48 protein-coding genes (2 of these 48 cut by a window edge) are annotated in these 56417 nt (G+C 64.5%); 19 read left to right on the top strand and 29 right to left on the bottom strand.

Annotated features, from left to right (window positions below; translation table 11 throughout):
• From ACSQ3Y_RS22150 to ACSQ3Y_RS22140, 3 genes are all read left to right on the top strand, one after another.
• Positions 1–114, top strand: the 3' end of a protein-coding gene (locus ACSQ3Y_RS22150; protein WP_436180156.1) for an MSMEG_1061 family FMN-dependent PPOX-type flavoprotein. It extends 543 nt beyond the left edge of the window; 114 of the gene's 657 nt are visible here — the last part of the coding sequence; the start codon falls outside the window, past its left edge; its stop codon occupies positions 112–114.
• Positions 101–835, top strand: coding sequence for a siderophore-interacting protein (locus tag ACSQ3Y_RS22145; protein WP_436178900.1), 735 nt, complete (start codon positions 101–103; stop codon positions 833–835). The genes ACSQ3Y_RS22150 and ACSQ3Y_RS22145 overlap by 14 nt, the downstream gene beginning before the upstream one ends.
• A 91-nt stretch (positions 836–926) precedes the next feature.
• Positions 927–1583 (top strand): 2'-5' RNA ligase family protein, encoded by a 657-nt coding sequence (locus tag ACSQ3Y_RS22140; protein WP_436178899.1) that lies wholly within the window; start codon positions 927–929, stop codon positions 1581–1583.
• A 278-nt stretch (positions 1584–1861) separates the two neighbouring features.
• Here ACSQ3Y_RS22140 and ACSQ3Y_RS22135 read toward each other — a convergent pair whose 3' ends face one another.
• The 4 genes from ACSQ3Y_RS22135 to ACSQ3Y_RS22120 form a co-directional block, all read right to left on the bottom strand.
• Positions 1862–4495: a diguanylate cyclase domain-containing protein gene (locus ACSQ3Y_RS22135; RefSeq protein WP_436178898.1), complete on the bottom strand. Its 2634-nt coding sequence runs from the start codon at positions 4493–4495 to the stop codon at positions 1862–1864.
• 150 nt (positions 4496–4645) lie between these two features.
• Positions 4646–6274: a methyl-accepting chemotaxis protein gene (locus tag ACSQ3Y_RS22130; RefSeq protein ID WP_436178897.1), complete on the bottom strand. Its 1629-nt coding sequence runs from the start codon at positions 6272–6274 to the stop codon at positions 4646–4648.
• 202 nt (positions 6275–6476) lie between these two features.
• Positions 6477–8192 carry a methyl-accepting chemotaxis protein gene (locus tag ACSQ3Y_RS22125; protein ID WP_436178896.1) on the bottom strand — a complete coding sequence of 572 codons (1716 nt, stop codon included), beginning with the start codon at positions 8190–8192 and terminating at the stop codon, positions 6477–6479.
• Positions 8193–8240: 48 nt separating this feature from the next.
• Positions 8241–8960: a helix-turn-helix domain-containing protein gene (locus ACSQ3Y_RS22120; RefSeq protein WP_057203683.1), complete on the bottom strand. Its 720-nt coding sequence runs from the start codon at positions 8958–8960 to the stop codon at positions 8241–8243.
• Between the two features lie 129 nt (positions 8961–9089).
• On the opposite strand from ACSQ3Y_RS22120, the gene ACSQ3Y_RS22115 reads away from it, so the two are divergent.
• From ACSQ3Y_RS22115 to ACSQ3Y_RS22095, 5 genes are all read left to right on the top strand, one after another.
• On the top strand, positions 9090–10664 hold the full coding sequence (locus tag ACSQ3Y_RS22115; protein ID WP_436178895.1) for a PAS domain-containing sensor histidine kinase: 1575 nt from the start codon (positions 9090–9092) through the stop codon (positions 10662–10664).
• Positions 10661–11302, top strand: coding sequence for a response regulator (locus ACSQ3Y_RS22110; protein ID WP_057203681.1), 642 nt, complete (start codon positions 10661–10663; stop codon positions 11300–11302). Before ACSQ3Y_RS22115 ends, ACSQ3Y_RS22110 begins: the two co-directional genes overlap by 4 nt.
• 293 nt (positions 11303–11595) lie before the next feature.
• Positions 11596–13491 carry a putative bifunctional diguanylate cyclase/phosphodiesterase gene (locus ACSQ3Y_RS22105; RefSeq protein WP_436178894.1) on the top strand — a complete coding sequence of 632 codons (1896 nt, stop codon included), beginning with the start codon at positions 11596–11598 and terminating at the stop codon, positions 13489–13491.
• A 41-nt stretch (positions 13492–13532) separates the two neighbouring features.
• Complete coding sequence (locus tag ACSQ3Y_RS22100; RefSeq protein WP_436178893.1) at positions 13533–13865, top strand: hypothetical protein; 333 nt, start codon at positions 13533–13535, stop codon at positions 13863–13865.
• Positions 13866–14693: 828 nt separating this feature from the next.
• Positions 14694–16250, top strand: coding sequence for a methyl-accepting chemotaxis protein (locus ACSQ3Y_RS22095; protein WP_436178892.1), 1557 nt, complete (start codon positions 14694–14696; stop codon positions 16248–16250).
• Between the two features lie 844 nt (positions 16251–17094).
• Here the strand turns inward: ACSQ3Y_RS22095 and ACSQ3Y_RS22090 are convergent.
• The 9 genes from ACSQ3Y_RS22090 to ACSQ3Y_RS22050 form a co-directional block, all read right to left on the bottom strand.
• Positions 17095–18384, bottom strand: a complete 1290-nt coding sequence (locus ACSQ3Y_RS22090) for an HD-GYP domain-containing protein (protein WP_436178891.1) — start codon at positions 18382–18384, stop codon at positions 17095–17097.
• Between the two features lie 66 nt (positions 18385–18450).
• A complete protein-coding gene (locus ACSQ3Y_RS22085) occupies positions 18451–20004 on the bottom strand; it encodes a chemotaxis protein CheW (RefSeq protein ID WP_436178890.1) in 1554 nt (517 codons plus the stop codon).
• 52 nt (positions 20005–20056) lie between these two features.
• Positions 20057–21418, bottom strand: coding sequence for a methyl-accepting chemotaxis protein (locus tag ACSQ3Y_RS22080; RefSeq protein WP_436178889.1), 1362 nt, complete (start codon positions 21416–21418; stop codon positions 20057–20059).
• A 151-nt stretch (positions 21419–21569) separates the two neighbouring features.
• Complete coding sequence (locus ACSQ3Y_RS22075; protein WP_436178888.1) at positions 21570–23321, bottom strand: methyl-accepting chemotaxis protein; 1752 nt, start codon at positions 23319–23321, stop codon at positions 21570–21572.
• Between the two features lie 88 nt (positions 23322–23409).
• Positions 23410–23928: a chemotaxis protein CheW gene (locus ACSQ3Y_RS22070; RefSeq protein ID WP_436178887.1), complete on the bottom strand. Its 519-nt coding sequence runs from the start codon at positions 23926–23928 to the stop codon at positions 23410–23412.
• Between the two features lie 346 nt (positions 23929–24274).
• Complete coding sequence (locus ACSQ3Y_RS22065) at positions 24275–26818, bottom strand: sensor histidine kinase (RefSeq protein WP_436178886.1); 2544 nt, start codon at positions 26816–26818, stop codon at positions 24275–24277.
• Between the two features lies 1 nt (position 26819).
• Positions 26820–27614 (bottom strand): ABC transporter substrate-binding protein, encoded by a 795-nt coding sequence (locus tag ACSQ3Y_RS22060; protein WP_436178885.1) that lies wholly within the window; start codon positions 27612–27614, stop codon positions 26820–26822.
• A gap of 25 nt (positions 27615–27639) precedes the next feature.
• Positions 27640–28410 (bottom strand): HD-GYP domain-containing protein, encoded by a 771-nt coding sequence (locus ACSQ3Y_RS22055; RefSeq protein WP_436178884.1) that lies wholly within the window; start codon positions 28408–28410, stop codon positions 27640–27642.
• Positions 28376–28777 carry a response regulator transcription factor gene (locus tag ACSQ3Y_RS22050; RefSeq protein ID WP_057203671.1) on the bottom strand — a complete coding sequence of 134 codons (402 nt, stop codon included), beginning with the start codon at positions 28775–28777 and terminating at the stop codon, positions 28376–28378. Before ACSQ3Y_RS22050 ends, ACSQ3Y_RS22055 begins: the two co-directional genes overlap by 35 nt.
• Before the next feature lie 139 nt (positions 28778–28916).
• Here ACSQ3Y_RS22050 and ACSQ3Y_RS22045 point away from each other — a divergent pair, with 139 nt between their 5' ends.
• Positions 28917–29615, top strand: coding sequence for a helix-turn-helix domain-containing protein (locus ACSQ3Y_RS22045; protein ID WP_436178883.1), 699 nt, complete (start codon positions 28917–28919; stop codon positions 29613–29615).
• Between the two features lie 17 nt (positions 29616–29632).
• Positions 29633–30376: a response regulator gene (locus ACSQ3Y_RS22040; RefSeq protein ID WP_436178882.1), complete on the top strand. Its 744-nt coding sequence runs from the start codon at positions 29633–29635 to the stop codon at positions 30374–30376.
• 43 nt (positions 30377–30419) lie between these two features.
• Here the strand turns inward: ACSQ3Y_RS22040 and ACSQ3Y_RS22035 are convergent, their stop codons facing one another.
• From ACSQ3Y_RS22035 to putA, 3 genes are all read right to left on the bottom strand, one after another.
• Complete coding sequence (locus tag ACSQ3Y_RS22035) at positions 30420–32045, bottom strand: methyl-accepting chemotaxis protein (RefSeq protein ID WP_436178881.1); 1626 nt, start codon at positions 32043–32045, stop codon at positions 30420–30422.
• Positions 32046–32186: 141 nt separating this feature from the next.
• Positions 32187–33173 (bottom strand): diguanylate cyclase domain-containing protein, encoded by a 987-nt coding sequence (locus ACSQ3Y_RS22030; RefSeq protein WP_436178880.1) that lies wholly within the window; start codon positions 33171–33173, stop codon positions 32187–32189.
• Between the two features lie 195 nt (positions 33174–33368).
• Entirely contained in the window at positions 33369–37112 is a 3744-nt protein-coding gene (gene putA, locus ACSQ3Y_RS22025; protein WP_436178879.1) for a trifunctional transcriptional regulator/proline dehydrogenase/L-glutamate gamma-semialdehyde dehydrogenase, read from the bottom strand.
• Between the two features lie 125 nt (positions 37113–37237).
• Between putA and ACSQ3Y_RS22020 the strand changes: the two genes are divergently transcribed.
• From ACSQ3Y_RS22020 to rlmD, 3 genes are all read left to right on the top strand, one after another.
• Entirely contained in the window at positions 37238–37711 is a 474-nt protein-coding gene (locus ACSQ3Y_RS22020; RefSeq protein ID WP_057203659.1) for an Lrp/AsnC ligand binding domain-containing protein, read from the top strand.
• Between the two features lie 84 nt (positions 37712–37795).
• The gene (locus tag ACSQ3Y_RS22015) at positions 37796–38098 is read left to right on the top strand and encodes a hypothetical protein (RefSeq protein WP_057203658.1); all 303 of its coding nucleotides are present in this window, start codon (positions 37796–37798) and stop codon (positions 38096–38098) included.
• Between the two features lie 68 nt (positions 38099–38166).
• Positions 38167–39630, top strand: coding sequence for a 23S rRNA (uracil(1939)-C(5))-methyltransferase RlmD (gene rlmD, locus ACSQ3Y_RS22010; RefSeq protein WP_436178878.1), 1464 nt, complete (start codon positions 38167–38169; stop codon positions 39628–39630).
• 60 nt (positions 39631–39690) lie between these two features.
• On the opposite strand, the gene ACSQ3Y_RS22005 is transcribed toward rlmD, so the two are convergent.
• Together ACSQ3Y_RS22005 and ACSQ3Y_RS22000 are read right to left on the bottom strand one after the other, a co-directional pair.
• On the bottom strand, positions 39691–40050 hold the full coding sequence (locus tag ACSQ3Y_RS22005) for a hypothetical protein (RefSeq protein ID WP_428000260.1): 360 nt from the start codon (positions 40048–40050) through the stop codon (positions 39691–39693).
• 108 nt (positions 40051–40158) lie between these two features.
• Positions 40159–40854, bottom strand: coding sequence for a Bax inhibitor-1/YccA family protein (locus ACSQ3Y_RS22000; RefSeq protein ID WP_428003830.1), 696 nt, complete (start codon positions 40852–40854; stop codon positions 40159–40161).
• A 250-nt stretch (positions 40855–41104) separates the two neighbouring features.
• On the opposite strand from ACSQ3Y_RS22000, the gene ACSQ3Y_RS21995 reads away from it, so the two are divergent.
• Positions 41105–41512 carry a GlcG/HbpS family heme-binding protein gene (locus ACSQ3Y_RS21995; RefSeq protein WP_057203655.1) on the top strand — a complete coding sequence of 136 codons (408 nt, stop codon included), beginning with the start codon at positions 41105–41107 and terminating at the stop codon, positions 41510–41512.
• A 78-nt stretch (positions 41513–41590) separates the two neighbouring features.
• Here the strand turns inward: ACSQ3Y_RS21995 and ACSQ3Y_RS21990 are convergent, their stop codons facing one another.
• From ACSQ3Y_RS21990 to ACSQ3Y_RS21945, 10 genes are all read right to left on the bottom strand, one after another.
• Positions 41591–42787, bottom strand: a complete 1197-nt coding sequence (locus ACSQ3Y_RS21990) for a fatty acid desaturase family protein (RefSeq protein WP_436178877.1) — start codon at positions 42785–42787, stop codon at positions 41591–41593.
• Between the two features lie 382 nt (positions 42788–43169).
• Positions 43170–43394, bottom strand: coding sequence for a hemin uptake protein HemP (hemP, locus tag ACSQ3Y_RS21985; protein ID WP_057203653.1), 225 nt, complete (start codon positions 43392–43394; stop codon positions 43170–43172).
• Positions 43395–43610: 216 nt separating this feature from the next.
• Positions 43611–44018 carry an ExbD/TolR family protein gene (locus ACSQ3Y_RS21980; protein WP_057203652.1) on the bottom strand — a complete coding sequence of 136 codons (408 nt, stop codon included), beginning with the start codon at positions 44016–44018 and terminating at the stop codon, positions 43611–43613.
• Positions 44019–44021: 3 nt separating this feature from the next.
• Entirely contained in the window at positions 44022–44744 is a 723-nt protein-coding gene (locus ACSQ3Y_RS21975; protein ID WP_057203651.1) for a MotA/TolQ/ExbB proton channel family protein, read from the bottom strand.
• 15 nt (positions 44745–44759) lie between these two features.
• Positions 44760–45455: an energy transducer TonB gene (locus ACSQ3Y_RS21970; RefSeq protein ID WP_057265863.1), complete on the bottom strand. Its 696-nt coding sequence runs from the start codon at positions 45453–45455 to the stop codon at positions 44760–44762.
• 101 nt (positions 45456–45556) lie between these two features.
• Complete coding sequence (locus ACSQ3Y_RS21965) at positions 45557–45829, bottom strand: (2Fe-2S)-binding protein (RefSeq protein ID WP_082604280.1); 273 nt, start codon at positions 45827–45829, stop codon at positions 45557–45559.
• An 82-nt stretch (positions 45830–45911) separates the two neighbouring features.
• Positions 45912–47060 carry an alpha-hydroxy acid oxidase gene (locus ACSQ3Y_RS21960; RefSeq protein ID WP_436178876.1) on the bottom strand — a complete coding sequence of 383 codons (1149 nt, stop codon included), beginning with the start codon at positions 47058–47060 and terminating at the stop codon, positions 45912–45914.
• Between the two features lie 27 nt (positions 47061–47087).
• Complete coding sequence (locus ACSQ3Y_RS21955) at positions 47088–47780, bottom strand: Fe2+-dependent dioxygenase (RefSeq protein ID WP_436178875.1); 693 nt, start codon at positions 47778–47780, stop codon at positions 47088–47090.
• A gap of 56 nt (positions 47781–47836) precedes the next feature.
• On the bottom strand, positions 47837–50077 hold the full coding sequence (locus tag ACSQ3Y_RS21950) for a TonB-dependent receptor (protein ID WP_057203647.1): 2241 nt from the start codon (positions 50075–50077) through the stop codon (positions 47837–47839).
• Between the two features lie 304 nt (positions 50078–50381).
• On the bottom strand, positions 50382–50714 hold the full coding sequence (locus ACSQ3Y_RS21945; protein WP_007856154.1) for an SWIB/MDM2 domain-containing protein: 333 nt from the start codon (positions 50712–50714) through the stop codon (positions 50382–50384).
• Positions 50715–51028: 314 nt separating this feature from the next.
• On the opposite strand from ACSQ3Y_RS21945, the gene rraA reads away from it, so the two are divergent.
• Positions 51029–51541, top strand: a complete 513-nt coding sequence (gene rraA / locus ACSQ3Y_RS21940) for a ribonuclease E activity regulator RraA (protein WP_436178874.1) — start codon at positions 51029–51031, stop codon at positions 51539–51541.
• Here the strand turns inward: rraA and ACSQ3Y_RS21935 are convergent.
• Complete coding sequence (locus ACSQ3Y_RS21935; RefSeq protein WP_436178873.1) at positions 51533–52486, bottom strand: DMT family transporter; 954 nt, start codon at positions 52484–52486, stop codon at positions 51533–51535. The two genes, rraA and ACSQ3Y_RS21935, sit on opposite strands and share 9 nt — an antisense overlap.
• A gap of 176 nt (positions 52487–52662) precedes the next feature.
• On the opposite strand from ACSQ3Y_RS21935, the gene ACSQ3Y_RS21930 reads away from it, so the two are divergent.
• The 4 genes from ACSQ3Y_RS21930 to thrS all read left to right on the top strand — a co-directional run.
• Complete coding sequence (locus ACSQ3Y_RS21930; protein WP_436178872.1) at positions 52663–53640, top strand: zinc-binding dehydrogenase; 978 nt, start codon at positions 52663–52665, stop codon at positions 53638–53640.
• Positions 53641–53667: 27 nt separating this feature from the next.
• On the top strand, positions 53668–54090 hold the full coding sequence (locus ACSQ3Y_RS21925; protein ID WP_436178871.1) for a gamma-glutamylcyclotransferase family protein: 423 nt from the start codon (positions 53668–53670) through the stop codon (positions 54088–54090).
• A gap of 330 nt (positions 54091–54420) precedes the next feature.
• Entirely contained in the window at positions 54421–55740 is a 1320-nt protein-coding gene (gene aceA / locus ACSQ3Y_RS21920) for an isocitrate lyase (protein ID WP_057203642.1), read from the top strand.
• Positions 55741–56160: 420 nt separating this feature from the next.
• On the top strand, positions 56161–56417 hold the start of the coding sequence (gene thrS, locus ACSQ3Y_RS21915; RefSeq protein WP_436178870.1) for a threonine--tRNA ligase. Its footprint extends 1663 nt past the window's final position; 257 of the gene's 1920 nt are visible here — the first part of the coding sequence; its start codon is at positions 56161–56163; its stop codon lies off the right edge, out of view.

Genomic DNA, 56417 nt, shown 5'->3' with positions numbered 1-56417 from the left:
CAGATGCTGGCGGAGCTGACGCGGCTGGGTGGTGCCACCCAGCAGATCGGCGACGAGCAGGTGGAGCAGATCAACGCGCACTACGACCACGAGGTGCGGCATGCCCTTTACTGAGGAAGAGCGCAGGCCGGGCCTGCTGGAGCGCACCTTTGACCGGCTGCTGCTGCGCAACACGCGGGTGGCTGCGGTCGAGCAGGTGTCGAAGCGCTTTCGACTCATCGACCTGGAGGGCGAGGCGCTAAAGGGCGCGGCCTGGGCGCCTGGGCACAAGCTGCAGGTCAAGGTGGCCGGGCCGTTCACGGCACGCACCTTCACCCCCATCGTGTTCGATGCGTTGCGAGGGCATACGCGCCTGCTCGGCTATGCGCATGGAGCCGGGCCCGGCAGCGACTGGCTGCGCCGCGTGCAGGTGGGCGATGCCTGCCAGGTCTTCGGGCCGCACCGCTCGCTGGCGCTGGGCGATCTCACGGGGCCTGTGGTGCTGCATGGCGATGAGACGTCCTTCGGCCTGGCCGCTGCGGTGGTGGCCGCCATGGCGGGCAGGGAGGGGCCCCGCTGCGTGTTCGAGGTGGAGTCCCGCGCTGAATCCGCACTGGCGTTGCAGGCGCTGGGCGTGGTGAGCGCAGTGCTGGTGGAGCGCAGCGACGAGGCGCTGCGCATGCAGGCGGCCAGCGAACTCTGGTCGCAGTGCAGCGGCGACGGCACGCTGTTCGTGCTCACCGGCCGGGCGCAGTCGATCCAGCAGGCCCGCCAGGCACTCAAGACGCGCGGTGTGCCGGGCTCGCGCATCGTGTGCAAGGCCTACTGGTCTCCCGGAAAGGCCGGCATGGACTGAGAGCCATGGCCTGGTGGCATCTGTTCCTGCGCCGCACTGGACATTCGGGCCTGCGAGCGCTAGTGTGGTGACCAGTCCATGGAGCCACGCCATGCCACACCAGCTGTCCTTGCCAGGGGTGGAGCCCGCCGAGCCACGTCCCTCCCGGCCGCCCTCCAGGCCCGCGCCAGAGCAGCGCGCGCGGCCCCACCACCTCTTCTTTGCGGTGCTGGCCGAGCCTGCGGCCGCGTGGTGTGCAGACCGCCTGCGCCGCGACCTGATCGCACGCCACCAACTGGCCGGCAGCGAGGTGCGCACCGAGCGACTGCACCTGACCCTGGTCTCGCTGCATTGGCATGCCGAGTTTTCCGAAGCCATGGCCCTGTGGGCGGCGCGCGCAGCAAGCGGGGTGGACATGCCGGCCTTCAACATCCGGCTCGACCGCTTCCTGAGCTTTCACCGGCGCCGGGGCAATCGCCCGCAGGTGCTGTGCGGCGATGGCGAAGGGGTGGCCGGTTTTCTGGCGCTGTACCAGGCATTGCACGACGCGCTGCAAGCGTCCTGGCCGGGCCCGCACCCCGTGCGTGCCGCGCCGGTCATCACCCCCCACATGACCTTGTACTACAGCCCCCGCGACGTGGCAGAGCACCCCGTGGAGCCGCTGTGCTGGACGGTGCGCGAGTTTCAGCTGCTCTACAACCGGCTGGGCTCGGGCGGCCCCTACCGGGTGCTGGGGCGCTGGCGGCTGGACCACCACCGGTTTCACTAGGAGTCTGTCGGACTTGGAGCGTCGAAAGCGAAAATCGGCCTCAGCGAGGACAGTTTTTGCCGCATTTGCAGCCCCATAGCCAGGCTATGGGGCAAAAAGACGGTGAAAAATGGACCGCTGTGGCCGATTTGCAGCCGACGATTTCCAAGTCCGACAGGCTCCTATGGCCGGAAAGATCGCGCGGCGGGCAGAAGCCTGAGGTACGCCGCCGCAAGCAGCCGACGAAGGCACGCTCGCCCACTCTGTCATGCGGGCCGTGGGCGTCGCCCGCTTCCGGTTCAGTCGTATAGCTGGAACTGGTTTCGTCCTGCCCTCTTGGCCTTGTACATCGCGGCGTCGGCATTGCGCAGCAAGGTGTCTGGATCACTGCCGTTGCCTGGATAGAAGGCGACTCCCATGCTGGCAGATACAAGGGCTTCCTGCCCATCGCGAAGCTGGACACTTTTGCCCACCTCCGCCTGGATCCTGGCCAGCGCAGCCAGGCATTCGCTGCGGCTCTCGAGTTCTGTCATGAGCAGGACGAATTCGTCGCCGCCCAGCCGGCTCACCGTGTCGTTGGCGCGTATGCTGGCCTGCAGCCGCCGGGCGATCTCCTGCAGCAGCAGATCCCCCGCCGCGTGGCCGAGCTCATCATTGACTTTCTTGAATCCATCCAGGTCCAGATAGCAAGCAGCCAGCAGGCGGTTATTTCTTGCCGCGTGCGCCATGCCTTGCTGCAAGCGATCCGCGAGGAGGAGCCTGTTCGGAAGACCGGTCAGTCCGTCATGGAATGCGATGTGCTCGACATGCGCCTGCGCCTGTTTGATGGGCGTGATGTCGGTGAACATCCAGAGTGACTCGCCTGTGTCGCCCGAAATGATCACACCGTTGGAGTCGATCCAGATACGCTGGCCATCGCGCCGGCTCATTTCGAGTTGCCGGCGATAGTGGCCTCCCTGCAGAAGCAGGGGGTAGGCTGCGGCACCTTCAGAGGCAAACGTCTCTTCATCCACATGCAGCCGACGGGTTGGCAGGCCGATCATTTCGCCAGGCGCGTATCCGAAGATCCGGTCCATCGCAGGGTTCTTCCAGACGATTTCGCGGTCTCTGATTCTTGCGATGCCGATCATGTCGTTGTCGAGCATCGCTTCCTGTTCGCGAGAGAGCTTGCTCAGTTGCTCTTTGGTGCGGTGCAGCTCGGTCATGTCAAAAACCGCTGTGCGGCTTCGCAGGAAATTTCCCTTCGCGTCGAGCACGGCGCTGGAGTTGATGCTCACGCGGCGCCGGCTTCCGTCGCGGCAGACAAGATCGATTTCCACGCCATCCAGGCGGCCATTGGCCTTGATCTGTGGAAAATTCCGCTCGAACGTGGCCCGGCCCTGCTCGGTCAGGAATTCGAAGGCATGCTTTTTCCCAACGACTTCGCTGCGCGTGTAGCCCAGCCAGGACAGCTGGGTGGCATTGATATGCACAAAGATTCCATTCGCGTCGAGCGAGTGGTATCCACAGGGTGCGTTGTCATAAAGGTCGTGGATTTCCTGTGCCGAGGCCGCGAGTTGGCGCTCCATTTGCTTGCGGGCCGTGATGTCCCGGGCTGAGCAGAAGACCAGTTCCTGGTCTTCGATACGAACCCCCGCGCTGTGGATTTCCACGTCGATCAGGCTTCCGTCGGAGCGCCTGTGCCGGGTGGCGAACTTGCGGCGTTCGCCCAGTTGAAAGGATTGGAGCCATTGGTTGATGACCCCCTGGTCAATGCTGGCGTCCCAGGTGGAGACATGCCTGCCAATCAGTGCGTTGCGTTCGTAACCCAGCATGGACGCAAAGAGATCGCTCAATTCAACGACCATGCCGTCGCGCGTCAGCACGTGCAGGCCATCGCTGGCTGTGAGCAAAAGACCATGGTTGCGGCGCCCTTCGCGCAGCAGTGCGCTGCGTTGCACGCCCTCCAGTTGCCAGGCCCGCAGCACCAGCGTCGAAGCCCCGAGCAGAACGATCAGCACCACAGCCGTCAGGCCGCCGACCAGCAGGGCCTGTTGGCGCCATAGCCCGAAATAGGTCGCTCGGTCGAAGCCGACGAGGACGAGCAGGGGGCGATTGCCCACCTGCCGATAGGCGGTGATTCTTTCGATCCCGTCCAGGGCTGTTGTGGCGACGAAGGATCCACGCCGGGGATCCCTTTGCATCGCCTGAATCAGTACCTCCGAGACATTGGTGGTCCCGACCGGGAGGCTTGCCGTTTGGCTGGGCACATGCCTGCCCACCAGCTGCATCGAATGGGTTCGCAGTGTGACGGCACCCATCGGTCCCACGTCGACCGAAGCGAGGATTCGCTGGAAGTGGTCAATGGGCATATGGGCATAAACGACCCCGGAAAATGCCCCTTCAGACGAGGCAAGACGGCGGGCCAGGACCATGACCCAGCGCTTGTCTGTGCGCGTGAGCACGGGGCCGGAGATCACCAGGCCACCGTCTTTCGCATCCCGCGCCAGGCGGAAAAACTCCCGGTCGCTCAGGTCGAGGTGCTCGTCTGCCGCCACCGCGGTGCCAACGCGAACGATGCCATCCGCGTCGGTGATTCGAAGCCCCTGCAGATCCGGGGTGAGGGCCTCCTGACCAGCCAACACGGACTCGGCGAAAGAGCGCTCCGCGAGGCCGGTGCCTGAGAGGGTGGGGCGAACCTGAACGATGACGCTCTGCAGCGCCGTGTCGACCTTCAGAACTTCGGTGTCGATGGTTTGCTGCAGGGTCGCCGCAAGGTTTTCCGCTGCGACCTGCGCCTTTTGCTCGAAGGCATCGTGGCTGGACTTCAGTGACACGACGGCCAGGGTGCTGATCAGCGCCGATAGCGCCACCACGCCAATCTTGAGCCAGCGGTTGAAACGGCCCTGCGCGGGCGTCCGCAGGTCCACTGTGGGGCGCAAGTCGACAGCCATGGTTGTATGAATAGTTCTCGGAATTGTGGATTCATTTTTGTTGCACAAGCTCGCCTTCCCCAGATGAAGGGTTTGCGGCGCTGTATGCCAAGGGCCTGAAGTGGCTTCAGGCCGGGCAGGCTTGGGCTGTTGCTTTCAGTGCGGCCGGGTTCAAGCAGCGCCAGAAGCTCGCGTATGGCCAATGAGGGACAGGCGAGGCACGCCATTGGCCAGAGGCAATGCGCGGACATTGGGCAACTTGAACTGGGCAACGGTTTCCACAAGTCCGTGCGCCTGGTGGCTCAGGCTGGATGCAGCAGCAGCCATCTCTTCGACCAGGGCGGCGTTTTGCTGGGTGGTCTGGTCCATCTGCGTCACCGCCTCGTTGATCTGGTCCACCCCCATGCTCTGCTCGCCGCTGGCGGCGCTGATTTCGCCCATGATGTCGGTGACGCGCCGGATGGAGTTGACCACCTCGCCCATGGTCTGGCCTGCACGGTCCACCAGGGCGGTGCCGGCTTCCACGCGTTCCACGCTGGCACCGATCAGGCCCTTGATTTCGCGGGCCGCCGAAGCGGCACGGCCTGCAAGGTTGCGCACTTCGGTGGCCACGACGGCAAAGCCTCGGCCCTGTTCACCTGCGCGGGCAGCCTCTACGGCCGCGTTCAAGGCCAGGATGTTGGTCTGGAAGGCAATGGAGTCAATCACGCCGACGATGTCCGCGATCTGCACGGAACTCTCGTTGATACTCTTCATGGTGTGCACCACTTCGGCCACCACGGCACCGCCCTGCAGCGCTACCGTCGAAGCGCTCAACGCGAGTTCATTGGCCCTGCGGGCGCTTTCGGCGTTCTGGCGCACTGCAGAGTTCAGCTGTTCCATCGAGGCCGCGGTTTCCTCCAGGGCGCTGGCCTGCTCTTCCGTGCGCGAGGACAGGTCGGTGTTTCCCTGGGCAATCTGCTCCGAGGCGCTGGCGACGTTTTCGGAGCTCTGATGCACCGAGGAAACCATGGCCACCAGGCTGTCCTGCATGCGCTTGAGTTGTGCCATCAGGCTGGTGGTGTCTCCATCCTTCAGTGTGATGGCCACAGTGAGGTCGCCCTGCGCCACGCTCGTTGCCAGATGGGCAGCAGTGCCAGGCTCCGTGCCCAGCTGGCGGATGATGCTGCGGGCCACCAGGTAGCCGAAACCCAACGCAAACAGAAGGCCCATGCCGATGGCCAAGGCGACGAAGAGCTGCGTGTTCTGGTAGGACGCGACCGCATGTTCGTATTCGGCGCGCGCAGTATCCAGCTGCACCTGCACCAAGCCCCCCAGCACGTCCTGCAAGGGGTCGAGTGCAGGGTACATGTCCTTGGCGGCAAATTGGGTCAATGCGGCCAGGTCGCCTTTCTGAAGGTGTCCCTCCAGGATTTTTACGGAGCCGTCGGCGGCGGGCAGCAGCTTTTTGAACTGCTCCACCAAGCGAGTTTCTTCAGGCACCAGAGTGGTGGCCAAGTAAGCATTCCAGTTGTCGCCGATCTCCTTCTTGGCCTTGCTGATGGAGTCCAGGCCTTGCTGGGCTGTCAACGCACCGTCGCGCACCTTGTGCGCCGTATCAACTATGTTGACCGCATACGCGTCGGATACCAGCTTGATCTGCTTGAGTGGTACCACCCGGTCCTGGTAGACGGTGTTCAGGCCTGCGTTGGAACGTTGCATGCCCATCAGCCCTGCAGAGCCGATGACAGCCATCAAAGCACACAGGGCTATAAGGAGGAGGGAGAGGCGGGTGGATATTTTGGAGTGTTGGAAGTTCATGAAGGGATCAGCTTGGGATGTGTTGATGGTTTGGAACTAAGTCAACGCCGGCCTGCCCTGGAACGCACTCCAATCAGGGCGACGGGCCGAAAGGCCCATCCAGATGGTGATGACAGTGTTTTGCTTTGAGTGATTCTATCATTTAAATCATATGTGGCAATTGTGTTGCTTTTATGCTTTTTTAATTCAAAGCGGCCCAGCCCTAAGGCAGTTGGAGGGTGCGGCCCAACGCGGTCACCCCTGGGCCTCTGTTTGCCACTTGGGGCTTTTTTCCTGCATGCGCCATCACCCTCCCTGTGGCTCTTTGCAGCGCTGGCGCCCTCTGTTGAAGTGGGCCAGGGCGACTGGCACTGCCATGGATGTGGATCTGAAACACCGAGATGGCGCGCTGCACTGTCTCGGCGCTTTGGCTGAGGGTGCCTGCTGATGCGGCCGACTCTTCCACCAGGGCCGCGTTTTGCTGGGTGACGGTGTCGAGCTGCAGCACCGCCTCGTTGACCTGGGAGATGCCCTGTGACTGCTCCCTGGTGGCGCCGGTGATCTGTCTCACCATGGCACCCACCTCGCTCACGGAGGTGGTGACCTCCACCAGCGTCTTGCCTGCGCCGTGGATGCGTTCAGACCCTTCAGCGATGCGCTGTGCGGCCTCTGTGGTCAGTTGCTGAATTTCCTTGGCTGCTGCAGCGCTGCGTTGGGCCAGAGCGCGCACTTCCGTGGCGACCACGGCAAACCCCCGCCCGCTCTCCCCTGCGCGGGCGGCCTCCACCGCTGCATTGAGTGCGAGAAGGTTGGTCTGGAATGCGATGCCTTCGATGACCGCCGTGATGCTGCCGATCTTGCGGGAGGTTTGCTCTATGGCGTCCATCGCCACACGGGCATCCTGCACCGCCTGTTCTCCGCGGCCTGCAATGAGGCCGCTGTCATCGCTGCGTGTCGCCATCACCGAGGCTGTTTCTGCGGTCTGGCGCACTGTGCTTGCCAGTTCCTCCATGGCTGCTGCGGTTTCCTCCAGGCTGGCGGCCTGCGTTTCGGTGCGGCCCGCCAGGTCGAAACTGCCCTGCGCGATCTCCCTGGCGGAGGCGTTGAATCCGGTGATCTCCTTGCGAACATCGCCGACCACCGCGCGAAGGTTGATCTGGACCTGGTTGAGCCGGCGCATCAAGGCACCCATGGGCTCGGGAAAGTCAAGGCGTGGGACGCCCGTCAGATTGCACGCCGACAGTTCGCCCGCAAATCGCAAGGCTTCGTGCAGCGCCGCATTCAGGCGCCAGGTGAACCAGGCAAATACGATGCCCAGGCCGGTAGCGAGGATGCCGGTTCGCGCGATGGTCGCCAACGCGCCTTGCCAGTCCATGGCGTCGGGAAGCATAGACAGGGTGGCCACCAGTGCCAGTGCGAAGCCCATGCGCGATGTCAGCGATGACTGGATCGCCGAGGCAGCCAGGCCTCGCACACCCCGTCTGCGAACCTGGCCGGCTGCAATATAAAAGTCCTCCTTGCCGTTCTTCTCCTGCTGTGCCAGCCGCAGGTACAGCGACTGTGCTGCGTCGATCTGCTCCCGTGTCGGCTTGGTGCGAACGGACATGTAGCCGCTGGGCTTGCCCCCTTCCATGATGGGCGTGACGTTCGCCACCACCCAGTAGTGGTCGCCGTCTTTGCGGCGGTTCATGACCAGGCCGGTCCAGGGCTCGCCACCGCCTATGGTCCGCCACATGTCCTTGAAGGCTTGCGCGGGCATGTCGGGGTGCCGGATCATGTGGTGCGGCTGGCCAATGAGTTCTTCGTACGCATAGCCGGACACGTCGACGAAGGCGTGGTTGCAGTGCGTGATGACCCCCTGCCGATCGGTCATCGATACCAGTGAATCGGTATCGGGATAGTCGTGCTCGCGGTAGGTGACGGGAAGGTTGATCTGCATGGGGAATCCTTCGTAGGAATGGGTGAGTGGCAGTGGGGTCAAGCCCTGCTAGTGAATGGCTGCTTGCGACTCGTTGCCCAGCAACCTGCCTGCGTCGGCGATGCAAACGTGCCGCTGGTGTACCGTCAGGATTCCTTCCTGGGTCAGCCTGGAGAACAGCCGGCTGACGGTTTCGAGCTTCATCCCGAGGTAGGAGCCGATTTCTGCACGCGTCATGCGCAGCACCAGCTCCGATTCCGAAAACCCGCGTGCATGAAGGCGCTTGACCAGGTTCAGCAGGAATGTCGCGAGCCGCTCCTGCGCCCGCATGCTGCCCAGCAGCAGCATCATCTGGTGCTCGCGAACGATCTCCCGGCTCATCGCCTTGTGCAGGTGCTGCTGCATGGCGGGCAATTCACGCGAAAGCTCGGCCAGCCGGGTGTAGGGAATGGCGCATACCTCCGAATCCTCGAGGGCCACCGCGCTGCCCATGTGGCGCTCCGTGACGATTCCGTCCAGGCCGAGCATTTCGCCGGCCATCTGGAATCCGGTCACCTGCTCGTGCCCCGTCTCGGTGGCCAGGCCTGTCTTGAAAAAGCCGCTGCGCACGGTAAAGAGCGCCTTGAATGCATCGCCGTCGCGAAACAGGTGCTCGCCCCGCTTGATCCGGATGCGCCGAATCGACAACTGGTCCAGACGCACCCGTTGCGATGGCTCCAGGTCCACGGGAAAGCACACATCGCGTTGTGTGCACTGGGAGCAGGTGGCGGTGGTGGAAGCGTTGGTCATGGTGAAGGTCCCCGGTTGGTGTCACGACTGTAGGCAGCCGGTCGGGATCTGGCTGTGGGGAGTTCTCCACTGCGCCTGACGGGAGCTCCGGTCATGTTTCCTTGGCCGCCCTGACAAAGCGAACCTACAATGACCGAAAGAGGGTGGAGCGGCATGGGTGGTGCATCGGTGCATGCGCTGCCTGCCGCCTGGTTCCAACAAGAGGCGTACCTCCATTTGACTGACATGCCGCCACTGCCGACCGAGGCACAGACCGGGCTTTCCGACAGCGAAGCCCGGCTGCGGGCGTTGTTCGAATCGGCCATGGACGGCATCGTCACGATCGATGCAACGCAGCGCATCGTGCTCTTCAACAAGGCGGCGGAGCGCATGTTCCGCTGCGAGGCTGCGCAAGCGCTGGGCCACCCGATCACCCGCTTCATGCCCCAGCGATTTCGTGGGCAGCATGCGGCCCACGTCGAAGCTTTCGGCACCACAGGCATCACCACCCGCCGCATGGGCTCCATCGGGGCCATCAGCGGCCTCAGGGCAGACGGGGAGGAGTTCCCCATCGAGGCATCCATCTCGCAGGTGGAGATTGCCGGGCAGAAGCTTTTTACCGTCATCCTGCGCGACGTCACCGAGCGGGTCCAGAATGAGCTGCGTCTGCGCGAGCAGCAGGAGACCCTGGCCGCGGTGATCGATGAGGCCAGCGACGCGGTGATCAGCTGTGACGAGGAGGGGCGCATCGTGCTGTTCAACCCGGCGGCCGAACGCATTTTTGGGCGCACAGCCGCCAGCATGCTCAATCAACCGCTGGACTCCCTGATGCCCGAGCGCTATCGCAGCGGGCATGGCGCCGACCTGCATGGGTTTGTGGAATCCAAGGTCACGCGGCGCGCCATGGGCGCAGGCCGCGTCAAAGGCGTGCGCGCCGACGGAGAGGTTCTGGAGCTGGAAGCGTCCATCTCGCGTGCGGTGGTCAATGGCAAGCTGACCCTGACGGCGATCCTGCGCGATGTCACACAAAGGGCGCGGGCAGAAGAAGCACTGCTGCGCTACCAGAGCGAGCTGTCGGATCTGGCGCAGCAGCTCATGCACCAGGAAAAAGAGACGACGCAACGCCTGGCCCAGGCACTGCACGACCAGCTCGGCCAGACGCTCACCGCGATCCGGCTCACCTTCGACGCAAGCCCGGCGAACGCTCAGGATGTGCAGGCCAGCGGGAAGGCCAGACAGCAACTGGGCGGCCTGATTGACCAGGCAATCAAGCAAGTGCGCCAGGTTCTGGTGGATCTGCGCCCGCCATTGCTGGACGATGACGGGCTTGCAGCAGCCCTGGACAACGAATTGAGGTCCCGGGACCTTACCCTTCCCGGCATTGACCTGTTGCTTGAAGTCGAGCCCGAGGTCGCGCGCACACGCTGGCCAGCCGATGCAGAGTACGCAGCCTTCATGGTTGCGCGAGAGGCCACCTCCAACGCAGTACAGCACGCGAAAGCCACCCTTGTGAGGGTTGTACTGGCAGGCGATGAAAGCCAGTTTCGGATCGAGGTGATTGACGATGGGCAGGGCTGGCCCCTGGATACGCAGATCGCTCGCCCCGGGCACCTGGGCGTGGTGGGCATGCGTGAACGCGCCCTTGCCACGGGTGCCCGCTTCAGCATTGCGCCAAACCCTGGCGGGGGCACCATCGTGCGGCTGGACTGGGGTGCGCACCGATGAGCAGGCTCTATCTGGTGGACGACCACCTGATGGTCCGCGAGGGGCTGCGGGCGGTGCTGCAGATCGCCGGACATGAGGTCGTGGGCGAGACCGCCGACCCCACGGTGGCCGTAGCAGACATTCTGCGGCTGATGCCGGACGTACTGCTCCTGGACCTGAGCCTGGGCGGAAGGTCCGGGTTCGAAGTTCTCGCCGACTTGCAGCGCCGCTCGCTGAGCGTGCGCACCGTCATGCTCACCATGTCGGCACAACCCCAGCATGTGGCCGAATCGTTGCGCATGGGCGCAGTGGGCTATGTCCTGAAGGGTGCGCCATCGAGCGAGGTGCTGCGTGCGATCGAGGTGGTGTTGCAGGGCCGCCGCTACCTTGGCCAGGAGGTGGCGGACCTGGCGGTGCAGGCCCTCACGGCGGATGCAGACGTCGACCCCTTCGGGGCGCTGTCACCGCGCGAGCGGCAGATTGTCGTCATGGTGGTCACAGGGCTGTCCAGTGCCGCTATCGGCCGCGAGCTGCACCTGTCACCCAAGACCGTGGACACCTACCGCAGCCGCCTCATGAGCAAGCTGGGTACGCCCAATGTGACCGCACTGGTTCGTCTGGCAATGCGCCACCAATTGCTGGGGGCGGACCCTCAATAGCCTGCACCCGGGGGGGCCGGCGCAGTGCTGCGGTGGCTCCCCGATGCCGAGGGCAGGGGAAGCCCGCGGCGGGCTCTTGCGCCTGTGTCGACCCGGTTCCTGTCGAGTTCCCCCCCACCCAGGCCATCGAGACTTCCCCACAGACCCGGCTGCCGGCAGTTCCTACACTGGGCCATCAGGAGCGCGACACGCCCGCTCCCGGTTCCTCTTCAAGGAAACATATGGCCGATCAATCCACAATCTCCATCGACGCACACAGTGCCCACCCCGCATTTGGCAGTGAGGTGGTCGGCATGCTGCTGCAGGCCATGCGGGAATCACCTGCACCCATGGTGCTCACCGAACCGGACGGATGCATCCTCAAGGTGAACGAGGCGTTTGAATGCGCGACTGGCTACGCCATGGACGAATTGGTCGGGCGCAGCCCGGGCATGCTGCGTTCGGGGCTGCAGGGGCGCAGTTTCTACAGCACCATGTGGGCGTCGCTGGGCAGCCAGGGGCGCTGGCAAGGGGAAATCTGGAACCGCCGCAAAGACGGCCAGCTGTCGCAGGAGTACCTGACCATCGTCACCCTGCGTGGATCGGATGGCGTGGCCGCATACCATCTGGGCACCTATGCCGAGCAAGCCTCGCAACAGCTGGGCAGCGGAAGTGCGAGGCGCGATGCCGCCACGGATGCAACCACCGGCTTGCTCAGCCGCAAGGCGTTCACCGAGGCCGCCGATCTCCTGAGCGAGAAGTCCCCCCTGGTGCATGTGCTCGCGCTGGACATCGATGGCTTCACGGAACTCAATGAACTGCACGGGCTGGTGTCGGGCGACGCCGTGCTGCGCCAGATGGCGCTGCGCTGCACGGAGGTCGCGGCCGCCGATGGCCGGCCTGCGGTGGTCGCTCGCGTAGGGCCCGATGAGTTCGCCATCGCGCTGGCAGACCCCCATGCGGAGGGCGGTGATGCGGTTCAGTCGTTCGCCTCGCGCCTGTATGCGAAGACGGCATTGCCCTTTGACCTCGGCGAGGGAAAGCACATCCAGATCTCGGTCAGTGTCGGCTTGTCATCGTTGGCGCAGGGGTGTGCAAGCGCTGCCGAAGCACTGCTCCATGCGTCGGCGGCCCGCCAGGAAGCCGTGCCGGGGTTGCCCATGTTGCAATGCTATGAGGCTCAGGATGGACAGCGCCGCTTGGCGCTCGCGCTGCGCGATGCGGTGCGCCTGGAGCAGATCACCGTAGCCTATCAACCCAAGGTGAATCTGGCTTCCGGGCAATTGTCGGGAGTCGAGGCATTGGCCCGCTGGGTGCTGCCCGATGGCAGCAGTATCTCCCCTGCTGAGTTCATTCCACTGGCGGAGCGCCGTGGCCTGATCGGATTGATTGGCGACAGCGTGATGGAGCAGGCGCTGGCGCAAATCGCGGCCTGGCAGACGATGGGGTTGGCAGCGCCCGTGGTGGCGGTCAATTTCTCTGCGCTGCAGTTCCAACGCCAAAACTATGTGCAGCACGTTGCGCTCGCGCTGGACCGCCACGGCATTCCTGCCCGACTGCTCGAAATCGAATTGACCGAGTCGCTGCTGTTTGGCGATATCGATGCCGTGATGCAGTCGCTGCAGTCCTTTCGCAACCTGGGGGTTGCGCTGAGCATCGACGACTTCGGCACGGGCTACTCTTCCTTGGCCTACCTGCGCCGCTTTCCGGTGCAGTACCTGAAGATTGACCGGCAGTTTGTCTCCGCCATGGGGGATGACGCCAGCGCCTGCGAGATCGTGCGCCTCATCGTGGACATGGCGCACCGGCTGAACCTGCGCTGCATCGCTGAAGGCATCGAAACCGAGGCCCAACTGAGGTTGCTCCAATCCATGGGCTGCGACGAGGGGCAGGGCTTTCTGTTGGCGCGCCCGCTGGACACCAGCGCCATGCAGGCGGTGCTCGCCGGCCGTCTGCCCTGGGCAGCGCTTTTCGAATCGGCGCCTGTGGAATCGGAGCAGGTTGACATGGATCAAGGTGCCCAAGGAGACTGCCAACCACAATCACCCCCTGCACGTTGCAATGGCGACGTTGCCACGGTCCCATTTTCTGAAGGGCTTTTCCAAGACATGCGAGCCGCAGCCGATACCTCTGGCGCCGCCTTCCTGAGCCCGCAGGGAGCACCGAGGGGCCCTGGGCCCTTGAGGAGTGGCATGTGCCAGACAGGCTGAACGCCGTCCGGCAGACCGCTGCACCGTGCAGGGTTCTGACCATGCTGCCGACCCGCTGGCACAGGCAGGCGGTTCAGGCGGTTTGCCGGGTGCGCGATCCCGGCTGCGTCATCACCGACGTACCCAGCGTGACGGATGCGGTGCTGGTGCTCTTGAGCGAGCCCGTCGATCTGATGGTGGTGGACATGGGGCTCGCAGGTGACATGCTCGGGGTGCTCCTGCACCATGCCCGCCGCTCCGCGCCCAGGGCGAAGACGGCTTTGTTCCGTGCAGAGCAGCACTCCGCCAGCACGGCGACCACGGGCGATCTGTCGCAAGGGCATGCCTGGTCGGACATGGAGGCGACCCTGGATCGCCTGCTTCAGGATGCCTGAGAAAGGGGCTGTGATGCGGTACGCGTACCTGGTGGTTCAGTCTGGCACGGAGAGCGAGCGTCGCCAAAGATTGCATGACCCCGATGTGGCCGCACAGCAACTGCTGCAGGAACTCGGTCAATTCCGCGCGTCGTTCAAGCGCTACTTCAGCGCCATGCCGTGGTTGGGCGCCAGCTGCCAACCATCCTCGGACCCTGGACAGGGGTGGGCCTTGCATTTTGCATGCGCTCTTGATCGGCCCCTGGTGGACGATGCCCTGTATGCCTTTTTCGCACAGGTCGGGGGCTCCATGCCCGTTTCATCGCTGGAACTTCGAAGAATGCCTTCGGCATCCATAGGATCACACATGCGGTAGATCGCTCCCGCCGAAGGCCCACTGCCTTAGCGTCTGTACTGGTGCATCGTGCCTGATCGGGCAACTACAGGTAGAGCATCCCTCAGGAGGCGCGGAAACTTTCGATTTTCCGCGTCCTTGCGGGGGCCACACCATCTCTCGGCGCACCCAGACTTCCCAGATCGACTCATGTTCTGCTGGTGCGAACTTGTTCGATCCGTTCATGCCCCGCCGTAAGTTCAAGAGTTCTGGCCTCTCCTGCAGCCGATGGCCACCACTTGAAATGATTTTACTGCTAGATGGGTGGGGTGTGCTCGAAGCTGACCGTGCGCAGAAGATGCGAGAAAGGCCCTGGAAAAAGGGTTTGTCCGCCCGACCTCACGCTACTTCAAGCAGTCAAAAAATTGCTTTATTGATCAATATGATAAAAACAGATACAATGGTGCCATCCGAGCCATCTCAAGTGCTCGCCCACCGTGAATCTAGTAGAACATATGAATCGTCTCAAAATTGGAACCCGCCTGGGAATGGCATTCGGCCTGGTGCTGTGTGTTACCGCGCTGATTGCTCTCATCGGCATCTGGCGCCTCGCCGAACTGAAGGGCGCAAGTGAACGCATCGCAACCGTGGAGTTGGAGCGCAGTGCTCTGGCACATGAGTGGAAAGCTGCAATCGACGTGAATTGGGTGCGGGCATCCGCTTCGCTCAAATCTGGTGATGCTGGCTATATAAGTGCCCTCACAGCGGACATGGCTGCAAGCTCCAAGCAAGCCTCTGATGCGCAGCAGAAGTTGGAAGCTTTGGTAGATGACGAAAAAGGGAAGATGCTGCTTGCCGATGTCGCAAGGTATCGGAGCGCTTACGTCGGTGCACGTGCCAAGCTGCTGGAGCGCAAGAAGGCTGGTGAGGATGTGTTTGCACTGGTGGACAGCGACCTTCGGCCTTTGGCAACTCAATACATTCAGGCACTCTCCGCCGTGTCCAGCCACACAAGCGATCAGCTCATCGGATTTGAACACCGGGTCATCGCCGACACGGCAAAGAGTCAGTGGGCATTGGGTCTTGCCGCGCTGATTTCCATGGTGCTTGGCGCTATGTTTGCAATTTCGGCAACCCGCTCAATTACGAAGCCTTTGTCGATGGCGGTCAATGCTGCCAGGCAGATCAGCGAAGGCAATTTGGCATCCGATATCCGCGTACATGGACAGGACGAGATGGCTCAACTTCTGCAGACTCTGGTGGAGATGCAGAACAGCTTGTCAGGCATCGTGCGCCATGTCCGTGAAGGCTCCGAGAACGTTTCCACTGCTTCTTCTGAAATCGCGCAGGGTAACAATGATCTGTCGGCCCGGACCGAGCAACAAGCAAGTGCGTTGCAGCAGACGGCGGCTTCGATGGAGGAATTGAACGCCACGGTCAAGCAGAACGCTGACAACGCACGCCAAGCCAATCAGCTGGCCATGAGCGCATCAACCGTCGCTGTCCATGGTGGCAACGTCGTAGGCCAGGTTGTCAACACCATGAAAGGCATCAATGACAGCAGCCACAAAATTGCGGACATCATTGGCGTCATTGACGGCATAGCGTTCCAGACCAACATTCTGGCATTGAACGCCGCAGTGGAAGCTGCGCGGGCTGGTGAGCAAGGCCGGGGATTCGCTGTGGTGGCGTCGGAGGTGCGCAATTTGGCAGGTCGATCAGCCGATGCAGCCAAACAGATCAAGGCATTGATCAGCGACAGCGTCGAGCGCGTTACACAGGGTTCTGTCTTGGTGGAGCAGGCAGGTACAACCATGAGTGAGGTGGTGGGTGCCGTCAAGCGCGTGACCGACCTGATGGGCGAGATCAGCGCTGCCAGCAGCGAACAAAGCCAGGGGGTGTCGCAGGTGGGCGACGCTGTCACGCAAATGGATCAGGTCACCCAACAGAATGCCGCTTTGGTTGAGGAGATGGCAGCCGCTGCAGGCAGCCTCAACAACCAGGCCCGTGATCTCGTGCAGACCGTGGCGTTCTTCCGCCTTTCTGGCTCAAACGCGATGGTCACAGCATAGTTCTCGCATGGTGGATGGAGCTGCGGGGAAGGCCCCTGGGGTTTTCCTCGGAAGTCCATCGAGCGCGTGGCGGTGGCGTACTGCGCGGCCAGTTCGGCCGATGCGGCTCAAGGGCTGTAAAGACCCCCGGGGCGTCAAAAGGTTGCGCGCCATGGTGCCCTACGCGCAGGCACCTTTTCCGCGGACCGCAGGAATCGGCAGTTTCATGCGTGCAGCCTGAAACGGCGTTGGGACAGCGACTTCCTTTCCTTTTTTTCGACCTGGCCGGGTATGGTCTGCGTGGCCTTCCTCATCGGCGTGTATGCCCGCCTCATCGTGGGCTGCGGGTCAGCAGGTCGATGCGCACGGACTTCATGCTCGACGCGCCCGGAGCAAGCGCGCAAGCCCGAGCGGGACAGGGTGGTGATCCATCAATCCCACATAGGTCTTCAGTAATCAGCATCCACAGCTTCAAGCGGCTGACCGAGGCTGGCGTCGAGCCCTCCGTCCTGCGACGGCTGCGGCAACGCCCTGGCAGAGACGATCAAGGGCTGTTCCAGATCATGTTGCTGCACCGACGAGCGCCGCACAGGTCCGAGTACGGGGTCACAATTGCCACGCCCCAATGGGTTGGGTGAATCAATCATCGCCGGTTGCTGGAGCCCAACGGGAGCATTGCGCCGGCCGAGGCCGGAGCAAACTGCCATCGGCAACCCGTCTGTCAGGCCGTGCCGGCTTGAATCAAGCCACCGGTTCTGCGCGAAAGCCGGTGCGACCCATGGAGGGCCGGAAAGCCGCTGGAGCCAAAACTGCATGGTCGAACTACCTCGACGATTTGCAATCGCTGCCTCTGCCTGAACAACAACTAACGGGCAAGCGTCTGCATGCCAGACCACAGCTCGTTGAGGTCCGGAAATTTCCATTGGTCCGGGTCTTCGCGCGCCACGATCTTCTCTGTGCAGCCCGGCTCGGCCAGATCGATGGTTACGGGCGGAATGCGCATGTCCGACTTGGTGGAGAAGAACACCTTGACCTTGGGCGAGGTCAGCGACTGCTGGCCCTGCTCGGTCACCACGCCGATGCGCCCGGAGGTCAGCCGCACCAGCGAGCCCACGGGGTAGATACCGATGCTCTTCACAAACGCCTGGAACAGCCGGGGATCGAAGTGCCCCTTGGTCCATTCGGCCATGCGGCGCAGCGACTCCGCCGGGTCCCAGCCGCGCTTGTAGGGGCGGTCCGAGGTGATGGCGTCGTACACATCGCAGATGGCCGTCATGCGCGCGATCAGGCTGATCTCCTCGCCCTTGAGTTTGTCGGGGTAGCCGGAGCCATCCATCTTCTCGTGGTGGTGGCGGCAGGCGTCCAGCACCGAGTCTTCCACGCTGCCGCCCTCCTTGAGCATCAGGTAGCCCTGCACCGGGTGGCTCTGGATCACGGTGAACTCTTCATCCGTGAGCTTGCCTGGCTTGTTGAGCACCGCCAGCGGAATGGCAGCCTTGCCCAGGTCATGCAGCAGCCCGGCCATGCCGGCGCTGCGGGTGTGCTCTTCATTGAGGTTGATCTGCTTGGCCAGCGCCACCATCAGCGCACACACCGCCACAGAATGCATGTAGGTGTAGTCGTCTGCCGTTTTCAGGCGGGCCAGGCTGATCAGCGCGCTCGGGTTGCGCGTGACGGAGTCGGAGATCTCTTCCACCAGGCTGCGCGCATTCTCGGAATTCACCGCCTTGCCCATGCGTGCCTCTTTGAACATCAAGACCACCGCCTGTTTTGACTCCACACAGATGGACGCCGCCGCCTGCAGCTCGCTGTGCATGCTGGCAGGTGCCCGGCCCCGCGCACGGCGGGGCGGCGGCGAGGGCGGGGGAGGCGGATCCACCACCAGGGGCGGCATGGTGTCGAGCATGCCGAAATCGGTCTCCACCTGAAAATCCGCCTCCTCGCGCGAGACGGAGCGCACACCGGCCGCCACGTCCAAGCCCTTGGACGTGTCGATCCAGACCTCCTCGATGGACGCGGCCTTGATGCGCGCCAGGTCCTTGGGCTCCTTCAAGACGAACTTGGCCCGCCAGAACGGGTGGTCCATCCAAGATCCGCAGAAATCGTGTACGTACATGCCCAAGGTAAGGTGCTGAATGCTGATGCGCTTGAGCATGAAGAATTTCCCGTTTCGGCTGCGCTTCGGCAGCAATCAAGATTTCAAGATGGAAGAACGTCATTGTCAGCCAGGCAGGGCTTGCCCCTGGCTGGAAGGCGTAGTGGCCGAGGTGTCGCCGGAGGCACTGTTTGGAGGGGAGGGCGTCGAATCCTGTGCATGCAGGCCATGGTCCTGGAATGCCTCGGCCTGGCGCCCGATGTCCACAATTTCATAGCTGCCTTGCTTGCCGGCTACTTCGGTGGTGAGCACGTTGAGGCGGCGGCCCTTGTTCAGGTGCAGCGAGACAATGCTGCCCACAAACGCGGGTACCAGATCGATGACAGCCTCCACCACCAGCGCGGTCAGCCGGTTCGCTTCTTTCACGATGAGCAGGCGTCGTTCCGGCCCGGTGATGCAATGCACCCCCTCTGTGGCAAGGCGCAGGTCCAGCAGCGGCACCAGTGTCCCCCGCCATTGGCAGTGGGTTGCCAAGGGCAGTGCGGCCTCTCCCTCGTCTGCTTCTGCCTTCACGATCTCCTGTATGCCCTTCAGAGGGGTTGCCATGGTACGACCTGCCTGAAAGACCAGGTGTGCTTCTGGTGAGACATTGGCCTCATCTCCAGGCCGGCCACCGAGATCCTTGCCCAGGCTGGAGCCTGCGCGGCCGAGCGTTTGCATGTCTTCGGAACCGATGGCACCCATGGGCAAGGCGCTGAACAGTGCAGTGACCGACAGCAGCTGTATGGGGCGCCCGGCGGGGTCGTCGGGGTCTGAGACCACGCTGGAGCCCAGCGGGGTGAGCGCCGGCTGAAGCCGGCCTGACTCGAACCGCTGCACCGCCACGAACTCGTCGACCAGAATCCCCAGGGCTTCGCTTGGCGTGCGGACCACCAGCAGCCACGGTGGCAGCGGGGTGTCGGAAGAGGGGCTTTCCAGCCCCAGTTCCTGGTGGAGCCCAACCACTGGTACCTTGCGCTGGCCCCAGGCAAACACGCCTTGCAAGCCCTTGACCAGGCTCGGCAGCTTTTGCAGGGGCGGGGTCGGCATCAAGGTGCCCACCGACTGCACCGGCACCGCAAAGCGCAACCCTCCCAGCCCGACCACGACGTGGGTCTCCGTGTGAGTAGGGCGCGCGTCGTCGATGCTGCCTTGCTGGGCGGGCCGGTCGTCGGATGCTGAAGACGCGCCCAGCGCCTGGCGCATGGCCGGCTGTTCCTGCACCCAGACCTGGGTTTGCTGCAGAAGATGCTCTGTGTCCAGCAGGGGAACCGGGTGCTCGAACCCCTTGACGTGAAGGACACTGTGGAACAGCTCGTGCGCAGCGCTGTCATGGTGTATCTGGTGCACGGCGCCAGGCTCGACCAGCACGATGCCCACCGTGCGTTCGATGGCGATGCCGGTCATGCGCCCTGATTTTTGCAGGATCATGACCTGCGCATGGGCGGGGGGGTTATCCGCCTGCAGCAGGCTGCCCCAGCAGGTCAGGTCCACGATGGGTACCACCTGTCCCCGGTGCTGGAATACGCCTACCAGCACACGTTCGCTGCGCGGCAGATGGGCGGCCGGGCCGTTGAGCGGCAATGCCTGGCCCACTTCGTTGACCGGTACGGCCAGGGTGATGCCTGCCGTGCGAACCATGGCATACCGGTTGGCCCTGGGTGGGGGGAGAGAGGACGAAGTCGACACTGCTTCAGCCTCCGTTCGCCGAGCCATGCAACTCGGACAGCAGGCGCGCAGCGCTGTGCGTCGCCTGGGCCTGCTGCGCAGATGCCTTGTGGATATCCGTCATGGCGGAGCAGGAGTTGCCCACCGCGCGCGTGATGCGCGAAAACACGTCCTCGACCTGCTCCGAGAGCCTGCTTCCCTCTTCGATGCGCAGCAGGGTCTCGGTCATCAACTGGCTGATGCCTTTGGTCGCGGCGGAGGATTTCTCTGCCAGCTTGCGAACCTCGTCGGCCACGACCGAAAAGCCCAGGCCGTGCTCGGCGGCACGGGCGGCTTCAATGGCGGCATTGAACGCCAGCAGGTTGGTCTGGCTGGCAATGTCGCGGATGGTGTCCACAATGTCGTTGACGCTGCGCGATGCATTCTGTATCTGCCGCGTCGCTTCGCGTGAGCGCTCCAGCAGCGCCGTGCCGCCGGATGCCTCCTCCTGGGCCGAGAGAGCGAGCGCAAGCGACTGCTGCGAGCTGCTGGTGATGCCATCGGTAGAGTCCGACAGTTGTTCCAGTACCGCAGATATCTCGGGGACTTTTTCGCGAATCGTTTGTTCCCTGTGGACCTGTTCGGTCACGTCAATCGCGAACTTGACGACCTTGTAGGGATTGCCATCTGCATCCAGGATGGCGTTGTAGGTGGCCTGAATCCAGACCTCTGCCCCATGCTTGCCCATACGCATGTAGCGTCCGCTCTGGAACTGGCCCAGCGACAGATCGGCCCAGAAGTTGCGGTACTCGGCAGACTTCACCAGCTCGGGCGTGCAGAACATGCTGTGGTGCTGGCCCTTTATTTCTGGCAGCGTATAGCCCAGGGCGCGCAGGAAGTTGGGGTTGGCGTCGATGACGTTGCCCTGCATGTCGAACTCGATGACCGCCTGTGAGCGCGACAGGGCATCGAGCTTTCCCTCGAATTCACTGCTGCGCAGCTTTTCGGCCGTGATGTCCGTGGCGAACTTGACCACGCTTTCAGGCCGCCCGTCGGAGTTCAGTACCGGGTTGTAGGACGCCTGTATCCAGATCTCCTTTCCCTGCTTGTCCATGCGCCTGTATTCCCCCGCATCGAAATCGCCCCTTCCCAGTCGGTCCCAGAAGAGGGCGTAATCGCGGGACTTGGCAAACTCCGGCGCGCAGAACATGCGGTGGTGCTGCCCCTGCACCTCCTGCAGCGAGTAGCCAAAGGTCTGCAGAAAATTGTCATTCGCGTGCAGGACCCGGCCATCAAGCGAAAACTCGATGACCGCCTGCACGCGGTTGATGGCTGCGTACAGCGCCTGCGTGCGCGGGCCCTGTTCTGCCAGCAGTAAATCTGAGGCGGAGATGGATGTGGAGTTCATGGTGAAGCTCTCGGGAGATGGATTGGTCAGGCGAATCGCTCGGTGTGGAGCCGGGCAAAAGTCAAATGACCAGGACTTGCTTGGTAGGTGGCGCTGCCCCTGCTGCGGCTACTGCACCACCGGGGCGAGACGGAAACCATGCAGCAGCCGGTCAGAAGTTTTCCCATTCGTCGTTGTTGCCTTGCGCAGGCTTGCCGGTGGCCAGGGCGGGGCTGGTCCGCAACGATGCCGGGCCCGTCAGTGGTTTGGCCTTGGCCTGCGTGAAGCCGCCATTGCCCTTGGGCAGCGCCTTGCGCTGTAACGTGGTGGGGCGCGGCGCGGCGGTGGCCGGGCGGGGCGCTGGGGCCGGCGCGCTGCGGGCGCTGGCATCGAGCTTGAACACCGCCACTGCGTTGACCAGCTCGCCCGCCTGGCCGTTCAGGCTGCTGGCTGCGGCCGCCATTTCTTCCACCAGCGCTGCGTTCTGCTGGGTGGCCTGGTCCATCTGCGTGACCGCTTCTCCTACCTGCGCGACGCCTGCAGCCTGCTCGCTGCTGGCAGCACTGATCTCACCCATGATGTCCGTGACGCGACGGATGGAGGCAACCACCTCGGTCATGGTGGTGCCGGCCTTGTCCACCAGTTGCGTGCCTTGCTCCACGCGCTCGACGCTGGCGGTGATCAGGCCCTTGATTTCCTTGGCCGCCTCGGCGCTGCGCCCGGCCAGGCTGCGCACTTCGCTGGCCACCACGGCAAAGCCGCGGCCCTGTTCGCCGGCCCGGGCAGCTTCCACCGCTGCATTCAGGGCCAAGATGTTGGTCTGGAAGGCGATGCCGTCGATGACCGAGATGATGTCGGCGATCTTGCTGCTGCTGGCGTTGATTTCCTTCATCGTCTCCACGACTTCGGACACCACATCGCCGCCCTGCACTGCCACCGTGGAGGCGCTGATGGCCAATTGGCTGGCTTGTCGGGCGCTGTCAGCGTTTTGCTTGACGGTGCTGGACAGTTCCTCCATCGATGCGGCCGTCTCTTCCAGCGCACTGGCCTGCTGTTCGGTGCGGCTGGAGAGGTCGTTGTTACCCGAGGCAATCTCTGCACTGGCCGAGGCCACACCCTCGGCGTTCTGGCGCACGGCGCCCACGGTGGTCACCAGGCTTTGCTGCATGCGCTGCAGGGAACTGAGCAAGTGGCCCGTTTCGTCCTGGCTCTGGACCACGATCTGGCCGCTCAGGTCGCCCTGGGCGATGCGATCGGCCGTTTCGACGGCCTGTTCCAGGGGGCGGGTGATGGAGCGGATCAACCACAGGGCTGCCAGCGTTGCAAAGGCCACGGCCAGGGCTGCGGCCACAATCAGCACGATGCGCGCGGTCGACTCGATCTGCTTGGCATTTTCGGTGTCTTGTCGTGCACCCTTGCTGTTGAGTTCCACCAGCTTATCGAGGGTGGCAGAGGTCTTGTTGAACAACTGCAGGGATTCGCCACCCAGCAAGGTTGCCGCCTGGTCCTTGTCGTTCTTGCGCGAAGATTCGAAAATCTTCGCCGTGAGCTCGACGTATTTTTTGCGGTCGGCGATGAAATCGTCGTACAGCTTTTGCTCTTCCGGCGAACTGATGAGGGCTTCGTAGGATTTTTTCAGTTTTTCCATCTCTGCCTGCAACTCGCCCATGGACTTCTCATGGGAAGCGGTGGCGGCTGCATCGGTAGCCATCACGTGGCGCAGTTCAAAGAGCCGGGCCTTGGCAGTGTCGGTCTCGATCTGGTTCACCAGCTCCACGCTGGGTAGCCAGTTGTCGGTGATCTCGCGGGTCTGGGTGCCCATGGCTGCCAATTGCGACCAGGCGGCGATGACGACGGCCAGCAAGACGGCGACCAGAACCGCGAAGGTGCCCGCCAGGCGGGTGGAGATTTTCAGGTTGTTCATGGGATTGAGCTTTGAAAAATGAGGGGTCCGGGGTCAGCTCGTCTGTGGCGCGGCCGGTCCGGGATGTTCTGGGGTGCAATGCGCCGTATCAGGCGGTTGCCGTGGTCTCGACCAGCCCGATTTCCTCGTGGCTGAGCAAGGCGTTGATGTCCATCAGGATCAGCATGCGGCCGTCCACATTGGCAATGCCCTGCACGAACGAAGGGTCGACGTCGCCCTGGGTTTCGAACTGGGGGGCGGGCTTGATGAGTTCGGGCGCCAGCGACACCACGTCGGCCACCGAGTCCACCACCGCGCCGATCACCGAGGTGCCGATGTCCAGGATGATGACCACGGTGAAGTCGTTGTAGGCGACCTCGGCGCACTGCAGCTTGATGCGCAGGTCCAGGATAGGGACGATGCGCCCGCGCAGGTCGATAACCCCCTTGATGAAGTCCGGCGCGTGTGCCAGGCGGGTCGGCTGCTCGTACGAGCGGATCTCCTGTACGCGCAGGATGTCGATGGCGTACTGCTCGGCGCCCAGGCGAAAGGCCAGGTACTCACCCGGTGCGGCTGAGTCCAGAGCGATGCCTGAGTTTTTGGAGGTGGTGGAAATTGTGGTGTTCATGATAAAAAAAGTGATGTCTTGCGGGTTTATCGTAATTTTAATGATAAAAATGATTTAAGCAAGCGATTTTCGTCGTGGCTTGACGATAAGTTCATATTTGCTACCTTTGGGTGATTCCGCGGGCGGCGCCGTTGGGGTACGGAGATGGCCCGGCGCGGGGCCGCCGCTGGCGGCCTGTGCACCACCAGGATCCCTGGAACGCACTCACGACAATGCGCGGTGCCTGAGGGTTGTCTTGCGCGCGATGCGACGCAGCTGCGCCCAGCAGGCCGTGGGCATGCACAAGCCACCCACCTGCCACCCACCTGCCACCTTCTTGCCGGCTGTGCGGCTTTTGGAGGCCGGGCTATTCCAGCTCGGCCGGCATGGTCTCGCTGGCGCCGCGTGCGGGCAGGATGATGTGGAACACCGAGCCGCCTTGCCGCACGTTCTCGGCGTAGATCTGCCCGCCCAGGGCCTCCACGATCTTTTTGCAGATGGCCAGGCCCAGGCCTGTGCCACCCGAGCCGTCCTTGGTCTTGCTGGACTGCTTGAAGGCCTCGAAGATGGCGCCGAGCTCTTCGTGCGGGATGCCCGGGCCGTGGTCGCGCACGGCCAGCCGTATCTGGCCCCGGCGGTCGACCCTGCCCAGCAGGGTGATGGACGATGCTTCGGGAGAGAACTTGATGGCGTTGGCCACCACGTTGCGTATGACCTGTTGGAACCGCACGGGATCGACCTTGGCCGTGAGCGGCAGGTCGCCCAGCGCCACCTCCAGGTGCAGCTTGCGTTGGGCCAGCAGCGGCTCCAGCTCGCGCAACACGGGGTGGATGATGCCGCGCAGGTCCACCCGCTCCAGGTGGAAGGTGCCCACGGTACTTTCCAGCTTGGCCACGTCCAGCAGGTCGTTGACCAGCGAGAGCATGCGTTCGCCGGAGCGGTGGATGTCCTCGAACATGCCCGCCAGCCGGGCGTCGGCCTTGCCGCGCAGCATGCCGAGCTCCGAAAAGCCCATGATGGACTGCAGCGGTGTGCGCAGCTCATGGCTCATGTTGGCCACGAACTCGGACTTGGAGCGGGATGCCTCCTCGGCGGCCTCGTGGGCCTCGCGGGTCAGCCGCTCGGCCTCGCGGAAGTCGCTGACATCCATCAACGTGGACAGAATGCCGGTGGCCTGCCCGCGGGCATCGGTCACCACCGCTTTCGTCACCCGCGTATCGCGCCACGTTTGGCCACCGTAGAGCACCCGTGTCTCGAACATCACCCGGCCGCCCTGTTGCTGCAATTGCCTGTCTGCAGACTGGTGCACGGCTGCTTCTTCGGAGGGCAGGAAGTCCGCCAGGCGCAGCCCCATCACGTCGGCGCGCTTGCGCCCCTTGTACTCCTCCCAGGCGCGGTTGACCAGCACCAGGTGGCCCGTCATGTCGGTCATCGAGATCGGCAGGGGGTTCATCTCCAGCATCAGGCCGCGAAACTCCAGCTCGGTCTGGAGGCTCTGCTGTGCAACCCAGCGCTCGGTCACGTCCACGGCGCTCCCCGCAAAGCCGATGACCGCGCCTTCGTCGAGCAGGGGCACCAGTGCCACGTCGAACAGCAACTGGCGGCCAGTGCCGAGGTGGATCATGGCCTGGCAGTTGCGCACTCCGCCCGCTTCGCCGTTGGCGAAGAGGCCTTCCACCGCGGTCCTGCTGCCGGGCTCCACCAGCTCCTGCAGTGGCCGGCCTATGGCCGCGGATTCGCTGCCACCGATCAGCGATGCCAGCCGTGCGTTGACGAAGGTGATGCGGCCGGCGGTGTTGGTGCGAAAGATGACCTCCTGCACGCTGCGCATCAGCACTGCCAGCTCGCGTTCGCTGTGGGCAATGCGTATCTGGGCGTGCCGGGAGGCGTGGCTGGCGGCCTCGCGGGAGCGCAGGCTGCGCCAGGCCACGAGGGTGAGCAGCAGCACCACCAGGGTCGCTGCGCAACTGAGCCAGATGTAGCCTTGTACTTCGGTCCACCAGCGGTTGATTGCAGCGTCCCGTGGCTCCTCCACCAGGACTACGAGCGGCTGGGTTCTGGACAGGCGGAACGCGACGATCTGGTTGCCGCCACCCAGCCCCTGGCCCACATAGCTGCCGTGCTCGCGCGCGGGCAGGTAGGTGCGGAACACGGGGAGGTCGCTGGCCTGTGCGCCATGCAGTGCGGTCTCCTGGGAGGTCGCAAGAATCTTGCCGTCGTACGATGCAATCGCGGAGCTGAAGCCGACTTGGCCTATGGCCAACTGCTGCTGATTGGCCAGCGCGTCGGGGTTGATCAGCCCGATCAGCAGCAGGTCCTGCCCGTCGGGCGTGACGAATTTGCGCATGAGCGGAATGAAGCCCAGGCCCGCCGGGGTGGCGCCTTGCGGTGCGCCCGCGCGCAGGCTGCCCACGCCCCGGCCGGCGATCCAGGGGCCCAGGGTGGTTTTGCCCTTCTGCGGGCGCGTCCCCAGTTTGAGCAGATCGATGGTTACCCCCGACTCCTGTGGCGAGCTGCTGGCGATGACCAGGCCGGTGGCATCGGCTACCAGCACCGTGCGCAGGAAGGGGGCGCCTGCCATCGCCTCACGCAGAAACGCCTCGGTGCGCGGCAGGTCGGCCCCGGGGGCGTGCAAGGCATTGGCATCGCCCATGGTGGCCAGGATGAAGAGGCCGCTTTCCACCGTGCGGGTGGTCTGGTCCTCGAGCACGCGCGCCAGGAGTTCGGCCCTCTCGGTGTCCGAGGCGATGGCTTTGGACCGGTCTTTCAGCGATATCCAGGCCGTGGCTGCCAGGATGCCCGCCACGAGCAGCAGGCCGCAGAGCAGCGCGGTGTTGCTCGCCTTGCGGCTGAGCTTCACCAGGCCCTGGGCATGGCGCCAGGGTGCGCTGCGGGTGAAGGGCTGTGCCATGTCAGTGCACAACGATCTCGCTCAGCCCGTGCCGGGCGGCCGCAGCGTCGAGCCGGCCGTCACGCTTGATGCGTGCCACGAAGTCATCCACGGTCTTGAGCCAGGCATCGTCGCCCGGCTTCACGGCATAGGCATAGGGCAGCACGAACACCGGCTTGGGCGGGGACACCAGGCGTGCCCAGTCGGCATTGTCGAGCAAGCGCCGGCTGTAGGGGAAGTCGGTCATGAACACATCCACCCGACCGCCTTCGAGCTCCCGTTCGCGCGTGGCTGGGGGCGATATTCTCACCAGCTTGGCATGCTTGAGGCGCTCGCCCATCACCGGTTCCATGAAGGTGCCGGCCTGTACGGCCACCAGCACGCCGGGCTGGTCGATGTCGGCCCATTGCTTGATGACGGCATTGCTCTTGGTGGTGATGCCGTAGATGTCACTGCTCAGGTAGGGCTGGGTGAACTTGAGGTGGGCCATGCGCTGGGGCAGCATGCCAATGGCGAACATGCCCACATCGCAACGGTCTGCCTGCAGGTCTTCGACCAGGGTGGCGAAAGACGTCTCCACATACTCCACTTTTGCCTTCAGATCCTTGCCCAGCTCGGCCGACAGATCGATGTCGATCCCTGCCAGCTGCTGGGTGCGCGGGTTGCGAAAAGTGATGCCGTAGTAGTCGGGCCAGATGCAGACGCGCACGGCGTGCCGTGCCGATACCTTTTCCTGCACCGGGCCTGCCAGAGCGGGTCCGCAGAGCATCAGGCTGGCAATTGCGCTTGTGAAGGCGATTCTGAGGATGGGGGGCATGGCGCTATCCTAGTGGGAGGATGGTTCAGGGGGCGTCGATCAGATCGGCGAAGGTGGGGCGTTGCTCGGTGACCTTGCGCCTCAGGGTGTCCAGATGATCGAAGTGCTGGACGAAAGTGTCCACGATCACGGGGTCGAATGCCGTGCCGCGCTGTTCGATGAGCATGGACAAGGCCTTTTGGGGGCTGAATGCGGGGCGATAGACGCGGTCCATGGTCAATGCGTCGTAGAAATCCACGATGGCCGTGATGCGGCCCGACAGGGGGATATCTTCGCCTGCCAACCTGCGGGGATAGCCCTTGCCGTCGTAGCGTTCGTGGTGGGTAAGCGCCACTTCGGCGGCAAGCAGGAACACAGGCACGCGGGATTTGCCGATGATCTGCGCGCCAATGGCCGGGTGGAGTTGAATGACAGCCCGCTCTTCTTCGGTGAGCGGCCCTGCCTTCTTGAGCACATGGTCTGGAGTGCCGATCTTGCCAATGTCGTGCATGGGCGCAGCACGCCGCAACAGGCTGGCAAATCCAGGTGTCGATCCCACGAGCAGTGCCAGCGCCTCGGCCAGGAAACCTATCCGGACGATGTGCACGGAAGTGTCATCGTCGCGGGCCTCGGCGGCCATGCACAATTGCAGCAAGGCCTCGTTGTGCGCCCGCGTGATTTCATCCAGCGCCTTGTTTCGCTCTCGGTACATGTGGCCAAAGTCTTCGACGAAGCGCAGCATCTGTTCAGCTGCCGCTTCGTCGAAGCGAGTGCTCTCGCCTTCAAAATGGGAAGGCATCGGAATGGTTTCGGTCATGGGCGATTTCCAGCCGGTAAATTGATTCCAGCACCTGGATGGTGCTGAACGGCTTGATGAGGTATTCGTCTGCGCCTGCCTTCATGCCATCGCGCCGGTCTTCCGCCTGACCGCGCGCGGTGAGCATGATGACCTTGGTGTGCTTGAGCGCGGGGTTGGCCTTGATGCAGCGGCACACTTCCAGGCCCGACAGGGTGCCGGGCATCATGATGTCCAGCAACACCACGTCGGGTGAGTGAGCTCGGGCCATTTCCAGCCCCACATCGCCGTTGGCGGCCTCATAGATCTCGAAATCCTCAAATTCCATGGTCATGTGAAGCAGCTTGCGTATGTCTGCGTGGTCTTCGACGATGAGTACTTTTTTCATGGATGTCCTTTGTGGATGCCGGCAACTTGGTGAATTTGCAGTTTTAGTGTGAATTTTCATTTTTATTTATCATATCAATCATTTAAGTCATTTGCAAGCGGCGTCAATAAAAATCGTTTGCAAGTAAAATAGCGCAGTCATGAAAACTGAACAAACTCCCGACGCTTCTCCCGCTGCCGACCAGCTCACCACCTTCGAGGCTGCGCGGATGCTGGGAATGGCCGTGCGCTCTGTGCAACTGATGGTGGATCGCAACGAGCTCCAGGCATGGAAGACGCCGGGGGGGCACCGGCGTATTTCGCGCCGCTCAGTGGAGCAGTGGTTGCGCTCGCGCTCCGGCGGACCGGTGCCTGTGGCCGATGCACAGTTTTCAGCGGCCGCAGCGCATGAACCTTTCCGGCACACGGCTCTGCCGACCCCGGAGCGTGCGGATGGGAGAGTGCAGGCGCCTGGCGATATGAAGGTGTTGCTGATCGAGGACTCCATCCACTTCCAGAACCTGGTGTCCTTGCTGGTGGAGCAGCACTTTCCGGCATGGCAGTTGCACATTGCCAATGACGGCATCACCGGGCTGGCGATGTATGGGCAGATCCAGCCCGATATCCTGATCGTGGACATTCTGCTGCCCGGAATCGATGGCGCGGCCCTCATCACGACGCTGCGCTCGCACCCCCAGTTCGCACGAAGCCGCCTCATCGTCGTGACCTCGCTGGACGAATCCCAGCGTGCCCCCTATGCGTTTGCGCTGCAGGGGGTGAACCTCATCCACAAGCCCCGGCTGGTGGCCGAGTTGCCAGCGCTTCTTGCCCAGAGTGCGGAAGTCAGGGCGGCTTCCTGAACACAGCGAGGGGTTCTATGACCAACGCGTCTGTTGTGCCGGTTCGGCGCGTTTTGCTGGTGGAAGACGATGCCTCGATTGCGCGCTTCATCGACATGGCGCTGGAAGACGAAGGGGTGGATCTGACCGTGTGCGGCGACGTGGAAAGCGCCTTGGCCGTGCTGCACAAGGGCCCTGTGGGGCTGGTCATCACGGATCTGATGCTGCCCGGCTTGTCGGGCTACGATCTGGTGGAGCGGTTGCATTCCGAGCCCGCACTACTCGCTGGCGCCAAGCTGGTCATCTTCAGCGCGGGTGTGAACCTGGACAAGCAGGCGCGGCTTGAAGGCCGCGGCATATGGCGCATCCTGCGCAAACCGGCGTCGGTTGCCCAGTTGCAGGCCTGCGTACTGGAGGCATTTGCAGGACATGATGCAGCGCCGCCAGCAGAAGACGTGCCGGCGCAGCCTGCCGACCCCAGCAGCGCCGAGAGCGATGCTGTACTTGCCTATTTTGGCGGCGACGCCGCCCTGTTCCGTGCGTACCGGGCCAAGTGCCTTGTGCAGTTTGAACACGATCTGGTGGCGGGTGATGCCGCATTGCATGCGGGCGATCTCGCGGGGCTGCAGCGCTTGTCGCACAGTCTGTCCACGGTGTTCCGCACCTTGGGCTGGGCAGAGGACGGCCTGGTGGCAAAACAGCTGGAAGCGCTGGCGGCCTCTGGTGACACGCAGGCCTCGGCCACTGCCTGGTACCAGGTGCGCCGCAGATTGGTCGGCTGACACGCGGCCTGGTGCGCCATACCGGTGGGTGGTCGTGGATGCATCAATCGATGGCCAACTGGCTGGCGTTGCCGGCGCGCCGAAGAGCCACGGCATCCATTTGGGACAGTGACACTTCACCGGTCCTCAGCCGGAACAGGCGCATGGAGTTGCTGACGCCCTGCACCTGGCCGTAGACCGATTGAGCTGCCGCTGCCAGTTCTTCCACCATCGCCGCGTTCTGTTGGGTGATGGAGTCCATGTGCGCTACCGCCTCGTTGATCTGGGACACGCCGACCTTTTGCTCGCCTGCGGCAGTGCTGATCTCATCGAGCACGGTGTTCACCTTTCCGATCGACTGCAGGACCGCCTGCATCCGCTCGCGTGCCTGGCCGGCACTGGCCACGCCTGCCGTGACGCGCGCACCAGACTCGATGATGAGTTCCTTGATGTCCTTGGCGGCCGATGTGGTGCGCTGAGCGAGTGCCCGCACTTCGGACGCCACGACCGCGAAGCCGCGCCCCTGGTCTCCCGCCCGCGCCGCTTCCACTGCGGCGTTCAGCGCCAGGATGTTGGTCTGGAACGCGACGCCTTCGATCAATTGGATGATGTCTTCGATGCGTTTGGACGATGCGGCGATGCCTTGCATGGTGTCCGCCAGGTTCTGGACTGCTTCGTCGCTGTGCCGTGCGACTTCGGAGGTGGCGTGGGCCATCTGGGCTCCCTGACTTGCCGAGGTGGCGCTGTTCTGGATCGTGCCATTGATCTCTTCCATGGACGCGGCCGTCTGCTCCAGGCTGCTGGCCTGCGCCTCCGTGCGGGAGGAGAGGTCGTTGTTGCCGGAGGCGATTTCCTGCACGGCCACATCCAGATGCCCCACTTCCTGGCGGACATCGCTCACGACCGTGCGCAGGTTCACGCTGAGCTGGTTCAGTGCTTGCTGCAGTTTCCCCACAACGTCGGAGGCACCAGTTTCCACGCCGCGGGACAGGTCACCGGATGCGAGACGGTTGGCATCCCTGACCAGGCGATGCAGGGGACTGACTGCAAAGGCGCGGATGAGCGAGGCGCTGGCCAGCAGCGCCAGCAGCGCTGCACCCAGCACCACATAAGCCGGTGCGCCCAGAAAATGCGGGCTCACTGCTGCGGCAATCGCTGCGGCTTGTGTCAGCGCCAGCTTCGTGGCCAAGGTGGGCTGGCTCAGCCGTTTGAACCATCCGGTCAAGCCCTTGCGTACCACCAGGCCACCCTGGAGCCCCAGGTGCCGCTGCCCTGTCGCTTCCTGTCGCTTGAACTGCGTGTACAGCGCCTCGGCCGACCGGACCTGATCGCGGCTGGGAACCGTGCGCACCGACAGAAAGCCGGTGATCTGGGTGCCATCCATCATGGGGGTGGCGTTGGCCTGCACCCAGTAGTGGTCGCCGTCCTTGCGCCGGTTTTTGACGAGGCCGGTCCATGGCAGACCGGCCTGGATCGTTTCCCACATGTCGCGGAATGCCTCGGAGGGCATGTCGGGATGCCTCACCAGGTTGTGGGGCTGGCCCAGCAGTTCCTCGCGCTGGAAGCCGCTGACCTGGATGAATGCGTGGTTGCAGTAGGTGATGCGCCCCTTGAGGTCGGTCACGGACACGAGTGTTTCGTCGGGGGAGAAAGTGAACTCCCGCTGTGTGATGGGCAGATTGTTGCGCATGGGTGGCTTTTAGGTCTGTATGGTGGGTAACTCAAAGCCAGAGCCATCAGAGTGGCTACCAGTTTTGTGATTCAAATGATATTTTCATTTGATAACAATGTCAAATATGATTTTCCTGTGGCGCATTTGGGGCGTGGGAGGCTATCGGGCAAATCTGGAAGTTGTCGACGCTGACATTTCGGGCGTGAACACGATGCTGCGCCCCCGGCCTTGGGCCTTGGCGTGGTACATGGCGAGGTCGGCGCAGTGCATCAAGGCCTCGGGCTCCTGCGCATCCATGGGGTACATGGCGATACCCACGCTGCAGCCAGTCTGAACCGGGAAGCCATCGAGGTTGCGAGGGCTTGAGAGCGCGGCGATGAGCTTGGTGGCCACCATGACTGCGTCCAATAGCTCGTCGACCTCGCGCAGCAAAACGACAAACTCGTCGCCGCCAATGCGCGCAACGACGTCGCTGGCACGCACTTGGGCTGTCAGGCTCCCGGCCACATCGATCAGCAGCTTGTCTCCAATGGCATGGCCGAAGGTGTCGTTGACGGACTTGAAGCCATCAAGGTCCAGCAGTAGCAGCGCGACCCGCCGGCCAGCGCGCTGTGCATGCGCGATGGCGTGACGCAGGTACTCACTGAACAGCCAGCGATTGGTCAGGCCCGTCAGCGCGTCGTGCGTTGCCTGGTGCTGCATTTGCCGTTCGGACTGCTTCGCCTCACTGGTGTCTCGAACAAAGGCGATGGTGCCAACATGGCCTTCGCCATCCACACGGCTCAGTGCGATGTCTATCGGGACCTTGGTTCCGTCCTTGCGCAGCAGGGTCAGATCTCCCATGGTTCCCATGGGTCTGCGTTGGGGTTCGCTCGCATAGCGCTGCCTGTTTTCGACATGCAATCGGCGCAGGTCGGCCGGCAAGAAGAGCTCGACGGATTGCCCCAGCAGTTCATGGGGCTGGTAGCCTGACAGCGTGCACAGCGCCTCGTTGGCAAGCACGATGGTGCCGGCGTCCGATACGAACAGGATGCCGTCGGGCGCCTGTGTGACGATGAGCTCGGAAAGGTTCATGGGGCGCGGAATCCGTGGGTAGCCCTGCTGGGCGGTGCACCGGAACCGTTGTGGGGCCGGGTACCTTCCCATGGTCGGCCAAGTGCAGGTTCACCGGCTTGACGTGCATCAAGTCTTGCGTGCGCGTAGCCCGGGTGCTGCTGAATCAGTGACCCCTCCCACCCGCGGGGTGGGCCGACAAGCTTGGCAGCCAATTGCGCTGCGTGGCATATCCGCGCCCAGCTGCCAGCCCCGATGAAGGGTTGGCATGTGCTGGGCTTGTGCGTTCTATCCGATCGTCATCAGGCTCGCATTGCCCCCGGCCGCCGCCGTGTTCACGCTCAGCGCGCGCTCGATCACCAGGCGCTCCAGCGGCACCTCGGTGCTGCCCGGGGCCATGGCCGTCACGGCCACGATGGGGCCGGGGCGGCGGGCGAGCTGCTCGCACACGCTGCGCAGTTCGTCGGGGCTGCCGTGGTGCAGCACGGCGGCCAACTCGATGCTGCCGTCGGCCAGGGCATTGCCGGTGGTGCTGATGCGTGCCTGCACCTCGGCCGGGAGCGTGGTGCGCAGGGCGGTGTGGGCATCGGCCCAGACGGCCTTGCCGCCGCTGGCGAGCACGGCGGCCAACTGAGTCAGCAGTTCGTCCTGCGTGGTGGCGATGCACAGTACGGTGGCACGCGGCAGCAGGCTGTAGACATTGCGCTCGCCCGTGGGGCCGGGCAGGGTGCGTGCGGTGCCGCTCTGGCTTTCGGCGGCAAAGCGGCGGCAAGTGGCGGCCAGGGGCGCATGGCCCTGCATCTGCGCCCAGCGCTCCAGGGCACGCAGGGGCATGAGCAGGTGGTCGCGTGCGGCCATGTCGGCGGGCATGGCGCGGTCGGCGGCGGCAAAGGTCTGCGCCAGTGCGTTGGCCGGGCGCGCGGCCAGCAGGCGCAGCAGGTACAGCGGGCCGCCAGCTTTGGGGCCGGTGCCCGACAGGCCTTCGCCGCCAAAGGGCTGCACACCCACCACGGCGCCCACCATGTTGCGGTTGACGTAGACATTGCCGGCGTGCGCGCGGTCCACCACGCGGGCGATGGTCTCGTCGATGCGGGTGTGCACGCCCTGCGTCAGGCCGTAGCCGGTGGCGTTGATCTGGTCGAGCAATTTGTCGAGGTCGTTGCGCGCATAGCGCACCAGGTGCAGCACCGGGCCGAAGACCTCGCGCTGCAGCTCGCTGATGGCGTTGAGCTCGATCAGCGTGGGCGGCACGAAGGTGCCCAGGGCCGCCTCGGCACCATCGCTGCGGCAGTGCTGGAACACGCGCTGACCACGGCTTTTGAAGGCCTCGATGTGCTTGTTGATGCCGCCCTGGGCCTCGGCGTCGATCACCGGGCCCACGTCCACCGCCAGGGCTGCGGGGTTGCCCATGCGCAGCTCGCCCATGGCGCCCTTGAGCATCTCGACCACGCGGTCGGCGGCATCTTCCTGCACGCACAGCACGCGCAGGGCCGAGCAGCGCTGGCCGGCGCTGTCGAAGGCGGAGGACACGGCATCGGCCACCACCTGCTCCACCAGGGCCGAGGAGTCTACGATCATCGCGTTCTGCCCGCCGGTCTCGGCGATCAACGGGATGGGGCGGCCTGCGGCATCGAGCCGGCCGGCGATGGTGCGCTGCAGGATGCGCGCCACCTCGGTGGAGCCGGTGAACATGACGCCCATCACCCGGGTGTCGCCGATCAGGCGCGCGCCCACGGTCTCGCCCTGGCCGGGCAGCAGCTGCACCGCGCCGCGCGGCACTCCGGCCTGCCACAGCAGGCGCACGGCCTCGGCGGCGACCAGCGGCGTCTGCTCGGCCGGCTTGGCCAGCACCGGGTTGCCGGCGGCCAGCGCCGCAGCCACCTGGCCCATGAAGATGGCCAGCGGAAAGTTCCAGGGGCTGATGCACGCCACCGGGCCCAGCGGGATGTGCGTGGCGTTGTCGAAGGTGCCCTCGACCTGGGCCGCGTAGTAGCGCAAGAAATCCACGGCCTCGCGCACCTCGGCGATGGCGTTGCTGGCGCTCTTGCCGGCCTCGCGCATCAACAGGCCCAGCAGCGGCTGCATGCGCTCTTCGAGCAGGTCGGCCGTGCGCTGCAGGGTGGCGGCACGCTCGGCTGGGGCGGTGGCGGCCCAGGCGGGGGCGGCCGACTGTGCGTTCTTGAGTGCCTGGTCCACGTCGCCGGCCGTGGCTTCCTGCACCTGGCCAACCACATCACGCAGGCCGGCGGGGTTGCGCACGGGGATGGTCGTGCCGGTGGGCGCATCGGTGGCGAGCAGCGGGCCGGCCTTCCATTCGTGCAGCGCGCTGGCCTGCAGCGTGGCGGTCAGCTGTGCCAGCATGGCGTCGCTGGCGATGTCGAGCCCTTGCGAGTTGGCTCGGCCGTGGCCGTACAGCGCGCCCGGCAGCGGGATGCGTGGGTGGGGCAGGGCGGCCGTGCCTTCGCGGGCGGCGGCTTCATCCACTACCTGCACGGGGCTGCGCACCAGCTCGGCCAGGGCGATGGTCTCGTCGGCGATGCGGTTCACGAAGGAGGTGTTGGCGCCGTTTTCGAGCAGGCGGCGCACCAGGTAGGCCAGCAGCGTCTCGTGCGTGCCCACCGGGGCGTAGATGCGGCAGGGGCGGCCCAGCTTGCCGGCGCTGATGGTGCCCACCACCTGCTCGTACAGCGGCTCGCCCATGCCGTGCAGGCACTGGAACTCGTACTGCCCCGCGTAGTAATTGCTGCCCGCCAGGTGGTAGATGGTGGCCAGCGTCTCGGCATTGTGCGTGGCGAACTGCGGGTACACCGCCTCGGGTGCGGCCAGCAGCCTGCGCGCGCAGGCCACGTAGGAGATGTCGGTGTGCACCTTGCGCGTGTAGACCGGGTAGTCGGCCAGGCCGTCGATCTGGGCGCGCTTGATCTCGCTGTCCCAATAGGCGCCCTTGACCAGGCGCACCATGAGGCGGCGGCGCGTGCGCCGCGCCAGGTCGATCACGAAGTCGATCACATGCGGGCAGCGCTTCTGGTAGGCCTGGATCACGAAGCCGATGCCGTTCCAGCCCGCAAGGCTGGGCTCATGGCACAGGCGCTCGAGCAGGTCGAGCGAGATCTCCAGGCGGTCGGCCTCCTCGGCGTCGATGTTGATGCCGATGTCATAGCGCTTGGCCAGCTCGGTCAGGCGCAGCACCAGGGGGTAGAGCTCGTCCATCACGCGCGCGAACTGGGCCCGGCTGTAGCGCGGGTGCAAGGCCGACAGCTTGATCGAGATGCCCGGCCCTTCGTAGATGCCGCGCCCGGCCGATGCCTTGCCGATGGCGTGGATGGCCTGCTCGTACGAGGCGTAGTAGCGCTCGGCGTCGGCCGTGGTCAGCGCCGCCTCGCCCAGCATGTCGTAGGAGTAGCGAAAGCCCTCGGCCTCCATGCGGCGGGCGTTGGTCAGGGCCTCGGCAATGGTCTCGCCAGTGACGAACTGCTCGCCCATCATGCGCATGGCCATGTCCACGCCCTTGCGGATCAGCGGCTCGCCGCCCCGGCCGATGAGCCTGCCCAGCGATGCACCCAGGCTGCCTTCGCTGTGCGTGGCCACCAGCTTGCCGGTGATCAAGAGGCCCCAGGTGGCGGCGTTGACGAACAGCGAGGGGCTCTTGCCCAGGTGCGGCTCCCACTGGCCGTTGCTGATCTTGTCGCGGATCAGCGCGTCGCGTGTGGCTGCATCGGGAATGCGCAGCAGCGCCTCGGCCAGGCACATCAGGGCCACGCCCTCCTGGGACGACAGCGAGAACTCCTGCAGCAGCCCCTGCACGATGCCGGCACGGCCGCTGGCGGCCTTGCGCTGGCGCAGGGCGCCTGCAATGCGCAGCGCCAGTTGCTCTGAAGCGGCGGCCATGTCCTGCGGCACGCGGGCCTGGGCCAGCAGCGGGGCCAGGGCCTCGGGCTCGGGCCGGCGGCAGGCAGCAGTGATGGCGGCGCGCAGCGGGCTGGTCAGGGCGGGGCGTGGGGCGAAGTCTGCAAAAGCGGCGGAATGGGTCATGGCGGGTTCTCTGGTGAGAAATTCGGGCCCGACGGCTGCGGGCCCCACTAAATGGATCATCTCTGGACTTGCGGTGAATAAATGTTCGAAAATCGGCCTATCGAACGAATGAATCACTAGAGTCAATGACCAACGATGCCGATCTGGACCGTATCGACCGCCGGATCCTGTCGATCCTGCAGGATGACGGGCGCATTGCCAACCTCAAGCTGGCCGAGGCCGTGGCCCTGTCGCCCACGGCGGTCCTGGCGCGCGTGCAGCGGCTCACGCGCGACGGCTTCATCCTGGGCTACGAGGCGCGGCTGAACCCGCTCAAGCTCGGGGCGGGCATGCTGGTCTTCGTGGAGGTGCTGCTTGACCGCACCACGCCCAACGTGTTCGACCAGTTCAAGGCGGCCGTGCAGGTGCATCCCGAGATCATGGAATGCCACATGGTGGCGGGCGGCTTCGACTACCTGCTCAAGACCCGCTCGGCCGACATGAATGCCTACCGGGTGTTCGCCGGGGCGGTGCTCTGGCAGCTGCCGGGCGTGCGCGAGACACGTACCTATGCCGTGATGGAAGAGGTCAAGCACACCAACCACCTCGTGTTGCGGTAGGCACGCGCGCAACGCCATCATTGGCGAGTGCCCTGCAAGCCCGCATAATGGGTGCAATACCCGAAAGTCGCAGGAGGAGTTCTCATGTCCGCATTCAAATTCGCCGCAGCGGCCCTGGTGGCCGCCTGTTTCAGCCAGACCGCCTCCGCCGCCTGCTACGTGGTCTACAGCCCGGCCAAGGAAATCATCTACCGTGCGCCCGAGCCGCCGGTGGACATGTCGTTCCAGGTCCATGAAGTGCTGCCCCGCGTGGCGCCTGGCAGCACGCTGGTGTTCACGCTGGACAACTATGGCTGCGACCTGCGCATCAACGAACTGCCGCGCTTCGCACCTGCCCGCATGACCGGCCCTGGCGGGCGCCGCGCGCCGCGCGCCGACCGCGGCTGAGCCATTGCATCCGCGCACCCCGTGGACGGGTGCGCAGGACGGTTCGCAGCCTCTGAGACAATCGGAGGATGAGCGAACCCAAAGAATTGTCCCCCTCGTATGAACCCGCCGAGCAGGAAGCGGGAGAACTGCCGGAAGGCTGGCTGTCCGTGCAGTCCCTGGACCTCGAAGCCCAGGGCGTGGCGCGCCGGCCCAATGGCAAGGTGGTCTTCATCGACGGCGCCCTGCCGTTCGAATACGTCACCGCCAACACCCACCGCAAGAAGAACAACTGGGAGCAGGCCAGCCTGACGGCGATCCACCGTGAGTCGTCTCAGCGCGTGCGCCCGGGCTGCCCGCATTTCGGCCTGCATGCCGGCGCCTGCGGCGGCTGCAAGATGCAGCACCTGCACGTGGGCGGGCAGGTGGCGGTCAAGCAGCGCGTGCTCGAAGACAACCTCTGGCACCTGGGCAAGGTGCGCGCCGAGATGGTGCTGCGCCCCATCGAGGGCCCCGCCTGGGGCTACCGCTACCGTGCGCGCCTGTCGGTGCGCCATGTGATCAAGAAGGGCACGGTGCTGGTGGGCTTTCACGAGCGCAAGAGCCGCTACGTGGCCGATATGCAGACCTGCCCGGTGCTGCCCCCGCATGTGGACGCCATGCTGATGCCGCTGCGCGCGCTGATCGCCTCGATGGACGCACGCGACACCTGCCCGCAGATAGAGCTGGCCTGCGGCGACAGCGTGACCGCGCTGGTGCTGCGCCACCTGGAGCCGCTGAGCGCGGACGACCTCACCCGGCTGCGCGATTTCGCCACCGCCCACCAGGTGCAATGGTGGCTGCAGCCCAAGGGCCCCGAGACCGTGAAGCTGATGGACGAGTGCGGTGAGCAGCTGTCCTATGCGCTGCCGGACTTCGGCATCACCATGCCCTTCAAGCCCACCGATTTCACGCAGGTGAACCCGCACATCAACCGCGTGCTGGTCACGCGGGCGCTGCGCCTGCTGGACGTGCAAAAGCACGAGCGCGTGATCGACTGGTTCTGCGGCCTGGGCAATTTCACGCTGCCCCTGGCCACCCAGGGCCGCGAGGTGCTGGGCATCGAGGGCAGCGAGGCGCTGGTGGCGCGCTCGCGCGAGAACTACCGGCTCAACCAGGGCCTGGTGGCCGAGGGTGGCAAGGCCCTGGCGCCCACCGATTTCGTGGCCCGCAACCTGTTCGACATGACGCCCGAGATGCTGATTGCCGATGGCTCGGCCGACAAATGGTTGGTGGACCCGCCGCGCGAAGGCGCGTTCGCGCTGGCCAGGGCGCTGGCCGACATCGAGCAATCGCGCATCGGTGCCGAGGGCGCGGCGCCGCTGCCCCCAGGGGCCGAGCACTGGACGCCGCCCAAGCGCATCGTCTATGTGAGCTGCAACCCCGCAACGCTGGCGCGCGATGCAGGTCTGCTGGTGCACCTGGGTGGCTACCGCTGCACGGCGGCCGGCATGGTCAACATGTTCCCGCACACGGCGCACGTCGAGAGCATGGCGGTGTTCGAACGGGCTTGACCTGCGCCGCCGGGAGGCTGGATAAAAAAAGGAGCCTGCGGGCTCCTTTCGTTTTGGCGCTCAGTTTTCCCTGGCGGCCCTCGACGCGGCGCGCGCGGACGCCTCCGGCGGTGCAGCCTTGGTGATCACCGAGGGGCTGCCTTCAATCTTGTTCTCGCGCATGTACTGGTCCATCTCCTTCCACCCGTCGAAAACAGCCGCCTTGGTGGCCTTGGGGTTGAGGGTGTAGCAGTCTTCCACCCCGCGCAGCGCATGCCGGCAGGCGCCGCCGATGGCCTTGGCGTCGGCTTCCCGCTGGATGGCGCCCACATCCGGTCCGAGGCCCGGGATCTTGTCGCACCCGGCCAGTAGCAACGCGGCTACGGACGCGACCATGAGGCGCAGGATGGGGAGGGGGGCAAAGGGGGCAGTAGAGCGCATGTAGTCTCATTATCGGCAGCTGGCCAGCGGTATTGAGGGTTGACCATTGCGCGCGGTCAACAAAAAGGCTCCCGAAGGAGCCTCTTGGGGGAACGGTGCCAAAGGAGCTCAGTCCTTTTCGCCGCCCATGATGCCCAGCAGGGCCAGCAGGCTCTGGAACACGTTGAAGATGTCCAGGTACAGGGCCAGCGTGGCGCTGATGTAGTTGGTCTCGCCGCCGTCCAGGATCTGCTTCAAGTCATACAGCATGTAGGCGCTGAAGATGCCGATGGCTGCCACCGAGATGGCCATCATGCCGACCGAGGAGCCGACGAACACGTTGATGATGGCTCCGGCCATCAGCACCAGCGCGCCCACCATGAGCCACTTGCCCATGCCCGAGAGGTCGCGCTTGATCACGCTGGCCAGGGTGGCCATCACGAAGAACACGCCTGCGGTGCCGGCAAATGCGGTCATCACCAGGTCGGTACCGTTCTTGAAGCCCAGCACCATGCCGATCATGCGCGAGAGCATCAGGCCCATGAAGAAGGTGAAGGCCAGCAGCACGGGCACGCCGGCGGCAGAGCGCTTGGTCTTTTCGATCGCGTACATGAAGGCGAACGCGCCGCCCAGGAACACGATCAGGCCCACGCCGCCGCGCAGCGACTGCGTGATGCCCGTGGCGACGCCGATCCAGGCGCCCAGCACGGTGGGGATCATGCTCAGTGCGAGCAGCCAGTAAGTGTTGCGAAGCACCTTGTGGCGCTCTTCCTGCGAGATGCCATAGCCCGCAGAGCTCCCCAGGGTGGTGACTTGGTCATTCATCATCTTGTGTCTCTCCTTTGTGGCCTGCACGTCGCAGACTTGACAAATTCTAGGTGGTGGCGTTCCTGCAAATGGCAATACCCGCACCGGCCAACGGGCTTGCGATCTTTTCCAAGGGTGGGGCATTGCACCGGCTGGGTCAATATTCTTTCGCCCCAGGCAGTGCTTGTGGCCGCATCGGTAGCCGCTATGCTTGCCGGTTTCCATCCGGGGCCGCCCCGCGCGCCCCCTCAACCCTGGCATTGCACCCATGAAAACCAAGCACGAACTCGAACTGGCCGACGTCAAGGCCATTGCAGCCGCCGCCGAAGCCGAAGCGCTCAAGAACAACTGGGCCGTGACCATCGCCATCGTCGACGATGGTGGCCACCTGCTGTGGCTGCAGCGCCTGGATGGCGCAGCCGCCGTGTCTTCGCACATCGCACCCTCCAAGGCCCGCACGGCCGCGCTGGGCCGCCGCGACAGCAAGGTCTATGAAGACATCGTGAACGGCGGGCGCACCGCGTTCCTGAGCGCCCCGACCATCGACGGCCTGCTCGAAGGCGGCGTGGCCATCCTCAAGGACGGCCAGTGCCTGGGCGCCGTGGGCGTGAGCGGCGTGAAGTCAACCGAAGACGCGCAGGTCGCCCGTGCCGGCATCGCCGCCATCGGCCTGTGATCCGCGGCATGCCCTGCGGCATGCGCCCATGAAAAAACCGGCCGAGGCCGGTTTTTTTCGTTGGAGCTGCGAGCTGGCTCAGGCAGTTGCGTCCGCCATTGGGTGGGGCATGGCATGGCCGTTGTCGACGGGCGCTGCCGGCGCGGGCAACGGGCTGGCCACGGTGGGCCGGCGCACGGGGTGGCGCAGTGCGACCAGGCCCTTTTGCTCCAGGTCGATGCGTGGGGCGCTGGGCTGGCCCTTGAAATCGAGCCACTGGTGGTTCTCGTAGTCGTAGAGCTTGCAGGTGCGCATGGTGCGCAGCAGGGTGCGTACCGAGGCTTGCTCGATCACCAGCTTGTGGCCCACCAGCTCGTTCATGCGCTTTTGCGCGGCCAGCAGGTGGTACGAGGGGATGCCGGCGTGCGCGTGGTGCGCGGCGTGGTTGTAGACGTTGTTGACCACCTTGGAGATCCAGTCGGGCAGCACCCAGACCACCGAGCACACCTCGGGGCTGTGGCGGTTGTGGCGCAGGTCGTCGCTCTTGAACCAGGGGATGTTGGGGTGGGTGTGCATGATGTACAGCGAGGTGCTGCTCAGGAACATCAGCGTGAACAGGGGCAGCACCCAGCCCAGCAGCACGGCCTGCAGGGCCGTGACGGGGGCGAAGGCGGGCGAGCACAGCAGCAAGGCCACGTAGCTGCCGTGGTAGGCCAGCAGCAGGGCAGAGTACCTGCGCGACTCGGCTACCTGGTCCTTGGGCGTGCGCACGTTGGGGTACACGCGGGTCGGAAACCAGTGGATCGCGAAGTACAGCCACAGGCCGATACCGAGTGGCGCGCGGTAGATGTGCTCCAGCACCTTCCTGTGCCAGGGCAGCGCGTCGTAGCCGGCCTTGGAGTAGGGCGTGTAGTAGTCGAAGTGGTCGCCGTTGGTGTAGGGGTGGTGCACCTTGTTGTGGTCGTGCGACCACATGCGGTAGTTGTGCGTGGCGGGCACGCCGGCCACGAGCGCCAGCACCCAGTTCAGCCGTTTGGAGCGCGCCAGCGTGCCGTGCGCGGCATCGTGCGCCAGGGTGTAGAACGAGGACAGGCGCACGCCCGCCATCAGCGCGGCCACCACCTTGAGCCACATCGGCTCGGCCAGCAGCACGGTGGCGATGAAGGCCCAGTACAGCACATGGTCGCGCAGTACCAGGGTCACGCCCTTGCGGTCGCTGGGATTGGCGAAGGCCGAGAGCTCCTGGAGCAACTGGGCTTTGGAAATCTCGGGCCGGGCGGCGGTGGGCTGGGTCATGGGCTGTGCACTGGGTGGGCGGATGGCCCCTTGTGCGTCACGCCGGTGGCGTGTGGGTGGCCGCCAGATGGGATCTCTGTGGCGTGCGCGCAAAGGGGAGAAACGTCAAGAAGTGTTTCACACAGGACCCCGGATCCCGCGCCGGAACAGCAGGGTGAAATCCGCCCATTTCGGGCATTTGCCGGCAAGGATGCGCGGTGTCCCAAAAGAAAACGGCCCCGAAGGGCCGTTGGATGGGCGAGGGCCGTAGCGACGGCTGGCTCTGCTGAAGAAGGCTTCGGTGGAAAAAAAGGCCTGGCTACGCGGGACAATCTGGCCCGTTGGCTGGCAAAAACGACCCTTGCGGACTGGAAGCCCGGGAGTCGCCCCACGATGAAACCTGTTATTTGGTGAGGATCAGCTTTCCAAGCTTGGTGGCCTGCAGCCGGTATACCGAGCCGTTGTGGCTGATGGCCACGGCCTTCTGGCCCTGCAGCAGATCGTTGCTGTCCACGGCGGCCGCTCCATCCACTGCGGCAGCGCTGCGCAATGCGGCGGCCTGCTGCGGCTGCAGGGAGTCTGCAGAGGCGGGGCGCATGAGCGTGGCGGCAGTGAGGGTGGCTTGCATGGAAGGGTTCCTGGTACGTTGAATGGTGTACGGCCTGCTAATGATAGTGATTCGCAATTACTGGTCAAGTGATTTCGCACATTGAACGGTATGAATCCTGGTTGGTGCCCTGATCGGGGTGAACCACTGCGGCTTGTGCGCCACAGGCACCAAGCAAAACAGGCCCGAAGGCCTGTTGTTGCGTGGCAGAGGACTGCGCCTTGCGGGTGCAGGGCATCACTGTGGATCGGTCACGAAGCCGATCTTGCGCACGCCGGCGCGCTGGGCGCTGGCCATGGCCTGGGCCACGCGTTCGTAGCGCACTTCCTTGTCGCCCTGGATGTGCAGATCCGGCTGGGGCTGCTTGGCCCCTTCGGCCTGCAGACGGGACTGCAATTCCTCGTCGCTCACCTGCGAGCCGTTCCAGTAGTACTTCCCGTCGGCCGCCACGGACAGGCGCACGGTTTCGGGCTTGATGTTCTCGGGCTGGTTGGTGGCGCGCGGCAGGTCCACGTTCACCGAGTGCTTCATGACGGGCACGGTGATGATGAAGATGATGAGCAGCACCAGCATGACGTCCACCAGCGGCGTCATGTTGATCTCGTTCATCACGTCATCGGCGTCGTCTTGCGTTCCGAAGGCCATGGCTTAGCCGCCTTTCTTCATGGGCAGCACCTTGCCCTGCTCGCCGCCGCCAGCGGACACGCGGGCGCCGGTGACGAAGTAGGCATGCAGGTCGTGCGCAAAGCTGTTGAGGCCGCCCAGGATGGACTTGTTGCCGCGCACCAGCGCGTTGTAGCCCAGCACGGCGGGGATGGCCACGGCCAGGCCCAGGGCAGTCATGATCAGCGCTTCACCGATGGGGCCGGCCACCTTGTCGATGGTGGACTGGCCCGAGGTGCCGATGGCCAGCAGGGCGTGGTAGATGCCCCAGACGGTGCCGAACAGGCCAATGAAGGGGGCGGTGGAGCCGACCGAGGCCAGGATGGCCAGGCCCGATTGCAGGCGTGCGGTGAACTCGTCGATGCAGTTGCGCAGGCAGCGCGTGACCCAGTCGCTCACGTCCAAGCTGTCGTGCAGGTGGGCCTTGGTGTTGCGGTGGTGGGCCGTGGCTTCGCGGCCTTCCAGTGCCAGGTGGCGAAACGGGTTGGTGTTGTCCTGGCCCAGCTTGGTCAGGCCGGCGGCAAAGTCTTCGCTGTGCCAGAAGTCCTGGGCAGAGCGCGTGTGCTTCTTGAACTTGATGATGTCCAGGGCCTTGATGATGATGACGATCCACGAGGCGAGGGACATGCCCAGCAGCAGCACGGCCACTGCGCGGGTGACAAAGTCACCCTGGATCCAGACGTTGGCGATGCCGAATTGCGATTCCATGAGAACTCCTGATGATTATTCGAGAACAAAATTAACGGGCTGCATGTACCACATGGCTTCAGGCACTCCATTGCGTTTGCCTGGCACAAAGCGCCAGCGCGTGACCGCTTCCTGGGCCTGGCGGTCCAGCCGGTCATAGCCGCTGGACTTGTTGATTTCGACCTTCTGCGGCACGCCATCGGTGCCGATGAGCACGCGCAGGATGACCTTGCCCTGCTCGCCCATGCGCTTGCTGATGGCCGGGTAGCTGGGGGAGGGGTTGTTCAGGTGGGCCGCGTCGCTCGACGGCAGCTCGATCTTGGGTGGGGCGGGAGGGGCGGGCGGTGCCGGTGGCGGCGCCTGCACGGCCACGGGCGCCTCGATGGGCGGGGCAGGCGGCTGCGGTGTGGTCACGCCCGTGGGGGCATTGGGCGCGGGCGTCGGGTCGGCAATGGCCACGGGCATGGGGGCCGGGCGCGGGGCCTTCACCTGCGGGGCGGGCCTGGGTGGTGGCGGCACCGGTGGCTTGGGCGTTGGCGGCTCTATCTTGGGGGCCGGCGGTGCGATGAATTCGCTGAGCAGCTCTGCTGGCACGATGACTTCTGCCGCGCGGCGCAGCAGGCCCGACTGCAGCGCCCAGATGCCGGCCACGTGCAGCAGCACGACGGAACCTACGATCACGGTATTGCGGCTGACGCCCCCGGGAGGGGCAAAACGATCAGGGTGAGACATAAGTGTGATGGCAGCTGCCGCCGCTTGCACGGCAAACGGCACAGGCCTGTGAGACCTTGATTATTTACGGAAGATCCACCAGGCCGAGCCTGCGACGAGGATCAGGCTGCCGGCGAGTGTCGAGAGGAGTTCCATGCCCTGCTTTCCATGATGGAGCTGGCAAGCTGGATCGTCTGGGGCGCTGCCTCGTTGTGCAGGGCGGCGACCGGACTCGATGCACTGCACTGGGCCACCACGTCGCGGGCGCAGCTTTCGCAGCATCCGCATTGGGTGGCGACGCCCAGTTCGAACTGGATTTCATCAAAGCTCATGCCTGCACGGGCGTGGCGGGCGATCTCGCGGTCAGAAATCCGGCGGCAAACACAGACGATCATGGCGGCAGGCAGTGGTGGCTGGCTGGTAGAAGATGAGCGATTATAAATGCGAATTTTTCGCATTTGCAATAAATCAATTCTGTCAGGAGGGGAAAACCCGATAGTCCGCGTCGAGATCGGCTCCCAGCAAGGCCGGCGAGGCATCGGCCAGCGTGGCGCAGCCGGTGAGCGCCATGGCGATTTCCAGCTCATCGCGCAGCAGGCGCAGCACATGCGCCACCCCGGCAGCGCCCGCGTTGGCCAGGCCCCACACCACGGGGCGGCCCACCAGCACCGCAGATGCGCCCAGTGCCATGGCCTTGAGCACATCGGTGCCCCGGCGGATGCCGCCGTCCACCAGCACCGGCAGGGCCCCATGCACCGCCTGCACGATGCGCGGCAGCGCGGTGGCCGTGGCGGGGGCGGTGTCGAGCGTGCGCCCGCCATGGTTGGACACCACCAGGCCCGCCACCTGGAGGCTGGCGGCCTGGCGGGCATCTGCCGGGTGCAGCACACCCTTGAGCAGCACCGGCAGGCGGGTGATGGACTGCAGCCAGGCCACGTCGTCCCAGGTGGGCGCCTGGTGCAGCAGGGCATCGAACAGGGCGCTCTGGCCGGGCTGCAGCGCCACGGGCGGCGCCGGCGGCATCTGGGCCAGGTTCACGGCGTCGATGCCGGGCGGCAGGCGAAAGCCCGCCCGGCGCTCGCGGTCGCGCGCGCCGCTGGAAGGCGCATCCACGGTCAGCACCAGGGCCTCGTAGCCGGCGGCTTCGGCACGCTCCACCAGGGCGCGGGTGAATCCCCGGTCGTGCTGCAGGTACAGCTGGAACCACAGGGGCCCGCGCCCGGCATCGTTCAGCACGGCCTGGGCAATGGTTTCCAGCGGCAGCGTGGCCTGGGTGCTGAGCACCAGCCCGGCGCCCATCGCCGCAGCCGCGTAGGCGGTGGCCAGCTCGCCATCGCCATGGGCCATGCGCTGAAAGGCCACGGGCGCCAGCAGCACCGGGTGGGCCAGCGTGCGGCCGAGCAGCTCAATGCGCGTGTGGCCGCCAGCCAGGAGGCGCAGCACGCGCGGCCACAGGGGCAGTGCGTCCCAGGCGCTGCGGTTGGCGCGCAAGCTGATTTCGTCGGCCGCACCGCCGGCAAAGTAGGCCCAGGCGTTGTCGTCCAGGTGCTGCCTGGCGTGCTGTTCGTGATCCGCCAAGCTGGCGATGCCAGGGGGAAGCTGTTGGCGTGATGGAACGTAGGTCATGAAGTGACAGAAGAACCTGGCGTCAGGTCACACATCGGACCACATGCGCAGCAGATTGTGGTACGTGCCCGACAGCGTGATCACCGAAGGGTGTGTTTCGCCCACGCTCTGTCTGAGCCGCAGCAGCGCCATGTCCATGTCGAACAGCAATTGCCGCTGCTCCAGGCCGCGCACCATGCTTTCCACCCAGAAGAAACTGCTGATGCGATGGCCGCGGGTAACGGGCAACACCTGGTGCACGGTGCTGCCGGGGTACATGACCATGTCGCCAGCTGGCATCTTGATGCGTTTTTCACCCCAGGCCTCGGTGGCCACGAGTTCGCCGCCTTCGTACTCGTCCGGCGGCGTCAGGAACAGCGTGCACGACAGGTCGCTGCGCATCCACGCGTTGTCGGCCCTGGAGTGCATGACGGCGCTGTCCACATGGTCGCCATAGTAGTTGGCACCGTCTGCGTAGTGGTTGAACAGAGGGTTGTAAATGCGCCGAGGCAGGGCGGCTGAAAAAAACAATGCGTTGCGGGCGAGCGCCGCCTTGACCAGACCCTGCAGCTGGCCCGAGAGCTCGCTGCCTTGCGAAAGCTGCAGATTGTTCTTCTGGTGCACGGCTTGGCCGCCCGCGCTGCGGGCTCCATCCACCCACGGGGTGTCGGGTGCCCAGAGCTTTTGCCGAAAGAGCGCGATTTCTTCGGCCGTCAGTACATTCTTGATGTGCAGGAACATGGGGCCTGATTGTGACTCCGCCCCGGTGAAGGGGGCGGAGCCATCTCGTCACATCATCAGAAGCGCGTCTTCAGCGTCATCTGCACGGAGCGTGGCACGCCTGGCGTGTAGAAGCCGCGGTACAGGCCGTCTGCATAGGTGCGGTCAAACACGTTGTTCACGTTCAGCTTCAGCGAGGTCTTGTCGTCGAAGGCGTATTCGACCATGGCATCCATTACCGCAAAGCCGCTGGCGTACACCGCGCGCGAGCCTTCGGGGTTCTGCTTGCCGCGGTAGGTCAGGCCTGCACCCAGGCGCAGCTTGGCGGTGAGGGCATAGGTCGTCCACACGCTGCCGCTGTGCTTGGGCGTGAGGCCGGGGCGGTCGCCCTGTACCTGCGCGCCGCCACCATTGGCTGCCAGCGCCACGTTGCTTTGGTCGATCTTGGCCGAAGGAATCCAGGTGTGGTTGGCGAACAGCTCCCACTGGGGTGTCAGGCGGCCCGCCAGATTGAACTCCATGCCGGTAGCGTGGCGCTTGCCGGACAGCAGCTCCTGCTGGGCTGCGGTATCGGGGTCGGTGTTGCGCTCGTTGTACTTCTGGCTATAGAAGGCGGCGACACCCAGCAGCGCGCGGCGCTCGAACAGTTCGAACTTGCTGCCGATCTCGAAGTTGCGGCTCTTCTCAGGCGGGGTGTTGGCCGTGCGGGCGGTGCCGTTGCCGGGGTTGCCGAACTGGTAGGTGTCGCCCGAGGTGTTGTACGACGTGCCGAACGATGCGTAGTACGAAGCCAGCTCGTTGGGCTGGAACACCAGGCCTAAGCGGGGGCTGAACAGGCTGTCGGAGCGGGAGTTGCTCAGGGCCCCGGTCGCGTTGTTGTAAGACGCCTTGAAGTCGTCATAGCGCAGGCCGGCCACCAGCTTCAGCGTGTCGTTGAGCGAAACCGTGTCCTGGAAGTACAGGCCCAGGTTGCGCGAGGCGAAGGTGTTCCACTGCAGCGGTGCGCGGCCATCGGCCACCCAGGCGCCATCGTTGGGTGAACCCACGGTGGTGTTCGGACGTGGCGTGGTGTTGGCGTAGTTCTGATTGCGCTTGGCATCGTCGTCGTAGTAGTCCACGCCGGCCAGTACCGCGTGCTTGCGGCCACCCCAGTTGAAGGTGTTGTTGTAGTCGCTTTGCACCTGCAGCACTTCGCTTTCGCCCAGGCGGCCCTTGGAGCCACGGGTCAGCACGGTGTCGCCGTTGATCTGGTCCAGCGTGAGGGCGCCGTTCTGGAAACCGATGGTGCTGGCCAGCAGGTCGCGCTCGTACTTGCCGTAGCGCAGGCGCGTGGTCAGCTCGCCGTTGTCGTCAAAACGGTGGATGTGTCCCAGCGTGACGTACTGCGAAGAAGTGTTGTTGTGGTCGCTGGCCAGGCCGTAGTAGTTGCGCGCCTCCAGGGGCGTGTTGATCTTGCCGTCGACCAGGCGCCAGGGGTGGTTGTACAGCGGGCGGCCTTTGGATTCGAAATAGTACAGCCCGATCGAGAACTCGTCGCGTGTACCGATACCCCAGGCGAAAGTGGGCGCAATGCCACGTTTGTCCTGCTTGGCGCCGTAGTTGTCGTACTCCTGCACCATGGCGTTCAGGCGGAAGGCCGCGTTCTCGCCGGTCTTGAAGTTGAAGTCGCCCGTGGCGCGGTGGTATTGGCCGGTGCCGAAGGTGTAGGCAGCCTCGTGCTGGTCGATCAGCAGCGGGTACTTGTTCACCTGGTTGACCACGCCGCCGGTCGATCCCTTGCCGAACAGCATCGAGGCAGAGCCCTTGAGCACTTCGATGCGATCGTTGTTGAACGTGTCGCGCTCGATCAGCGGTGCGTCCTTCATGCCGTCCACATAAATGTCGCCGGCCTGTCCCAGGGAGAAGCCGCGCAGGCGCACGTCTTCCTCGCCTGTTTCGCCGGACAGGAAGGTCACGCCTGCGGTGGTGCGCAGCACCTCGCGGAAGTCGTCCTGGTTGCGGTCGTTCATGAGCTTTTCGGTGAACACCGTCACGGACTGGGGAATGTCCTTGATGTCCTGGTTGCCCTTGCCGACCGTGGTCTTCTTGAGCAGCAGGGTGTCCTTGCCTTGCACTTCGGCAGCTTCCTTGACCGTCACCGTGCCCAGGGTGGGCGCGGCGGTCTGCGCCCAGCTGCTCACCGATGCGGCCAGCATGAGGGCGCCCAGGGGCAGAAGGCCCTTGTCGGACGTGAAGGAGGTGGTGGCTGCAGCGGTGTGTGCAGCGGCGGCGGCGCGCGCAGCAGGCTGCGCTGCACGGCGGATGTTTTTCTTGGCCAAGGTGGCTTCTCCAACGGAACAAAAGGGTCGCTGCGGGGCCCGCGGCGGGGGTGTTCAGAAGCAGTGGCTGGCAGGCGGCGTGCAGGGCAGGAGTTCTGCAAAGGGTGCAGTGGCTGGCAACGGCAGATCGCGTGCGTGGCTGTGCTTCAGGGCGTCGGAATATTAATCTTATTGCGTATTATTCATATTCACAGTGTTGCTTCTTTGCAACGATCCTGAATGGCTTTCGCGAAAATGACGCAAAAAAGCCGGCGCGAGGCCGGCTTTTCAGAGAGTGCGGGGTGCGCTCTGTGCGCTTGCGTGCTTACTTGACGTGCTTGCCGATCAGGCCAGCCAGTTCAAACATCGACACCTGGGGCTTGCCGAAGAGCTCCTTGAGCTTGGCGTCTGCATTGATGTTGCGCTTGTTCGCAGCATCTTGCAGGTTGTTGGCCTTGATGTAGACCCACAGCTTGCTGATGATCTCCGTGCGTGGCAGCGGTGCCGAGCCGACCACAGCCGCGAGAGCGGGGCTGGGGGTGAGGGCCTTCATGAACGCAGCGTTGGGCGTGCGCTTCTTGGCAGGAGCCGCCGCCTTGGTGGCGGGCGTCTTGGCTGCGGGTGCTGTTTTTGCCGGAGCCTTTTTTGCAGTTGCCATGTTGGATTTTCCTTGTTGGAAGTAGATTGTCTGACCAGTGAAAGCCTAGCCTCTCTGCTGGCAGGCCGATGCTACTGGGAAAAAAACGCGTTTCCAAGGGAGAAAACGCTTTTTTTGCCTCGATTTGTTGCTTGGGTGCCCCAGGGAAGGTAAAGCTCACCGTTTTGGTGCTTTCCCTAGGGGGAAAGTGGGTCCTGGCGATTTATGCGGGTGCGGGCGCCACCCGACCACAGTGCATGACAATGAAAGGCGCTGAGTGTCCGCGCAGCACCCTCTTTTCTTCTGGTCTTTTTTGCACGAAAGGTCTTTGCAACATGACAGCCCCCTCCTCTGCAGCCTTCAGCACCTGTGATTTCTGCGACGCGCACAAGGGCGACGACAGCGGTGCCTTTCGAGTGCTGCCCCCGGTGTTCCAGGACCTGGGCGGTGTGGCCGCCTTCAGCGGACCGGTGAGCACCGTCAAATGCTTCGAAGACAACACCCTGGTCAAGGCCGCCGTCGATTCCCCCGGCAACGGCCGCGTGCTGGTGGTGGATGGCGGCGGCTCGCTGCGCCGGGCGCTGGTCGGCGGCAACCTGGCCGCTGCGGCCGCGCGCAATGGTTGGGCGGGCGTGGTGGTGGACGGCTGCGTGCGCGACATCGCCGAGCTGCGTGCTGCGTCCGTCGGCATCCGTGCCTTGGCCCTGATGCCCCTGCCCACCGAGAAGCGCAACGAGGGCCAGCGCGACGTGGCCGTGCAGATCCAGGGCGTCTGGGTGCGCCCGGGGGACTGGCTCTACGCCGATGCCGATGGCATTGTGGTCAGCGCAGGATTGCTTTCAGCCTGATTGCCTGCCCACGCGCCAGGCCAGGCGTGAGGGCAGGGTAGCCAGCAGCACGCTGGCCAGCGCGATGCCGAAGGCCAGCAACTGCAGGCCGCTGAGCGATTCGCCGAGCACCAGCACGCCCACCAGGGCCGCGCTCACGGGCAGCAGCACGGTGAATACGCCGCCCTGTGCGGCGGGCACCACGCGCAGGCCCGTCATCCACAGCCACACCGTCCAGATGCTGGCGGCCAGGGCGTAGAACACCAGCAGCACCCAGGTGCCCCAGCCCACGGCGGCAAAGTCGAAGTGCCACGCCGCGTACAGGCCCAGGGGCATGGACAGCGTGAAGCCCCACAGGTTGATGATGGAGGTGATGCGCTTGGGCCCCAGCGCGCCCGTGAGCTTCTTGCCGATCACGGAGTACGCCGCCTCGCACACCACGGCGCCCAGCAGCAGCAACTGGCCCAGCCAGGCCAGGTCGGCCTTGCCTGCAGGCGCATCGGCACCTGCCGGGCCTGCATGGCCGGCGCTGGGGCTTGCCAGGGCAAACAGGGCAATGCCCACCACGGCGCAACCCACGGCCACCCAGGTGCGCGGCGCCACCTTCTCGCGCAAAAAGGCCCAGCTCATCACCGCCACCGCCGCCGGCATGCTGGCCATGGTGACGCCGGCCGATACCGCATTCGTCAGGCTCACGCCGTAGATCATGCAGGCGGTGAAGAGGAAGTTGCCCAGGAAGGATTCGAGGAACAGCAGGCGCCTGGTCTGCGCCGTCATCGGTGGCTCGTCGGCCGGCTTCTTGAGCCAGTGCAGCATGGCCAGGCCGCCGATGCCAAAGCGCATCCACGCGAGCAGGAACACCGGCAGCACAGCCGCCAGCGGCTTGGACAGGGCGACATAGCTGCCCACCAGCGACATGCTGAGGGCCAGGCAAAGGTAGGCAACGGTGCGGCTGGGGGCGGTCATGGGGCAGAGGGAGGCTTGCGCACCCGCGTTCCGATACGGTGCACCGGGGTCGCGAGCGGGATGGAGGTGTCGGCAGAGCGACCCCGCGATGATTGCACAGGCGCTAAGCTCCTTTGGGTTCACGGCGCAGATCTGGCGCCGCTCTTTTTTCAAACCCTTGTTCCGAGGAATACCCCATGCGCAGTGTCGTTTTCGAATCCTTTGGCGAGCCTTCCGAAGTGCTGGTTCTGGCCGACCGCCCAGAGCCCGAGCCCGCAGCCGGCCAGGTGCGTGTGCGCATGGCGATGTCGCCGATCCACAACCATGACCTGGCCATCATCCGCGGCAAATATGGCTACAAGCCGCCGCTGCCGGCGGTGCCGGGCACGGAGGCGGTGGGGGTGGTCGACGCGCTTGGCGAGGGCGTCACGCACCTCAAGACCGGCCAGCGCGTGATGCTGGCCGGCGCCAGCGCCACCTGGGCCGAGTTTTTCCTGGCCCAGGGCGCCAAGCTGATCCCCGTGCCCGATGCGGTGTCCGACGGCCTGGCCTGCCAGCTGATCGCCATGCCCCTGTCGGCCGCCATGCTGCTGGAAGACCTGCAACTGCAGCCGGGCCAGTGGATGGTGCAGAACACCGCCAACGGCGCCGTGGGCAAGACCGTGGCCATGCTGGCCCAGGCGCGCGGCGTGAAGGTGGTGAACCTGGTGCGCCGCGACGCGGGCGTGGCCGAACTCGATGCCCTGGGCATTGCCAACGGTGTATCGACCGAGCAGGCAGGCTGGGAGGAGCGCGTGCAGGCCATTACCGGCGGTGAGCCCATCGTGCGTGCGGTGGACTCCATCGGCGGCGACGCCGCCAACCAGATCATGAACGTGGTGGCGGCGGGCGCCACGCTGGTGTCGTTTGGCGCCATGTCGGGCCAGCCGCTGGTGCTGAGCGCCAACAACCTGATCTTCAAGCAGGCCACGGTCAAGGGCTTCTGGGGTGCCAAGCGCTCCGAGGCCACGCCACCGGCTGAGATGGCGCGGCTGATCGGCGAGCTGATCCGCCTGGCCGCCAGCGGCGAACTGCGCCTGCCCGTGGAGGCCTCTTTCGACATCGCGGATGCGGCCAGGGCGGCTGCCGCCAGTGATGTGCCGGGCCGCGCCGGAAAGATCACGCTCACCGCGTGACGGTTGTCCCAACAAAGGATCTGCACGATGCCTGACGCATCCCCTCTCTCTGGCCCGCTGCGCTGCGTGTTCGTGTACGGCACCCTGCGCAAGGGCGGCTCCAACGACATCACGCGGCTGCGGCCAGCGCCGCGCTTCGTCGGCATGGCGCGCCTTGCGGGCACGCTGTACCACCTGAGCGCCTATCCCGGGCTGCTGCTGGGCGGTGCCGTGGATGTCGTGGGGGAGGTCTACGCCATCGAGCCGGCGCTGGAGCAGCGCCTTGATGGGATCGAGGAAATCCACGGAAGACCTGATGACGAGTATTTCAAGCGCGAGGTCACCCTGGACGTGGATGGCCAGGCTGTCGATTGCCTGGTGTACGAGATCAACCCCGGCCGAGTGACCTCTGCCGCGCGCATCGAGGGCGGCGACTGGATGCTCGAATTGTCACGCTCTGTAAGGAAATGAGGCTGCGGGCAAGGCGGTAGCTGGGAGAGCTGCCTGCTGTGCCTGAGGGCGTGGACTTCTTGCGTGACGGAATCCATGCAATTTCACATTGCAAAAATTGCTTTTGGCGATATGGAATGCAAGAATGTTGCGGTGCGGCAATTTCTCTCAATACGAGAAAACGGTTTTCACATTGAGGAATTTGAAGCATAAGGTGTTGTTTTAAAAGAAAAAAATTTATCTCTTATATAAGACATAAGAGCTTGTGCAACTCTTATAGAAGACTTAAAGTTCTCTCCATGGGCCGCAGACGCAGCCCGGTGTTTTCAACCAACCTCAGGAGTAAACCCCATGCCCCAATCCTTCAACGAACAACTGAGCCGCGAACAGCAGATTGCCGCCCTGGAAAAAGACTGGGCCACCAACCCCCGCTGGAAGGGCATCAAGCGTGGCTACTCCGCTGCCGACGTGGTGCGCCTGCGCGGCTCGTTCCAGGTCGAATACACGCTGGCCCGCCGTGGTGCCGAGAAGCTGTGGGACCTGGTGAACAACGAACCCTACGTGAACTGCCTGGGCGCGCTGACCGGTGGCCAGGCCATGCAGCAGGTGAAGGCCGGCATCAAGGCCATCTACCTGTCGGGCTGGCAAGTCGCTGCCGACAACAACGAATACTCGGCCATGTACCCCGACCAGTCGCTGTACCCCGTCGACTCGGTGCCAAAGGTCGTGGAGCGCATCAACAACTCTTTCACCCGTGCGGACGAAATCCAGTGGTCCAAGGGCATCAACCCCGGTGACAAGGCCTATATCGACTACCACGCACCCATCGTGGCCGATGCCGAAGCCGGTTTCGGCGGCGTGCTCAATGCCTACGAACTGATGAAGGCCATGATCCGCGCCGGCGCCGGTGGCGTGCACTTCGAAGACCAGCTGGCTTCCGTGAAGAAGTGCGGCCACATGGGCGGCAAGGTGTTGGTGCCGACCGTGGAAGCCTGCCAGAAGCTGATTGCTGCCCGCATGGCTGCCGACGTGTACGGCGTGCCCACCCTGGTGATCGCCCGCACCGATGCCGAAGCCGCTGACCTCTTGACCAGCGACTACGACGAGAACGACAAGCCCTTCCTGACCGGTGAGCGCACCGCCGAAGGCTTCTACAAGACCAAGAAGGGCATGGACCAGGCCATCTCGCGCGCCGTGGCCTATGCCGAGTACGCCGACCTGGTGTGGTGCGAAACCGGCACGCCGGACCTGGAGTTCGCCAAGAAGTTCGCCGATGCCGTGCACGCCAAGCACCCCGGCAAGATGCTGGCCTACAACTGCTCGCCTTCGTTCAACTGGAAGAAGAACCTGGACGACGCCACCATCGCCAAGTTCCAGCGCGAGCTGGGCGCCATGGGCTACAAGTACCAGTTCATCACGCTGGCTGGCATCCACTCCATGTGGTACAACATGTTCGATCTGGCCCAGGACTACGTGGCCCGCGGCATGTCGGCCTATGTGGAAAAGGTGCAGGAGCCCGAGTTCGCAGCCCGCGACCGTGGCTACAGCTTCGTGTCGCACCAGCAGGAAGTGGGCACTGGTTACTTCGACGAAGTGACCACCGTGATCCAGGGTGGCAAGTCCAGCGTGACCGCGCTGACCGGCTCGACTGAAGAAGAGCAGTTCCACTGATCTGCAGTCCCCCGCCAAGGGGGATGGGCAGACTGCAAGAAGCCACCCTGCGGGGTGGCTTCTTGCTTTGGGCTTCCGGGTTTTGCGGGGGCGTGCCTGTTGTCGGGGCGCGACTGGCGGAGGCGCCATGTGGCCTGCGCCGTGCACCCTTCGGCGAACATGGTTAAAATGGCGCCATCAACTGTTTGATTTCCCACAAGGGCGAGAAAGGCAATCTGGTTATGACACCGCGAACTACAACGGAGTTCTCCACCGGCCACTAGTGGCTGGCCGTTCGCGCCTGCACGAGATTCACCTCTCCCCAATCAAAAGCGCGGCCGGTTCCGCGCTTTTTTGTTTTCCGATTCCGGCCGGCGTGCGCCGCAGCACCTGCCCCGTGATCGCCCCCCCATACCCACATCCACGGACAAGAGACCCCTCATGATTCACATCACGCTCCCCGACGGTTCGCAGCGAGAGTTTCCCGGCCCGGTCACGGTCGCCGAAGTGGCGGCCTCGATCGGCGCTGGCCTGGCCAAGGCGGCCCTGGCTGGCAAGATCGGCGACAAGGTGGTGGACACCAGCTACCAGATCACGGCCGACAGCCCGCTGGCCATCGTCACGGCCAAGGATGCCGATGGCCTGGACGTCATCCGCCACTCCACCGCCCACTTGCTGGCCTATGCCGTCAAGGACCT

Source organism: Acidovorax sp. LjRoot66 (genome assembly GCF_964253305.1).
GTDB lineage: Bacteria > Pseudomonadota > Gammaproteobacteria > Burkholderiales > Burkholderiaceae_C > Acidovorax.
The sequence above is the reverse complement of the archived record's forward strand: the minus strand, read 5'-3'. Positions and strand labels throughout refer to the sequence as shown.

What these genes read in the sequence shown, in the direction of transcription:
- ACSQ3Y_RS22145 (WP_436178900.1), top strand. Translation starts at nt 101, where the DNA reads ATGCCCTTTACTGAGGAAGAGCGCAGGCCGGGCCTGCTGGAGCGCACC.
- ACSQ3Y_RS22140 (WP_436178899.1), top strand. Translation starts at nt 927, where the DNA reads ATGCCACACCAGCTGTCCTTGCCAGGGGTGGAGCCCGCCGAGCCACGT.
- ACSQ3Y_RS22135 (WP_436178898.1), bottom strand. Translation starts at nt 4,495, where the DNA reads ATGGCTGTCGACTTGCGCCCCACAGTGGACCTGCGGACGCCCGCGCAG.
- ACSQ3Y_RS22130 (WP_436178897.1), bottom strand. Translation starts at nt 6,274, where the DNA reads ATGAACTTCCAACACTCCAAAATATCCACCCGCCTCTCCCTCCTCCTT.
- ACSQ3Y_RS22125 (WP_436178896.1), bottom strand. Translation starts at nt 8,192, where the DNA reads ATGCAGATCAACCTTCCCGTCACCTACCGCGAGCACGACTATCCCGAT.
- ACSQ3Y_RS22120 (WP_057203683.1), bottom strand. Translation starts at nt 8,960, where the DNA reads ATGACCAACGCTTCCACCACCGCCACCTGCTCCCAGTGCACACAACGC.
- ACSQ3Y_RS22115 (WP_436178895.1), top strand. Translation starts at nt 9,090, where the DNA reads ATGACCGAAAGAGGGTGGAGCGGCATGGGTGGTGCATCGGTGCATGCG.
- ACSQ3Y_RS22110 (WP_057203681.1), top strand. Translation starts at nt 10,661, where the DNA reads ATGAGCAGGCTCTATCTGGTGGACGACCACCTGATGGTCCGCGAGGGG.
- ACSQ3Y_RS22105 (WP_436178894.1), top strand. Translation starts at nt 11,596, where the DNA reads ATGCTGCTGCAGGCCATGCGGGAATCACCTGCACCCATGGTGCTCACC.
- ACSQ3Y_RS22100 (WP_436178893.1), top strand. Translation starts at nt 13,533, where the DNA reads ATGCTGCCGACCCGCTGGCACAGGCAGGCGGTTCAGGCGGTTTGCCGG.
- ACSQ3Y_RS22095 (WP_436178892.1), top strand. Translation starts at nt 14,694, where the DNA reads ATGAATCGTCTCAAAATTGGAACCCGCCTGGGAATGGCATTCGGCCTG.
- ACSQ3Y_RS22090 (WP_436178891.1), bottom strand. Translation starts at nt 18,384, where the DNA reads ATGCTCAAGCGCATCAGCATTCAGCACCTTACCTTGGGCATGTACGTA.
- ACSQ3Y_RS22085 (WP_436178890.1), bottom strand. Translation starts at nt 20,004, where the DNA reads ATGGTTCGCACGGCAGGCATCACCCTGGCCGTACCGGTCAACGAAGTG.
- ACSQ3Y_RS22080 (WP_436178889.1), bottom strand. Translation starts at nt 21,418, where the DNA reads ATGAACTCCACATCCATCTCCGCCTCAGATTTACTGCTGGCAGAACAG.
- ACSQ3Y_RS22075 (WP_436178888.1), bottom strand. Translation starts at nt 23,321, where the DNA reads ATGAACAACCTGAAAATCTCCACCCGCCTGGCGGGCACCTTCGCGGTT.
- ACSQ3Y_RS22070 (WP_436178887.1), bottom strand. Translation starts at nt 23,928, where the DNA reads ATGAACACCACAATTTCCACCACCTCCAAAAACTCAGGCATCGCTCTG.
- ACSQ3Y_RS22065 (WP_436178886.1), bottom strand. Translation starts at nt 26,818, where the DNA reads ATGGCACAGCCCTTCACCCGCAGCGCACCCTGGCGCCATGCCCAGGGC.
- ACSQ3Y_RS22060 (WP_436178885.1), bottom strand. Translation starts at nt 27,614, where the DNA reads ATGCCCCCCATCCTCAGAATCGCCTTCACAAGCGCAATTGCCAGCCTG.
- ACSQ3Y_RS22055 (WP_436178884.1), bottom strand. Translation starts at nt 28,410, where the DNA reads ATGACCGAAACCATTCCGATGCCTTCCCATTTTGAAGGCGAGAGCACT.
- ACSQ3Y_RS22050 (WP_057203671.1), bottom strand. Translation starts at nt 28,777, where the DNA reads ATGAAAAAAGTACTCATCGTCGAAGACCACGCAGACATACGCAAGCTG.
- ACSQ3Y_RS22045 (WP_436178883.1), top strand. Translation starts at nt 28,917, where the DNA reads ATGAAAACTGAACAAACTCCCGACGCTTCTCCCGCTGCCGACCAGCTC.
- ACSQ3Y_RS22040 (WP_436178882.1), top strand. Translation starts at nt 29,633, where the DNA reads ATGACCAACGCGTCTGTTGTGCCGGTTCGGCGCGTTTTGCTGGTGGAA.
- ACSQ3Y_RS22035 (WP_436178881.1), bottom strand. Translation starts at nt 32,045, where the DNA reads ATGCGCAACAATCTGCCCATCACACAGCGGGAGTTCACTTTCTCCCCC.
- ACSQ3Y_RS22030 (WP_436178880.1), bottom strand. Translation starts at nt 33,173, where the DNA reads ATGGGAAGGTACCCGGCCCCACAACGGTTCCGGTGCACCGCCCAGCAG.
- putA (WP_436178879.1), bottom strand. Translation starts at nt 37,112, where the DNA reads ATGACCCATTCCGCCGCTTTTGCAGACTTCGCCCCACGCCCCGCCCTG.
- ACSQ3Y_RS22020 (WP_057203659.1), top strand. Translation starts at nt 37,238, where the DNA reads ATGACCAACGATGCCGATCTGGACCGTATCGACCGCCGGATCCTGTCG.
- ACSQ3Y_RS22015 (WP_057203658.1), top strand. Translation starts at nt 37,796, where the DNA reads ATGTCCGCATTCAAATTCGCCGCAGCGGCCCTGGTGGCCGCCTGTTTC.
- rlmD (WP_436178878.1), top strand. Translation starts at nt 38,167, where the DNA reads ATGAGCGAACCCAAAGAATTGTCCCCCTCGTATGAACCCGCCGAGCAG.
- ACSQ3Y_RS22005 (WP_428000260.1), bottom strand. Translation starts at nt 40,050, where the DNA reads ATGCGCTCTACTGCCCCCTTTGCCCCCCTCCCCATCCTGCGCCTCATG.
- ACSQ3Y_RS22000 (WP_428003830.1), bottom strand. Translation starts at nt 40,854, where the DNA reads ATGAATGACCAAGTCACCACCCTGGGGAGCTCTGCGGGCTATGGCATC.
- ACSQ3Y_RS21995 (WP_057203655.1), top strand. Translation starts at nt 41,105, where the DNA reads ATGAAAACCAAGCACGAACTCGAACTGGCCGACGTCAAGGCCATTGCA.
- ACSQ3Y_RS21990 (WP_436178877.1), bottom strand. Translation starts at nt 42,787, where the DNA reads ATGACCCAGCCCACCGCCGCCCGGCCCGAGATTTCCAAAGCCCAGTTG.
- hemP (WP_057203653.1), bottom strand. Translation starts at nt 43,394, where the DNA reads ATGCAAGCCACCCTCACTGCCGCCACGCTCATGCGCCCCGCCTCTGCA.
- ACSQ3Y_RS21980 (WP_057203652.1), bottom strand. Translation starts at nt 44,018, where the DNA reads ATGGCCTTCGGAACGCAAGACGACGCCGATGACGTGATGAACGAGATC.
- ACSQ3Y_RS21975 (WP_057203651.1), bottom strand. Translation starts at nt 44,744, where the DNA reads ATGGAATCGCAATTCGGCATCGCCAACGTCTGGATCCAGGGTGACTTT.
- ACSQ3Y_RS21970 (WP_057265863.1), bottom strand. Translation starts at nt 45,455, where the DNA reads ATGTCTCACCCTGATCGTTTTGCCCCTCCCGGGGGCGTCAGCCGCAAT.
- ACSQ3Y_RS21965 (WP_082604280.1), bottom strand. Translation starts at nt 45,829, where the DNA reads ATGATCGTCTGTGTTTGCCGCCGGATTTCTGACCGCGAGATCGCCCGC.
- ACSQ3Y_RS21960 (WP_436178876.1), bottom strand. Translation starts at nt 47,060, where the DNA reads ATGACCTACGTTCCATCACGCCAACAGCTTCCCCCTGGCATCGCCAGC.
- ACSQ3Y_RS21955 (WP_436178875.1), bottom strand. Translation starts at nt 47,780, where the DNA reads ATGTTCCTGCACATCAAGAATGTACTGACGGCCGAAGAAATCGCGCTC.
- ACSQ3Y_RS21945 (WP_007856154.1), bottom strand. Translation starts at nt 50,714, where the DNA reads ATGGCAACTGCAAAAAAGGCTCCGGCAAAAACAGCACCCGCAGCCAAG.
- rraA (WP_436178874.1), top strand. Translation starts at nt 51,029, where the DNA reads ATGACAGCCCCCTCCTCTGCAGCCTTCAGCACCTGTGATTTCTGCGAC.
- ACSQ3Y_RS21935 (WP_436178873.1), bottom strand. Translation starts at nt 52,486, where the DNA reads ATGACCGCCCCCAGCCGCACCGTTGCCTACCTTTGCCTGGCCCTCAGC.
- ACSQ3Y_RS21930 (WP_436178872.1), top strand. Translation starts at nt 52,663, where the DNA reads ATGCGCAGTGTCGTTTTCGAATCCTTTGGCGAGCCTTCCGAAGTGCTG.
- ACSQ3Y_RS21925 (WP_436178871.1), top strand. Translation starts at nt 53,668, where the DNA reads ATGCCTGACGCATCCCCTCTCTCTGGCCCGCTGCGCTGCGTGTTCGTG.
- aceA (WP_057203642.1), top strand. Translation starts at nt 54,421, where the DNA reads ATGCCCCAATCCTTCAACGAACAACTGAGCCGCGAACAGCAGATTGCC.